The following is a 57671-nucleotide window of genomic DNA, read 5'->3' as shown; positions in this document are numbered from 1 at the left end:
GTCGGTCGCAACAGCATCTATGAGGCTGATGTGATCCGCGTCGACAAGGTGCCGATTACGACGCTCGACTCGATGTATTCGGAGTTCGCGGACGATCGCGTTTTCCTGAAGGTCGACACGCAGGGGTTCGAGCAGAATGTATTGCGCGGCGGCAAGAGTTCGCTTCATCGTCTTCTTGGCGTCCAGCTGGAGTTGCCTCTCGTCCATCTCTATGAAGGCACCTGGAAGTTTGATGAGGCGCTCCGCTTCATGCGGGAGGCCGGCTTCACGTTGAGCCAGATGCGCGCTGTGACTTACTATTCTCAGGATCCCGCGTCCCTGCTCGAGGTGGATTGCATATTCAGACGGGCTGACTACGCCGACGGTGTCAGCTACCACTGACATCGGGGACATACGGTCAGCGTGTAGCTTGGGGGCGCATCTGGTCGGGGTTAGGCTCCCACCCGGCCGGAGTCGACGTTCGCGAGTGAGAAACCGAACAGGAGCCGGTAGCGCCAAAACGCAATGACGAGAGACGTGAACAGGATCGCTGCGCCAGCCCCGTGGAGTCCGGCGAGCGGCAGGAATGACACCTGCGCAATCACCGAGACACATACCGATGCCACGTTTGTGACCGTCGTCAGCCGATCGCGATGTGCCGTAAACAGGCTGAGGGCTCCGAAATCCGCCATGTAGCGTACGGCAAGCCCTACAACGATCAGCCAGAAGGCCGACCATTGGGCAGCGAGAGCGGGCTGATCCAGCCACGGCAAAAGGATCTGGAAAGCAAACCCGACCGCAGTGCTAAGCGCCAGTGTGGCGAGCGCGGTCGTCTGCATGAAGCGCCAGGCCAGCTGGCAATGCGCGGACGAGCCTCCGGTCCGATATGCGCTGATCAGCAGAGGGCGCTGCTTTTGCTGGAGGACCAATGCGAGAAAGGTGGTTGCGGAACTCCCGACCGTCCAGAAGAGGAAGTAGATGCCGGCGACCTTCAAGCCCAGCAACAATGTAACGAGATAGCGGTCGATGTACTGGCTCGCAACAAAACCGAGATCGCTTACCAGCATGAGGAAGGACTTCCGGATCGCTCCGGTAATCACCGAAGGTCTAAAGGGACGGGAAAAGGACGCTCGCCATGGCCAGGACCAGCTCAGGAAAACGAAAAGACCTATCGAGACGACGCTTCCCGCCAGCCAAAAACCGAACAGGCACGGAAGTGCCCTAAAGCTCGGGTCCCAGATAGCGAGCGGAACATAGACGAGAATCCAGGCCGCGCCGCGAATAAAGCCGATGGCGTTTGCCGAGAGGTGGTGCTGCAGGCTTGAAAGAAGATAGAAGATGTCGTTACCGACATGTTCGAACAGGATCACGGCAACGATCAGGACCCATAAACCGGAGGCTCCAAGGACGATGGTAACCAGAATGGCGATCGTCAAGAGAACCATGTAGGCCGAGATCACGAAAGACCAGTAATGGCGCATGCTGTCGATCATTTCGCCTGCGGGAGCGGTGACCGCGTCGCGCATCAGCAGATGGTTCATTCCAAGATTGACGACGATCGGAACCGCCGCAATGGCGCCGGCGGCGAGTCCATACAAGCCCAATGACGACAGATCGAGATAACGGGCAATGAACAGGGCGAGGCCAAATTTGCAGCCCATGACGCTGGCCCGCATGGCCATGACTATGAGATCGACGAGGAGCCGGTTGAGTGAAGCGGGCACGGCTGCGGCGCTCATAATGTAGACGGTGAATCAGGCACAGCGAACCACCAGTATGTTCTGTACCCGACCGGCCACGACGCCTCCGGACGCCGCCCGTTAGATCGAATGGATAGTGACTCGTTATGTGAACTGATGACCATGAACTCGCTTCCGTAGGAAATCCTACATATGTCTAGTCCCCAGGATTTGAGGGGCATCAATAACCGCATGGCTGAGAAGATGTGCGTGACTGCGATTGCCGAGCGAGGCGGCGCATGTTGAGTAGCGCGACGACGCCGCGGTGGGTGCCGTCAGGCTAGTTGCTCCGGTGTGCTGTGTCTCAGCCGACGCAGCCGCGAGGCAAGACGTTGTGGACAAAAGGTCACAGCAACGAAGCGAAGAGCGGCCTTCAGGCTGATATCGTAAAGGTCGTGACGAAATTGCCAGGCGACGTTCAAGGTCTCCTGAATGCTGCCGCCGCTCTTGCGGTAATCGGATAGCGTGATCAGCCCGCGGCGCGCGAAGCAGCGCCTGGCGTGGATTTGGATGGTCTTGCGCATCTGCGGGTCCTGGACATGAATCTCCGCGGTCTGTGCGATCAGATCGGCTACCTTGCGCCCGTCGTGCAGAAGCTTCTCGACGCCCAACCGAGCCGTCTCGGAGTCGTCGTGATAGGTGTAGGTCGCGCAGGCCTCATTGATCAACCCAGCTCTGCCCAGTAGCAGGAGCGGCGCCCAAGCGGCGACGTCGGCGGTGTGCGGCAGATCAAGCGGGATGCCTCCTCGTTCGCGCAGGAGTTCGGTCCGCATCACCACACCGCACATATTTACAGTGATCTGATCGGTCAAGAAGGCCTTCAGAATCGCGGCGCCGTCCCGAATGCCTGTATCGCAGAGACGACTGGTACGCGGGGGCCTCGTCTGTCCGAGCGATGCAGCATGAAGATTGCTTAGCGTAATCACGCTCGAAAGCTGCGGCTGTTGCTTGATGAGGGCCGCTGACCGCTCGAGCAGCCACGGCATGACCCTGTCATCATCGGAAACGAAGACTATGTAATCGCCCTTGGCATTCTCGAGACACGCATTCCAGTTTGGGAGCAGGCCGATATTCGTTTCCTGGTTGATGACTCGCAATCTTGTGTCGCTAAAGCTTCTCAGAACGCGGTCGGTATCGTCCGGAGAGGCGTTATTCGAGACGAGGACCTCGAAATGGGGGTAGGTCTGTGACAGCGCCGACGCAATGCATCCCTTCAGGAGCGCGGCCCGATTATATGTAGGAATGGCGATCGTCACGAACGGGTAGTCCCGGCCAGCCCGAAAGTTGTGGTTCGCGACCGTTTGCACGGAATCTAAGGATGCGCCCTTCGGGATGTTTACAGAAGGTACCATGGATCAGGATTGCCGAACGTAGCGCATCAGCAATGCTCGCGGGTGCCATGTGTCCGACCAAATATGCGTCGGTTTCGGATCAGAAGTGAACCTGGTGGCGTGCACGACCGTCTCCCATACTCGATCATACAAAGCGCGCATGGACGGCGAACGGCATCATTCAGGGCACGCCCAGTGTCAACTAGTGCAGAGTGGGCTGACCCGAGTTGACGACTATCAAATTCCGCCTCGCTGCTCTCGAACGGCGGCGGCGTACCTCAGGCGTGCTCATTCCGCGTTGCCCCGGCCTGCGTTCGCGCACTCGATCGGGATTTGCCTCGCGTGGGCTACGAGTCGACGTGGGCGTCGTCCCAAAAAGGTGCCGTTGCGCGACACCCTTTGGGCTGCCTTCGCTCAATCGCCAGCGAACTAATGCTGCCAGGGAAGGGAAAGTGTCTGCGTGGGAGAAGCGTTGGCTTCGCCGGTTAAGACCCTGCTCGTCTCGGCGCCGGAGCTGATGACAGCGGTCGCCGCATATTGGTTCATCAGCGCCATTGCATGACTTGCATCACTCAGCAGGGACGACGAAGCGGCGCTTGGCGGCTTGGCAATCAACGAAACGTTGTCATAGAGCGCACCTAGTCCGTCACTAGACTGGCCTGCCAGCTCGCGGAATGTCAGGCGGTCCTGTCCGCCGGTGCCGGTCACCGTGAAGTCATAGCTTTGCCAAGTGCTACCGGGTGGAACCACGTCAATGACCGAGCCGTTCCACAACACCGCAATTGAGCAGGTAGAGCTTGTGAACCCCGGCCGAGAGCGCGCGTCGAAGGAAAGAGTGTATTCTTGTCCGGCGACGGTCTTTACATCCTGGTACAAGCCATCAAGAGCTCCGGTAAAGTCCAACTCGCCGTAATTGCCTCCGTTGCTGGCCTTCACGCCGTTGAGATTGTTCCAGAGTTCGATGGTGCCGCCACTGATGGCGTGCCAGCCCTGAATGGAATTAAAGGCTCCCCACCGACCGTCTTGTAAGGGCGCCAGTGATGACGACTCGAAGGATCCGTTCACAAGGAGATTCGTACCCGCTGCCGGCGATGACGTGACAGGCTGGGACGCGGCGGTGGTGAGTTCAATATTGTCATAGAGCGCACCGAGTCCGTCACTGCCTTGGCCCGCCACCTCACGGAAAGTGAGGCGATCCTTGGCACCGGTCCCTACCACCTTGAAGTCGTAGGTTTGCCAGTCGGTGCCGGGAGGCACAGTGGCAATGAGTGAGCCATTCCACAACACCTCGATCGAGCAGGTCGAACCGGTGAAGCCAGATCGTGCGCGCGCGTCGAAGGACAAGTTGTAGGACTGTCCGGCAACGGTCTTTACGTCTTGGTAGAAGCCATCTCGAGCGCCGGCATAGTCGAGTTCGCCGAAATTGCCACCGTCGCTCGCCTTGACCCTGTCGAGATTGTTCCAGAGCTCGATCGTGCCACCGGTGATTGCGGTCCAGCCGGAAACGGCCTGGTAGGCTCCCCAACGGCCGCCGGCGAAGGGCGCCAAGGTAGTTGCCTCGAACGATCCATTGACCAGCAGGTTCTGGCCTGCTGCCGGCGGCGAGGTGACGGGAGGAGTCGCACTCACTATCACATTCAGGGCAGCGGATTTCGAACTGACGTTGCCCGCAGCGTCGGTGGCGTTCGCGGTGAACGTGTGGGTCCCGTCTGGCAATTGCGCCGTGGTGAGGCTCCAGGCGCCGCTCGCATTGGCTTTCGTCGTGCCAATGACGGCCGTCCCTTCAAACACCTTCACAGTGCTGCCGGCTTCCGCCGTACCACTCAGCGTCAATTGTTTGGCATCCGTGGTCTTGTCTCCGACTGTACCCGTATCGGGCGTAAACGCAGCGATCTTGGGTGCTGCCGGTGCCAGCGTGTCTGGCGGCACGACCGGAGGCGTTTGTGAAGATCCGAGTAGCGGCGGAGGCAAGTCTGCCTGGAATGCCGCAGTGCTCATGGAATAGTAGCCAACCGTCCTCCATTGGGTCGACAGCTCAACCCAGTTGCTGCCACCAACGCCCGGATTGTTGCTGTGGTCGGAAAGAAACGGAGCCGTCGCGTTGCGCCACCAATCGACGCCTACCATGGCCACCAGTTTCGCGTTCGGATCGGTCGTCCTCATATCCATTTGGACATAGACGCCGTCGACCGTTCCAGCCGCGTATGTCCCTCGCGATCCATACCAGAAATGATCATTGTAGCCGGCCGTAGGGGCATCAAAGCTCGCGGCGCCACCTGGCAGTCGAGTCACCTGCATCGGATAGGCTGAGTTGCCGGCGAAATCGGCGACGAAATGCCCCCCTCCCAGACCAAGCTTTGACTGGTCCTGCACCAGCACCCATTGGCCGGTTTCCTTGATATGCACATAGGTTTTCGCGTTCGCGACTTCGACATCTGCGTTCGCCGAGGCGGCGGCTCCTTCCTCGGTATAAACTTGCCCCCAACCCTCGACGGCGGAAAAACCTGGAGGCGGGGTCAGCTGACCACCAGGGTTCCAGCCCTTGTACCAGCTGTAGCTGTGCGGCACGCCGGCAGGAAACCCCTCGCTTCGACCAAGCGTGTTCTGATTGATCAGCTCCGATAACGAAATCGCCATTTCAATGTCCCGTTGGAGGTGTCGGTATTATGAGAGCAGTAATCAGCGTTGACCGGGCGAGCACCGCCTGCGGCCCTAAAGCATGATCGCCTCGCGCCGCTCACGCTATCCGATCGTAATTTCTGCTGAGACGCGACAATCACAAAGAACGGCCGCACGCCCGCACGGCCCAACTTCCAAGCGTCACTGAGATCGGCCTTGCCGAATCACATTGAGTCCTTCCCCAAAAAGATGAACTAAGCCACAGCAAAATTCAATCGACGCACGTATCGAACTTATCGCAGCTCGCTTGAGACCTGCATGGATTTTATGCACCGGCTGCCAAATTGGGCGATCGACGCAATGTAAACCGACCTCATTTTCAATTTTGACGCTCGCAACAGAATTTGTCGCCAATGTGATTGAGCTGTACTCGAATGGGGTGTTAGTGCGGCCTTCTTCGATCAAAGAGTGACGATGAGGTGGTGTTTGTCTCTTCGAAGAGCGAAAGGCGCTTGAGTGCTCATCGTGCTACAATGAAGAGTTATAAGCTGTTTTTCGCCTTCACCCGTTGTGCAGCCAGCGCGCCTTCAGCGGACTTGCGTCGAATTGTCTCGCGTCAGTTGGGCGCGTGCACGGCTTCTCGAACTCGAGCGTCCTGGGCATCGCGTTGACTCGATTCGCGCATTGTTCGGCAGCTGGGGCAAAGGCCAGTCGCTGATCGTTCTGCGCCGCGCATTATTGAGAAGCGTCAATTCGACCCCGGAAAATAGCGGCTAAGCACTCGGAAAGCTGGCATCGCTTCCCTGATTTGCCGGGTTGCTCGAGACGGAAGGCATGACGTGATCGGTTTTCGCGCGGAGACCGGAGTGTCTCCTGTTCTGTCGGACTGGCTCGACCTCGCCCGCGGACTTGCTGCCGTCGAGGTCGTGGCATTCCATTCCTATCAGTTGATGTTCATGGAGAAGCTGCCGAGTGAGAGCTATGACCCGGCGATCAGATTGGTCTATTCCGTTCTCTGGGCCCTAAGCGCACATGGCCCTGCTGCCGTTCTGGTGTTCTTTGTCTTAAGCGGCTACCTGGTGGGTGGGCCTGCGCTGGTCAGAAGTCTGCGCGGACAATTGCATGTAGTCGACTATTTCTCCGCGCGCTTTGCACGGCTCTATGTCGTACTTCTGCCTGCGCTGACCATCTCCTTCTGCGTCTTTATTTCAGCGCAGCAATCCGCGGGCTGGCAGACCTATGTTTCCTCTCATCAAGACGTCTACAACAGTGCGGCAATCTTCCACGCGCCTGTCGGTGTCGCGACCGCAATCTGCAATGGCTTGTTTCTCCAGACGATAGCTTGTTCGGCATTCGCCGGAAACGCGGCCCTGTGGAGCTTGTCGAACGAGTTTTGGTACTACGTGCTGTTCTTTGCGCTGATTTCGGTCCGCAAGACTCCAGCTTACGGTCTGCTCATCATCGCGGTTTTCGGATTGTTCGTGATGGCGGAGCACTTCGATAGAAGCGGCACGCATATCGGCCTGAAACTCCTTTTTTTCTTTGCCATTTGGTGCCTCGGTGTGACCGCCTACGCTGTGACTGCACCGATCTGGGCGTGGTGTTGCGGCTTCCTCGTGAGCATGGGTGGCTTGTACCTTCTCACATCCAAAGGCCTTTTCCCGCAATGGGCCGCATTCAGCTTGGCCGTGGGGTTGGGTGCAGCCGCATTGATTATCGGCCTCGACTATCTAAAGATACCACTACCCTCATTGCTGCGACGTGGCAGAGAACTCGCAAAATTCAGCTTTTCATTGTACGCGATTCACTACCCGATCCTCTTGCTGCTGAACGTCACAGGTGCAGGTGGTCGTCAGGATTTCACTCTCGCATCAGTCGGGCTTGACGCGAGCTTCATCCTGACTTGCTTGCTCGCCGCAGGCATCGTCTATTTCATGTTCGAAAGTCGTACGCCTGCGATCCGAGACTGGTTAAAGGGCATTATGCTGTACGGCATAGCGGGCGGTGGTCGTAGATTCCGTCCGACAGTGATCGCTGACGCCGTTAGTTCGCGGAGCGCGATCGCGGCAGATCGTGCGATGATGATGCCTGGTGCGGTGGCAAGGCCGCCGCTGCAATCGTCCGGCACCGACGCTACGCTGGTGCAGATCGCCTCTCCGCAAGGGCGACATAGGGCGCCCGCGGCGAACGTTCCGATGGTGCTGCTGAATGACGGCCATGCACTGCCTCAACTCGGCTTCGGTGTCTGGCAGATCGACAATGCGCGCGCCCCTGAGGTCGTCGCTACTGCGATGAATGCCGGCTATCGCTTGATCGACACTGCGGCGAACTACGGAAACGAAGCCAGTGTCGGCGTGGCCTTGAGGCGGATGAATCTGCCGAGAAGCCAGTTGTATGTCACGACGAAGCTCCGTAACGAAGATCACGGATACGATCGGGCAATGCGCGCCTTCGATGCCAGCGCCGCGAGGTTGCAACTCGACGTGGTCGATCTGTACTTGATTCATTGGCCATGTCCTCAACGCGCGGCCTACGTCGAAACCTGGCGTGCGCTCATTGAGCTCCAGAAGCAGGGACGTGTTCGGTCGATCGGGGTGTCCAACTTCGCGGCCGATCATTTGGAGTGCATCATCCATGAGACCGGCGTCACACCGGCGGTGAATCAGATCGAATTGCATCCCGCTTTTCAGCAGCAAATGCTGCGGAATATCCATGAACGCTACGGCATTGTGACCCAGGCATGGAGCCCGCTCGGTCAGGGCAGGGCTCTTGACGATCCGAGGATCCGGGCCATCGCAGAGCGTAGCAGCCGTACCGTCGCGCAGGTTATTCTGCGCTGGCACTTCGAGACCGGCTCTATCGCGATTCCGAAATCGGCAAACGCGGCCCGCATGGCTGAAAACATCGATCTATTCGGCTTTGAGCTGACCAGCAATGACCATGCTGTAATTGCGGGGCTGGACCGGCCCGATGGACGGATTGGCCCCGATCCGGCAGCCTATGGGCAAATGCGCATCCTGCGCCGGTTGACCCGACGCTTCTTGACGACCTGATTGGCGCGCGTCCGCGGCGGTGGATGCGAAGTCGGTCTTGCGCAGCTGATGAACGTTGGACAATCGTCCGTTCTACCGGCTCAGATCATCATCCCAGCTCGTGTGGACCGTTTGCTTAGGAGACGCCGCGTGCGCGGGTTCAGCGGAGCGACGAACCAGAAAGCACCAAGCGAGTACAAGGTGATTTCGTGCACGGTCTACGAGCGTCGAGACGAACGCGAGAATGATCTTCTTCCTCGCCATCACCTTGGATTCAAGCAGATGCCACGATGCTATCGCGAAGATGAGGGTCGCGGCGAGGCTGAGCCCGAAATTGACGTACCACACGCGGTGATCGGGCAACAGCTGAGCCACTGTCTGCTGCACCGGAAATCCGTACAGATACACTCCGTACGAGTAGTCGGCGACCTTGGCGATCGGTCCGGTGCTGAAATTGAGCAGTCCGAGATAGACCGTGAGGTAGGCAATGAAGATAGCGGCGAGATCCTCGCCGGCTCGGGTCGAGGCGAGGACGGAAACAACGAAACCGGCGGCGCTGGCCAGAAAGAGCCAGGGGGAATACGCGATCCTGCTTCGGTTCAGGAATAGCGCGACGCCGCACAGAAAAGCGAGGACCAGCATTCGGCCTGGGGGCGCGGCCGGCGAAGCCGGCTTGCCGCCAAGCAAGTCGCGCAGCGCCAATGCGATAATGATGAACAGAACGGCGAAGAGGAACAGCCGGTGGCGCTTGGTTAGGCCGATCAATGCCGCCGCGCTGATCGCCAGATAGCATTCGAGTTCGTGTGGGATTGTCCAGAGCTGGCTGTTCACCATGTTTGGCACGGGCAAGTCAGAAAAAGCGCCCGGCAGGTAGAAGTGAATATCGCCGATCGTATTGAGGAAGTAGCGGAAGAAGTCCGGATCGGTGAAATAATGCGACAATGGGAGAGTCGTAAAGATTGAACCGATCAATATCGCCGAGATCGTGACTTCCGCGGTCAGCGCAGGAAAGATTCGAATAATCCGCAGCACGGCGAATGACGGAAGATTGTTGCGCTCGAGGCTTCCTGCGACGAGGAAGCCGCTCAGCGTAAAGAAGGCTGGAATGACAAGCCAGACCAGTGGTTTGAGGGGACCGCCATAGAACCACTGCTCGGCGGCCAGACCGTAGCATACTGCGACGGTATGCCAGAGGATTACTGCGATCGCCAATGTGATGCGCAGGACGTCGAAGCCCGCAGGCCTCCCCTTCGTCGCTTCCCATTTGTCTTCAATCGATGTCATCGCTCGGTCCTGCCGAGTGTAATACGAGGTCGCTCTGATACTTGACTATGAGCGGGTGGGATCGGGAAGTTGACAAGCGTCAAATCGTCGACGCGAGTGTGTGACGGCGCCGTAGGCTTATTCGCAGCGCGTGTGCTGCAGGCAAACGTTTCGAGCGTTTGTGCGCGACCGGCAACGAAATGGAAGTTTGGTCTCCTAATCGTGCCGACGACTAACGGCTGCGCTCTGCCACTCAATTCAATGCGACTTAGTCGAGTTGACGGTTATCAACTTGGTCTTGCAGTTGCGACCTAGGGTCCGATCTCGTCGCCCCATCCGCGATTGTCCATCCGGATGAGTCGGGCGGTGTCCCTGAGACAGGAGATCCCGATGAAGGTTGTCATTCTCGCCGGCGGCTATGGTACGAGATTGAGCGAGCATACCTCGGTGGTTCCAAAGCCATTGGTTGAGGTCGGTGGTCGTCCGATCCTGTGGCACATCATGAAGCTCTATTCTCATCACGGACTGAATGAATTCGTCATCTGCTGTGGTCACAAGGGTACCGTGATCAAAGACTATTTCATGAGCTACCTGTCCCATCAGGGAGATTTCACGCTCGACCTCCGGTCCAATCGCATTGAAATGCATCGAAATGGCTGCGAACCCTGGAAGGTGACGCTGGTCGATACCGGCGAGAAGACGATGACCGGTGGCCGGCTTAAGCGGGTGCGCGATCATCTCGGAGATGCGACGTTTTGCATGACGTATGGCGATGGTGTCTGCGACGTCAACATACGCGAATTGATCAAGTTTCATCACCAGCAAGGCGCGCTGGCGACGGTCACTGCAGTACAGTTGCCTGGCCGCTTCGGCGCGATCAATCTCTCCTCGGACCGCCCACGCGCGGCGCAGTTCCGCGAAAAAGACGCGGGCGACGGCCAGGTCATCAACGGAGGTTTCTTCGTCGTGGAGCCGCAGGCTCTCGATCTTGTCGACGGTGATAGCACTAGCTGGGAGAGTGAACCGCTGACGCGGTTGATCGAACAGGACCAACTCGCGGTCTATAGGCACCATGGTTACTGGCAGAACATGGACACCTTGCGCGACAAGACTGTGCTGCAAGAGTTATGGGATGCAGGCAATCCGCCTTGGTGCGTGTGGGGCAAGGGTGACTTCGCGGCGACTGCGAACACGACGACGCCGAAGCCAGCCATTGCCCATCAAGCCACGCTCTGAGGAGATGATCACATGCGCATTCTCTTCACGGGAGCCGACGGATATATCGGTGCGGTGCTTGGTCCCAAACTGCTTGAACGCGGTCACCACGCGACCGGTATTGACACGGGTCTGTACCGTCGTGGTTGGCTATTCGATGACGGCAGGACACGGCCGATGGTGATGTCACGTGATACGCGGCAATTGTCGCGGTCCGATTTGGTAAACTTCGACGCTGTGGTTCACTTGGCGGAACTGTCCAATGATCCGCTCGGGGAGAACAATCCCGCCATAACGATGGAGATCAACCACCGTGGATCGGTGGAGTTTGCGCTCAAATGCAAGGAAGCGGGCATCGAACGATTCGTCTATGCGTCGTCTTGCAGTATCTATGGTGCGGCTGGGGGCGACCTGAAATCCGAGACGTCAACCTGCGATCCTCAAACGGCCTACGCGCGATGCAAGGTACTGGTTGAACGTGATCTCGTCGCGTTGACAGATTCCCACTTCACGCCGGTGTTTTTGCGCAACGCGACAGCGTTTGGAGCATCCCCCCGACAGCGCTTCGACCTAGTCTTGAACAATCTTGCCGGCTGGGCGTTCACGACGGGAAAGATACGCGTCATGAGCGACGGCACGCCTTGCCGTCCTCTGGTCCATATCGAGGACATCTGCCAGGCAATCCTGTGTGCCCTCGAAGCGCCACGCGGGGCAGTCTGCGCCGAGGCATTCAATGTTGGCGACGAAACCCAGAACTATACGGTGCGCGAAATTGCAGAGATCGTGAACGAGACGTTTCCCGGTTGCGAGCTATCATTCGGTCCGAGCGGCCCAGACAATCGCAGCTATCGTGTATCCTTTGCAAAGATTAAGGCTCACATGCCAAGCTTCCGGTGCGGATGGAATGCGCAGCGCGGTGCGCGGCAATTGAGAAGTGTGTTCGAACGTATTCAGTTGGACGATGCCACATTCAATGCGGCGCCTTTTACTCGCCTTTCCGAGCTTCGCCACTTGCAACACACGGAGCAGTTGGATTCCCACTTGCGGTGGACGCCGATTCCCGAATTCGTTCCGGGGGCGAACGCGTTATCATTGCTCGGAGGCTGAGCGCCGGTGGATGGGCCACAAGTGCGATTAGCTCTAGGCCGTCGCCGCACGTGCCGCGACAACAAGCAGAGCCTTACAATCTGGCGACTTTCAATCTGTTGACTTTCTCTTAAGCTATTATATTGTTTTTGCAGTGCCGCATTTGGGTCACGGTCCGGTTGCCAAGAGCGGCTAGGATTCAAGTCGATATTCAGACGAGGCGATTTTTTGCTCGCACTTTTATCAGTCGAGCTGCCAAGGAAGTGAGCATTCCGGGTAAGAGTACGGGTTGCTCGAGGATTGAGCAGTGTCTGTTATATTAGTAGTCGATGCGCACAGTGTTTATCGTAGCGGCCTCCGGGACGTGATTGGGACCCGGTTCAAGAAATCTCGCGTTGTTGATACCTCGGGGCTCGAAGGCTTCGATCTGGAGACCAGTTTCGATCTGATTTTGATCGACCTCGGCTGCCTCACCCCGCGTTCGCTCGGTGTTCTTGCTGAAGTATTCGACATAAGGCCCGCGACGCGTATCGCCGTGATGTCAACGTCGACTACGCGTGAGGATGTGTTGAGGTGTCTTTCGGCCGGCTTCCACGGTTTCGTGCCCAAGCTTCAGTCGGATGAGGAATTGCTGGCCGCGATCGATGATTTGTTGTCGGGACGCATCTATGTACCCCGCTGGCTGGCTGATGATGACGTCCGCCGGCCAGAAACTGCTCAGCCGGTCAACTTCGATCTAGAGGCGCTGCGATTGACGCGCCGGCAGAACGAAATTCTTCCGCTCCTGGCTCAGGGAATGTCGAACAAGGAGATTGCGCGCGAACTGAGTATTGCGGAAGGGACCAGCAAGATTCATACAGCGGCTCTTCTGCGCGCGCTTGGCGCTCGCAATCGCACGGAGGCCGCGTTTATGGCCGCGAAGCTGGTCGGGCCCCGAGACCGGTTAACCACGAAAATGAAGAGCAAGAGGTTCGTGATCAACAGGAGCAATGGCTCAGGTTCCGATCAGATCTCCGGCAACCGGTGGACCGGCCGTTCTTTCGAAGACCGGCGGAGTGATCGCCGCCTTCTCAAATGAGCGGCGTCATCATCTTGTCACGTCTTCGGGCGGAATCCGGCGCGCTGCCCGCATCCAGGAATTAGCAAACAAAGCGGTCGACGTAGCGCGCCGACGAGCCTTTGGTTCGCCGCACTTCTCGGTAAGCGCCAGAGCCTGCAGGAAGGCAAGTGTATCGTCGCCGCCGAATTGCGCTGCGCGGTTCTTCAGGTTGCGTCTTCTCCGTCTGGGGCGTTTTTCAACATACCGGCATCGCACTCGGAGTTCCACCAAAGTGGATAATCCCGGGACGCCTCTGGAAACTCAGACCGTTAAGAGTTACTGCGGGAGCGCGCCTTGTGCATGCTTCGCGTCTGTTGCCCCGCTGTCGCAAATCGGTGCGAACGAAGGTAGGCGCGGAAATCGGCGCGACTGCCGCAGAGTCGCGCATCTTGCCAATCGTTTGCACGAATTTTTCGCTCGATTGAGTGATGCGTGAGCAGCGAATAGTTTTCTCGCCTGACGGACTAGATCGACCGGCTTATTCGGAACCGGCAAAATCCTAACGCATTAGCCTGAATATCCTTCGGATCAAGAGGGCCTACACTTCAATGCGCCGGATTAGGTGCTGAGGTGATAGACATGCTTACGGAATCGGCTTCGCTCGACGACGGAAAATTATCTACGCCAATCTTCAGATCGACCCGTAACGACGCTCTTGAGTTCCGACGGCCCTCCACATCCTTCATACCACGTGGCCGGGCCCTATTCTGGGAGGGAGAAGAAGAGGCTCAAAAGATCGAGATTGTTGAGGGCGTCGTCCGGGCGGTCCGGCTACTTGAGAACGGAAACCGCCAAATCCTCGCCTTCTATTGGCCCGGCGATGTGGTCATGCCAACTCATTCAACCAACCAGCAGTATACCGCAGAGGCCGTGACGGATTGTCGCGTAATTCGATCAAAAGTCTCTGGAGTGTGTCGGAGCGACGAGCCCTGCGGTGCACACCAGGTCTTGGCGGATACGCTCTCGTTGGTGCTGACGATGAGCCAAAAAAATTGCGTAGCGCGCATCGCGTGGCTATTGTTGCGCATTCGACCGCACTTGCCTGCCGATCTCAAACGCCCGGAAGCACTCCGGCTTCAGTTGCCCCGGGCCGATATTGCCGACCACGTCGGAACATCGCTTGAAACGGTTTGCCGCACGCTCGCAGAGTTCAAAGCGAAAAAACTAATTGACCTGCCCAACCGCAAGACCATCAGGTTCATCAACTTGGAAGGTTTGGCGAGGATCTCCAACGGGCCGGCCTTCGATTGATTTGATTTCGCTTTGCGAATGCTTACCGCGGGCCAACGGTTGGAGTGGTCCGCGGGTCTGTTGAAGTATGTTAGAGGCCGGAGCGTCAGGCCTTGAGCGATTCATTTGCTTTTGCGTCGGTTAACATTTGGCATGCCGGTTGCAGAGCTGGATTGGCTCGCCGACGGAATACAGGTTGAACCGATCGACCGATCAGATGGTTTTCCGGTCCGTCTTCCAGCGCCTTCCGGTACACGTCGAGTGCTCCATCGATGGCCTCGATGGTCTGGTCGATATCATCATCAGAGTGCGAATAGCTGACGACCAGTGACGGGGCTAGCAAGCCGCGGCGGATTGTCTCCTGCAAAAACAGCGCGCGAAAGATCTGTGATGGCGCTCCGTCGCCATCCAAGCAGGTATAGATCAAGTTGGAGGTCCGGCCGGCGAGCTTGAAATGGTTGGCTAGTCCGCGACGGCGTGCGGAAGCTTCGACCCCGGTTTTCAGGCGGTCTCCCTGGCGGTGGAGCGTATCGATGACAGGCCGGTCGCGATAGGTGTCCATGACGGCCAATGCCGCGGCCAACGCGTGGGTTTCGGCACCGTGCGTGGTTGACAGCAAGAAGACACGGTCTCGATCATGATCGAGGCCGCCGAGCTTCATGATATCGCTCTTGCCAACCAGCGCGGAGATCGCAATACCGTTGCCCAGCGCCTTGCCGAACGTCGATAGGTCGGCCTCGACTCCGTGATACCTCTGCGCAGAGCATTTCGGCCACCGAAAGCCCGTGATCATCTCATCGAGAATCAAGAGGGCGCCGTTCCGATCACAGAGTTCGCGCAACCCGGTCAGATATCCGGCGGCAGGCGGCACCTCCTTTTCGGCTTCGAGGATCAGCGCTGCGATCTTGCCCGGGTACTGAGCAAAAAGCGCTTCCGCCGAGGACAAGTCATTGTAACGGAATCCGAGCGTCAGCCGCATCGCATCAAGGGGGATGCCCGCGTCCATCGCCGTCGTGCAGATCGCCCAATCGTCGTAGGAGAAGAAGGGGTGGTCGGAACACATGGCGACTATATTCCGGCCGGTGTAGGCACGGGCAAGCCGGATCGCGGCAGTCGTGGCCGTCGACCCGTCCTTGGTGAACTTTGCCATCTCGGCGCCGGGGACCATCTCGATCAGACGCTCCGCGCACTCGACCTCCAGCGTGGATGGCCGCGTAAAATTTGTTCCTTGCGCGAGTTGCTCGGTGGCGGCCTTGACCACAGCGCCAAAGCCATGGCCAAGTGACACAGCGCGCAATCCCATTCCGTATTCGATGAATTCGTTGCCGTCAGCGTCCCAGACGCGGCAGCCGAAGCCCTTCGAGATAAATCCCGGCGCCAGCAGCGGATATTGATCGTCGCCCTTCGCGTAGGTGTGTGCTCCGCCAGGGATCGCCGCGCGGGCTCGAAGTCGTAGCGCGCCAGACGCCGGGAATCTGTCGATATTTTCTCTCGTCGCCGCTACTGGCCAATAACAAAGAGGATCCATCTTCATAACCGAACCCCATCGACGCGTATGTTTCGAAGGAACAGCTGTCCCCCCGCCAATCGTTTGCGTGTCGACCCATTTGGTGGTGCCAAAATGCCGCATACTTGAGAGTTCTCAATTCGGCACCATTCGTTGCAAAATTTTCAGCAGTCATTTCGAGTTGGTCGCTCTCTGCAACGAGATGGAGGCGGGAGGCCCCCGGACTGTAGGCTCTGCCCCTGCGCCGTTCCCCAACTGAAGTCATCGTCTCGCATCCCATCGTTATTGAGCTTCGTCAGATTGAGGAATGCGGCGTCAGCTAGGCTGAAAGGCCGTCGTGTTTCAGGGTTGAGAGCCAAACATGTCTGAAGCTGACCAACTCAGGACTGCAAGATACGCATCCGAAATCAGCGTCGAGAAAACGATGGGGCGAAGCATTGACTGGCCTGTTCTCGGTGTCGCTTTGGCGCTGGTTTGTGTCGTCGCATGGAACCTCGCTCTGCTGTGGTGTGTCTCTCAACTTTGTCGAATCATGTTCTTTTAGAAATTGGATCCTCACGGTCTCTCCTGCAGCATGATATTCTCAGAAACGATCCTCACCGGAGCCTATACGGTAGACATTGACAGGCACCAGGATAACCGCGGGTACTTTGCTCGGATATTCTGCGCCGATACGTTTCTGGCGCACGGTCTCAAACCAGTCGTCGCGCAGGGGAGTATCAGCTACAACGCGAAACGCGGCACGTTGCGCGGGATGCATTTTCAGTATCCGCCGGCAGCGGAGACCAAGTATGTGCGATGCACCAAGGGCGCGGTGGTCGACGTGATCGCCGACTTGAGGCCGGAATCGCCGACCTATTTGCGCTCTGTCACGGTCAACCTGTCTGCGGATAACGGTCGTGGCCTCTACATACCCGAGCGCTTCGCACACGGATTCATCACGCTCACCGACGACACCGAGCTGATCTACCTCATCAGCAACTACCACGTACCGGGCGCCGAAGGCGGGCTGTCGCATGATGATCCAGCGCTGGCAATCGCCTGGCCGACAGACGTACGCGTGATCTCGGAACGCGACAGGGCATGGAAGCCCTACAGCGAAATCGGTGCCGAATTGAAGGCGCGGATGAGGTCCGCTGTGCGGGCAGGCACTTAGATCTTAGATCAAGCGGCGGCGCGACCTCGTCAACACGAAGTCTCGCCATATGCAGCCCGAGAACGGCGCCAGAAACCCAAGCGTGACTTGACGACCGTCAATAGCTCCACGCCGACGAAAGCTAGCGTGTCGGAAACTATCGTCGCTTCCTCGGCAGGAGTCACAGAATGTTGGAAGAAGAAGCTACTCGCCCCCTCAACGGCATGGCGCCATCTGTACGGGCAGCGGAGCCGAGTTGCTGCCGCTTCTGCAATACGCCTCTCGAACGCGTGTTCATCGATCTCGGACTGTCGCCGCTGGCCAATTCCTATCTGCGAGATGAAAAAGCCAAGCGGGACGAGCGGTTCTTTCCGTTGCGCGCGTACGTATGCGGAGAATGCTTCCTTGTTCAACTGGAGGAATGGGAACCACCGGAGAATATCTTCGGGGACTACGCTTACTTTTCGTCCTATAGCGAGTCATGGCTGCAACACGCCAAGTCCTACGTCGCCCGGGCTATGGAGAGATTCGGAATCGGTCCTCAGAGCAAGGTCGTGGAGATTGCAAGCAACGATGGGTACTTGTTGCAATATTTTGTCGAGAAGGACGTTCCGGTTCTAGGAATCGAGCCAGCTCAAAATGTCGCCGCCGTGGCGCGCGCGAGGGGGATTCCGACCCGAGTTGAGTTCTTTGGCGAGCGCACCGCCCGCACCCTAAGGCGTGAGGGGTTGCGCGCCAATCTGTTGATTGGAAACAACGTCCTCGCCCACGTGCCGAACCTGAACGACTTCGTCAAAGGAATGAGCATCCTCCTCGAGGATCGAGGCGTCATTACAATGGAATTCCCGCATTTGATGCGGTTGTTCGATGAATGCCAGATCGACACGATTTATCATGAGCACTTTTCATACTTTTCCTTCATCTCCGTCGAGAAGATCTTTGCGGCGCATGGGCTGACGTTGTTTGACGTAGAGGAGCTGCCTACGCATGGCGGGTCGCTGCGGATCTATGCCCAGCACAGCAAAGGATGGCATCCAATCTCGCATCGGGTCGACGATCTCCGGACACGCGAGATCAACGCCGGATACGCCGATCTCGATCACTACGATGCGTTTGAAGAACGCGCCATGCAAACCAAACGCAAGCTGCTCGCGTTTCTCGAGGAGGCGAAACGCCAGGGCAAGCGGGTGGTCGGGTACGGCGCCCCGGCGAAGGGAAACACCCTCCTGAACTATTGCGGAATTACCACCGATCATATCGAGTATACGGTTGATCGAAGTCCACACAAGCAGGGCTGTCTGTTGCCGGGCACTCATATTCCGATCTTCGAGCCTGAGCGGATCAACGTGACGAAGCCGGATTACATACTCATTCTGCCCTGGAACTTGAAACGAGAGATCGTCAGCCAGTTGTCGTTTGCCCGCAGCTGGGGAGCGCAATTCGTGGTGCCAATCCCGGAGCCGAGACTCGTAGATTGATCCGGGTTGAGCTCGTTAGCGAGGCGAGAGATGGACGACATTGCGCGGCATGTAGATCTTGCGAACCTCAGGGAAAGCGAGATGGCGGTCGATCTGTCGGCTGATGAAAGCGGGCAGGCGATTTACGACTTTATCGCGGACATGTATCCGATCTGCCGCAGCATCACGGGAGACGGGGTTCGAAGAACAATTGACTTGATCCGAAACTACATCCCGCTCACAACTTGTGAGGTACCTTCGGGTCTACAGGTGTTCGATTGGACTGTGCCCCCGGAGTGGAACGTTCGGGACGCATACATAAAGAACAGTGCCGGCGAACGTGTGGTCGATTTTAAGAAGTCGAACCTGCATCTCCTCGGCTACAGCATGCCGGTGCGGGGGCGCATGGCACTCGACGAGCTCAAGCCCCATCTTTACTCGGATCCAGAAAGACCTGATTGGACGCCCTATCGCACGAGCTATTACAAGACGACCTGGGGCTTCTGTTTGCCGCACAATCAACTGCTGGCGATGCCGGAGGACGACTATGAGGTCTGTATCGACTCCAGGCTCGAACCGGGCCATTTGACATATGGCGATTTGAGGTTGCTTGGCCGTACTTCAGACGAGGTGTTGATCTCCTGCCATATTTGTCATCCGTCACTGTGCAATGACAACTTGTCCGGAATCGCGGTTGCCACGGCACTTGCCCAGTACCTTCGGAAGATGGACCATAGATATACCTATCGTTTCGTTTTTGCCCCGGGCACGATCGGCTCGATCGCGTGGTTGGCGCTGAACGAGGCACATGTCGGGCGAGTTAAGCATGGATTCGTCGTAACCTGTGCGGGAGATCCGGGGCCAGTGACTTACAAAAAAAGCCGCCGCGGCAATGCCGAGATCGACAGGGCCTGGTCCTACGTCCTCAAGCAGAGTGGCGATCCGTACGAGATCGAGGAGTTTTCTCCCTATGGCTACGACGAACGGCAGTACTGTTCGCCTGGTTTCAATCTTCCGATTGGAACCGTGATGCGAACGCCCTACGGCAAGTTCGCGGAGTACCACAGCTCAGCCGACAATCTGGACTTTGTTCGTCCAGCTGCGCTGCGTGACACGCTGTCGAAAGCAATTTCGACCATCGACATCATCGAGAACAATGCTTGCTACCGGAGCGAGAAGCCGTTCTGCGAGCCAAAACTTGGCAATTACGGCCTCTACAGTGGGCTGGGCGGTGTTGGAGCCGGAGACTACCAGATGGCCCTGTTGTGGATTTTGAACATGTCGGACGGAGAAAACTCACTTCTTGATATCGCCGAACGGGCTCGACTGCCTTGGGAAATGATCAAACAGGCCGCGGCGGCACTGAGCGGAGCAGGGCTCATAAGATCGATTGTCCCGGACCCGGCGAAGTAGCGCGATGGAGCTGGCTCGGCGTCAGGCCGCGGCGGGCCAGAAGGCGCGAATGATAGGGACGCTGAAGGCGATCCACCAGGTGCATGCTGTTTGCTGGCGCCCGACTTGAGCGATCAAGCGAGTGAAGGGCGGATAAAGCCCTTCACAGACGGACGTGTTCTGAAGGCTATACGCGTTTTTCGAAGATGAGCCAACTGCGTGAATGCAACTCTCTGTGGCACCGCGGCAAGCGGGTTGAGAAGCGGGTGAGTCGAACGTCCGATTGAAGAGAATGTGGGTGGGCACGACGTCATGATCCAACGGCTGTCGTTAGTGACTGGCTGGGTGGCACTAGCTTTCATCGCCTTCGCAACACTTTCTCCGATCCGGGACCGCCCGACGCTGGCGGGGCTGCAACTTGAGCACTTCGCTGCCTTTGCCGCCATGGGGCTCGCCTTTGCCTTGGGCGCGCCGCGCCGCACGTTGCTCATCGCTACCATGATGATCGCCAGTGCCGTCGCTCTCGAAAGTTTGCAAGTGTTGACACCGGACCGGCATGGTCGAGTACTAGATGCATTCGTGAAGGCGGCTGGGGGAGTCTGCGGCGTCGGCGTCGGCCGCGTGGGAACGCAGGTCTGGTGGGCGCGGGTCGATCGGGTCAAGAACACCCTGAAGTCCCAACGAACCGGTACATCGGCATAACGAATCAATTCGCGACACAGAATCGAACAGGACTTGCGGCGGTGGTGACGCCTAACGTCCGCGGCGGGCCGACTATCTCTCGCGTAGACTCTCCTGCTTGTACCTCATGATCGGTGAGAGGACGTAGCTGATGATGCTACGTGAGCCGGATTTGACTTCAACCGTTGCAGCCATCCCTGGAGAAAGGCTGACACGTCGGTTGTCGATGTCCATGTAGTTGCGGTCGAGCGATAGCCGCGCGGCGTACACAAGCTCCTGACCCTTCGGTTCGCTGCTGGTTGTCTCCGCACCCGACGATCTTGTGTTGCCGTTCTCCGGCGGTTTGTTGCGGGGAATGGCGTCCTGGGAGATGCTGACAATAGTGCCATGCAGCAGTCCGTAGCGGGTGAAATTGAAAGTATCGATCTTGATGGCGGCTTCCTGGCCTGCTTCGATGAAGCCGATGTCCTGGTTCGATATCGTGGCTTCGACCTCGAGATTACTGTCGGTCGGAACAATCAGCATAAGCTGTTGCGCCGGCGTGACGACGCCGCCGACCGTATGAACGGCGAGCTGCTGCACGACACCGTCGATGGGAGCTGTCAGGCTCTGCAAACCCGTGTGTCGCTCCGCCTTGATGACGTCCTGGGTTAACCCGGCAGCCTTCTGTTCCGCTTTGGCGAGTTCCTCGAACAAGGTACGCTCATACTCGGCGATTGCCTTGTTTCGGGTCTCCATGAGAACGCCAAGGGCGCCGTCCGCCTCGCCGAAACGGCTTTGCTGAACAAGTATCTCCTGGCGTTGGCCGACCAGTTCCTGGAGCTCGGTCAAGTACAACAGCTTCGAGCCCAGTTCTTTCTGATATAGCTGCTCACGTATTTCAACGCGCTGCTGAAGTGGACCGATGGTTGCCTTCAGCTTCTCAATTGACGCTTTGGAGGTCGCTCGCTCTGCTTCCTTCTGCGCGATTTGACGATCAATTGTGGCGAGCTTCGCATGCTGCTCGGTGGTCTGGCTGATAAGATAGCGACGGTGCATCTCGACCAGCACAGGTGACGCGCCGGGCGGGGCTTCGAATGTTGAGGCAGGATCGGTCTTGTTTGAGAGCAAGGACTTCAAACGCGCGACGTCGAGCTGTGCGCTCATCAGATCGCCCTTCAAGTGACTCAGTTCGGCCGCGGAAACAGTAGCATCCAGATCGATCAGGCGTTCGCCGGCTGCGACACTCTGCCCGTCGCGGACGTAGATCGCGCGGACAACGCTGGTTTCGAAGGGTTGAATGGTCTTGGTCCGACCGCTTGGAATGATTTTGCCCGGAGCAATGGCAACAATGTCGACAGTTCCAATGCAGGCCCAGGCCAACGCGACAGCGAGCCCGGCCATAATGCTGACGACGATGGCGCGTCCCACCGGAGACGGAGGCGTCTCGACGATCTCTAGTGCTGCGGGCAGAAAGGCGAGCTCGTGGCTCGGGCGGGCCTCATCGGTGGGCCCGAGCCTTGCGACCGCGCGACCGAGCTTGCGGGCGTGATCTGCGAAGACAATGACGGCATTCCCGGAGCTGCTCTGCGCCGGCCCTGTGGACCGCTGCTCTGCCGTTAATGGCGCTCGGCCGACAAGGCCGGAAAACAGGTCGGTCACTCGAGGCGTCATTACCAGTGAACGCGCCTTCAAATCCTGCACTAGGCCCAGGCAATTTTGAGAGAGGCGCAGCAGCCAAGCGGCGATGGCGCGGCGTCGGATAATCAAAACCAGCCGTCCATCCCAGATGGCTTCGAGTTCAGATCTGGAGATGATAGCCGGCCTTTCGGCGCCGGGAGCAAGGATCACCGCTTCGTTGCCGTGCACTTTTCCAAGCAACAGGAAGCTTTGGCTGCGAAGCGGAACAATTCCCGGCAGAGGATGCTTTGACAGCTCATCCCAATCGGTCAGCGCACAACGTGCAGAAAGGTTGACCTCTCTTGCATAAGCGAGCATGTCCGGAACGCCGATCGGAGCGTAGCCTGACCGTCGGCGAATGTGATCGAGATTGCTCTCAATACCGCGCAGGCGTAGGAGGACGTCCAGGACAAAAAGCCCGGGGTCTTCGATGGCCTGTGTCACGGTCCGCTCCATCGGCCCTCAGCGAGTCCAATACGGAGCGCGAGACGAACAGGCCGGGCCGCATCGTCTCCTTGCGCGGTCGTGAGAGAGGAACATGCTATGGAAGCTCATGGAAACCTGTCTGCAGGCGATAGAGCTTGGAATAGCGCCCGCCGCGATTGATCAGTTCTTGATGCGAGCCGTCCTCGATCAGGCGGCCATCTTCAATCGTGATGATGCGGTCGGCCATTCGCAGGGCCGACAACCGATGCGCAATGATCAGTACAGTCCGGCCCTGTGAGATCTTCGCCATATTCTGTTGAACAATGTGCTCGCTCTCATAATCGAGTGCGCTGGTGGCCTCGTCAAGAAGCAGGATCCGAGGATCGGTTACAAGTGCGCGCGCAATTGCGATGCGCTGACGCTGTCCACCTGACAGGCTACTCCCCCGTTCCCCTACGGTGGTGTCATAACCCTGCGGTAGCTGTAGAATAAAGTTATGTGCACCAGCCATTGTCGCCGCCTCGATCACGCGTTCCGTCGATGTCGCGGGATCGGCGAACGCAATATTATCCCTGATCGAGCAGTTGAAAAGTATGTTGTCCTGAAGAACCACACCAATCTGGCGACGCAACCAGGCGGGATCCACCTGTGCAACGTCGATGCCGTCGACCAGGACTCGGCCGCGCTCAGGTATGTAGAGTCGTTGCACCAGCTTGGCCAACGTGCTCTTTCCCGACCCCGAGGCGCCTACTATTCCAATGACCTGGTTCGCGGGAACATGGAAGTGCATATCCCGCAGAATCTCGGGTCCGTCAATGCGGTAGCGAAAGGTCACGTGCTCGAAAGTGATATGGCCTCGGATCGCAGCCAGTGCCATCTTGCCGGGATTGTAGACTGGCTCGGTCTCGGTATTCAGAATATCGCCCAGGCGTGCGATCGAAACCCTGGCCTGATGAAAGTCTTGCCAAGTCTGAGCCAATCGAAGCACTGGAGCGCTTACGCGGCCGGCGAGCAAATTGAAAGCAACAAGTTCGCCAACGGTAAGATCGCCGCTTATGACAAGTCTCGCGCCGAAATAAAGGGTAGCCGCGCTGACCAGCTTGCTGACAAATTGCACCGATTGACTAGCCACGTTGGCCAGGCTGATGACGCGAAAGCTCGCGGCGACATATCCGGCGAGCTGCTGCTCCCAACGGCGCTGCATCTGGGGCTCGACGGCCATTGCCTTGAGTGTCTCGATTCCAGTCACACTTTCCACAAGAAAGGCCTGATTTTCTGCACCACGCTGAAATTTCTCATCGAGCCGTCGCCGAAACAGCGGCGTGGCGGCTGCGGAAATTCCGACATAGACTGGAAGCGAGACGAGAACGATCCATGTCAGCGCCGGTGAGTAGAAGAACAGTATCGCGATGAAGATGGTCGCAAAGAACAAATCGATGATCAGCGTCAAGGCCGAGCTGGTCAGGAAATTGCGGATATTCTCCAGTTCCCTCACCCTCGCAACGGAGTCGCCAACGCGCCGTGCCTGAAAATAACCAATTGGCAGAGCCAATAGGTGACGAAACAGCCGGGCGCCCAGTTCCACGTCGATCCGATTTGTGGTGTGGGAAAACAGATAAGTGCGAAGGATGCCAAGTATGGTTTCAAACAACGCGATTGCGACAAGGCCAACAGCGAGCACGTCCAGAGTGCCCATGCTCTGGTGAACCAGGACCTTGTCGATCACGACCTGAAAGAAGAGCGGCGATACAAGCGCAAAAAGCTGCAGGCAGAATGATGCAGCCAGAACTTCGGCCAGCAGCCGCCGGTACTTGTGAATTGCGCCAAGAAACCAGGTGATGTCGAAACGGCGAGCGAGATCGGAGAGAGACGCGCGGCGCGTCATCAGGATCACCGATCCGTCCCACGCGGCCTCAATCTCCATTCGCGACATTATGACCGGCTGAGGTCGACCAGGCTCGAGAGCGATGACCTTGTCCTCACTGGCCTTTCCGAAGATCAGGAATTTGTCCTCGCGCAGGACGGCGAGTGCCGGCATGGGTAGACCGGAAAGCCTGGACCAATTCGTTCTGACGACGCGTGCCCTCAACCCCAGTTCCTTGGCGCAGCGAAGCATCTCGGCGATCCCGATAACTCCTCCGAACTGATGACGGATCCGTTCAGGATCAACTGCGACCCCGTGAAATCGGAGCATCATGACCAACGCGATCAATCCTTGATCAGGGATTGCGCCAGTTGGCTCAAGTTGCTCGCGCATTGGCACTCCGCGCCGCATCACGCAGTTTGGCCCAGTAATGCCTGTGGCAGTAAATATCGACCATGATGGTATGTCGTCCGGTGCTGCGCGGGGCTCGGGGCGCAACCCGATATCGGGCCGATTAGGGAAGAAATCCAGCGAGACAGCAGGCCATCAATCCATTTTAGGAGCCGCCCCGAAAGCGAGTTGACGGCTGTCAATATCGGGGGGAGGCGGTCGCATATCATCCCCCGGATGGTTGGAATTGTAACGAGAACAGCCGCGCACCGCCTGGCCGATCGCCAGGCAACAGGAATTGGCGTTGGCATCGGATCTCGGCTTGTTCCGACCTCTCGGTCAGGAACGCGAAATGACTGAATCTTCATTCGAGCTCAGAGAGGAACCAGTAGCGACGTTTTCGACCGAGCGTTCGAGAGCGCGTACTGAACGAGATGTTCAACACACCAGACGGGATCAGCCCAACGATCCGGATCAGCCCAACCTGAAAGTCCTGTTCGCGAACAAATTCTTCTTCCGCAACGGCGGCTCCGAGGTCGTCATGTTCGACGAGATGGAGCTGATGCGGAGCCGAAATGCCGATGTCATTGAATTCTCCATGAATGATGATCGAAATGTCCCATCGCGCTTTCAACCATATTTCGTATCGCAAAAATCGTATCGGGCTCCATCGCGGAGCGACAAGCTGAAGTCTGCACTTTCCCTCATTCACTCCCCGGAAGCCGTTTCGAAGATTACTGATCTCATTCGGAACGAGAGACCGAATATTCTCCATTGCCACAACATCTATCATCAGCTCACCCCATCCATCATCTCCGCCGCGGCCAGATTGGGGGTTCCCGTCGTTCTCACGCTTCATGACTACAAGCCGGTCTGTCCTGTCTACACGCAGCTCAGCAACGGACAGGTGTGCACGAGATGCGCAGACGGTGGTTTCGAGGCCCTTCTCGCGCGACGCTGTGCGAATGGGTCATTGGGCCGCAGCGCCTTACTCTGGGCGGAGGCGCGCTATCACGCGTTGGCGGGAAGCTATCATCGGGTCGGAAAATTCATTGCGCCGAGCAAATTCATGTACGAGGCCGTCGTCCGCCGGTTTGGTGCGGAGAAGGTGGTTCATATTCCGAACGGAATAGACGCGTCGCGTATCGAGGTGCCTACCGACGACGAGGGCTACGCATTGTACTTTGGGCGCTTGTCGGCTGAAAAGGGCGTTGAGACCCTTCTCCTAGCTCATGCAGCAGATCAAGGAACCTGGCGGTTGGTGATCGCCGGCACCGGTCCGCTGCTGGAGGAGCTTCAGCGGAAGTATCCGATGGCGGAGTTCAAGGGGCACCTCAGCGGCATAGAGCTGGAACGAACGATCATGCGAGCGGCGTTGATAGCTGTCCCCTCCGGATGGCACGAGAACAGCCCTCTCTCAATTCTTGAAGCGATGGCATACGGGAAGCCGATCGTAGCATCGCGCATCGGCGGCATTCCCGAGCTCGTGAGAGACGAATCGACGGGTCTGTTGTTTGAGCCCGGCGACGTTTCTCAGCTGTCGGAAAGTATCAGAAAGCTTCTTGCCGATCGCCATCGTCGAGAGGCACTCGGCCGCAGTGCGCGAAGGATCGTCGAGATTGAGTATTCACTTCAGGCGCATGGAGCCGCGTTGTTCTCGCTGTATGAGAGCCTGATTGGAGCGGCGGGCTTACACAAGAGAGTTGGATCATAAAATGGACCTCACTGTCATTTCAACGTTCCGCTGCAATTCGAAGTGCCAGATGTGTTACATCTGGCAAAACCCGACCGAGCCGAAGGAAGAGGTGTCGCTCGACACGCTGTCAAAACTTCCTGCCGGATTTGACAACCTGAATGTATCAGGCGGAGAACCGACGCTTCGCAAAGACCTCTCGGAAGTGATCGACCTTCTCTATCCCAAGGCAAGGGTGACGGAGATATCGTCGAACGGCCTTCACGCTGAGCGCCTGGTTCCAATCATCAAGAAGTATCCGAATATCAAGGTGCGGTTCTCGCTGGAGGGCGATAAGGAAACGAACGACAGGATTCGCGGCGAGAAGGACGGCTATAGCACCAAGATCGCAGGACTCCGTATGCTTCGTGAGGCGGGTGGCACCGATCTCGGTTTTGCGATGGTCATTCAGGATGAGAACGTCGATCAGCTCGTCGATGTCTACGAATTTGCCCGGACGGAAGGCTTCGAGCTGGCGACCTCCACGCTCCACAACGCGTGGCAGTTCTACAAGAACGACAACTACTTCTATGATCGCAAGGCGGTCGCGCGAAAGGTCGAAGGACTGATTTCGGCGATGTTGCGCAGTCCGAAGCCAAAGAACTGGTTTCGGGCCTACCTGAATCTCGGTTTGATCGAGAAGATCCTTGGTCACGATCGGCTGATACCCTGCAGCGCAGGCAGGGATTTCGCGTTCATCGATCCTTGGTCGGACGTATGGGCTTGCAACGTCCGGTCCGATCTTCCCATGGGCAATCTTGCGCGCCAGTCATGGGACGAGATCATGAACAGCGAGGTCGCGCAGCAGACGCGGAAGAAGGTCGCTGGCTGCGGCCAGAATTGCTGGATGGTGACAACCGCGCGGACCGCCATGCGGTCGAACCTGGTCCCTCAGCTGCCGAAATCCGATCCCCTGCTCTGGGTCCTCAAGAACAAGCTGAAGGTATCGATCGGCAAGAGCATCTGCTTTGACAGCTACATCAATTATTCCGACGTGAGGCCGTCCCCGCACGTCGAACGAACGTCCTTCCTGAACAAGAACGTCAAGGCCCGATTGGTCAAGGGGCGCATTACCCCCGACGAACATTACCCGTTGCGAACTTTCATGAACAATTGAATTCGCGGAGGAAATCCAGATGAGCAGGCGTGAGATCTACATGTTCGGCTTTCGTGGTTTCCCGCAGATCCAGGGTGGCATCGAAGCGCACGCAGAGAATCTTGCGCCACGGGTGGTCGAACTCGGCAGACGAGTCACCGTGTGCATGCGATCGCCCTATGTCGAGCCCGGCCTCGCAAAAGTATGGAAGGGCGTCCGCATATTGCGGCTGTGGACCGTGCCAAACAAGTACTTCGAAACGCTGCTGCATGCCGTGATTTGTGCGATTGTTGCTGCGGTTCGGAGGCCGGGTCTGGTGCACATTCACGGCATCGGACCCGCAATCGTAACGCCATTGCTGCGGGCCATCGGTCTGCAGGTCGTCGTCACCCATCACGGCGAGGACTACAACCGCGAGAAGTGGGGCTGGGCGGCGCGGGCGGTGCTGCGGACCGGTGAAGCGATGGGGATGCGCTACGCCAACAAACGCATCGCTGTCAGCCGTAGTATCGGCGACCTTATTGCCTCCAAATATGGCCAGCCGTGCGAGGTGATACCGAATGGGGTCGTGTTCTCGGAGATGCCGCAACAGAGCGACGAGGTCGTCGAATTGGGATTGGAGCCAGGACGATACGTACTCACGGTCGGCCGGCTGGTCCCCGAGAAACGCCAGCTCGATCTCCTGCGTGCGTTTTCGGCCGCGGCGCTGCCTGGATGGAAGTTGGCGATCGTTGGCAAGATCGATCACCAGAGCGAATACGCAGATCAGCTGGTCAGAGAGGCGGCCGGCCGGCAAAACGTCGTCATGGCGGGCTTTCAGACCGGCGATGCGTTGCGACAACTCTATGCGCACGCCGCGCTGTTCGTGTTGCCTTCGTCACACGAGGGCCTACCCATTGTGTTGCTCGAAGCGCTTAGCTATGGATTGCCGGTGCTGGTGAGTGATATTGCTCCCAACCTCGAAGTCGTGGACGATCCCGCCCGCATTTTCCATGTCGGAGATTGCGAGGAGATGCGCGCAAAGCTTTCGGCGCTGACGCTCGCCAGCCTGAATGCGGAGGAGCGCGAAGCCGTCCGCTGCGAGAGTGCTCAGCGATACGATTGGTCCGACATCGCGCACAGGACGCTGGAGGTATACGACGAACTGCTTGGCCGGAGACGGCCACAAGGCAACATCGCGCGTTCGGGCGGGGCCGGGAATAGAGTGCAACAATTGGAATTGGGCAGGCAGGGGGCTGCCCGTTACGGTCTCGCTCGCAGCGTCAACGACAATTTGACGAAGCCGCTCACGGGTGTGCCGTCGGCAAAAGTCAAATTGAAATAGTCGCGGCGTCAATCGGAAGCCGAGGGACGCGTAAGCCGAGCCCTTCTGGTGCTGAGCTCTTCCGCGGGCGGTCGACATCGTTCGTTGGCACGGGTGCATAGGGCTCCTTTGGGTGCGGTCTTTGTGGTCGCCTGCGCCTTAAAGGCCAGTTACTCAGCCCGCAGCCTTGAGGCCGGACATCCTCAACGCATCGGCGTAAGCCTCCTGCAACAGTGGGCTTTTCGCGATCGGGTCCTGCACATCGCCCCGGCGGGCGCAGGCTTGATATTGCCTCGCCGGCTTGATTCTGAGCACAAATTGGGCTTCCGAAAACGACTGAACCCTGAGAGGCTCGGGACAGGGGATTCGCAAGCCAACGAAGCATCGGGTCAGACGCCGAAACGGCTAAGCGTTGCTGGATGTTGTAAGAATGACCAGGGTGGACAAGCCAACGGTAAGCGAGATTGACCGGCTGATCGCACCGATCGTCGAGTTGGCTGGTGAAAACCTGATGTGCCTGTCCGACCCCTCATTTGAGTTCGTACCGGATAGAACGAGAGGAGGAATCTCGGCCATTCATCAGCGCTTGAAAGCGGAGCTGAGGGCGCTTCTGCAGCTGCGCACGGTGTATGGCGACATGATCGCCTGCCGGGTTGTCGCCGGTGAATATCCGTGGGCGCGAGGCGAATTGTCACACTACCAGCATTTAAGACTTGCGTGGTCGCAGTTGGCGCGGCTGAGCGACATGTTCAATGACTCCATGAAGGAGATTGACTGCCTTCATGACGAGACGCTGGAGCTGCTTTCTGTCGATGTCGAGCGAGCGGGTGGTTGGTCGGCTGGCGTCGGGGCCCTGCCAGCGGAGGCTATCGATCGGGGTGCGCTCGTGGATCGCTGGTATGACGTTGCGCCAAAGTCGAAACTGCCAATCTTTGATACCATGAGAATCGCAAGCGAATGGTCCGATGTCGCTCATCCTTTCGCGGATCACTACGGTGCAGCCCGAAGCGAGCTATTGGGACAGATTGACGCAAAGATGCAGGCAGTCGCTTCGGGCATTGCCGGTTTTCTGTCGGATCATGGCGACGAACTCATAGACCTGATTGGACGGTACAACGATATGGTCAGGAACTTTCGAATGCTGCATGACAGAGACATGATATGAAGGACCTCGCGGTGAAGACCGACGATGTCCGCGCACGGGAGCAGGTCAGCAATTAGATTGCACCGGCGAACTGAGCTTATCCCTCGGTTGGGAGAGTGCTCATTCGCAGTTGACTGGCGGTCATCTTGCCAGAGACTGACACGAGCTCGTAGCCTACCCGTTGCCCCTCGAGCAACGTGGAAAGGCCGGCTTGTTCAACTGCCGACATATGAACGAATATGTCTTTGCCTCCGCCGTCGGGTCTAATGAACCCGTAACCCTTAAACTTGTTAAACCAAACTACAAATCCGGTCGGCACAGTACCTCCAGGCAATTCCTTGGTCTTTTCCGGAGCGAACGCCGTGATGAGGAGCTGAAATCAGCGCAGATACGGGGTTGTTGAAATTGAGAATGGGGTCTCTTGCAGTGAATCAGGATCGCTATCTATTCCTTCCCCTCTCCCTGAGTAGTTGCGCAGACGATCCAGCCTGTTGCCGACAGCATCTCTGGCCGGAACCGCACCGCTCAAGTAGACAATCAGCGCTGGATGTTGCTTAAACAAGCAAGGTGCCTCGCAAACAGGCGTTCCATCTGGTGGGGATTGGATCTCAAGATGAGTCCCTCGCACCTAGCGTCGGCCGGATCGTCTCGTTGTTTGCGGTGCAGATGTTGGCCCGCCGTACCAGATGCTCACGGCCAGCACCTATTACGGTAGTATGTTCAACACGGTAATACGTTCAACGATACCCTCCACATAGGCGTGCAGGAGGCGAAGCGGGACGGCAGTCCGACGCTCAACAACTACAATGCCGGCTAGAAGTGATCGCCACGCTGTTTCCGGACAAGAGCTACACTGGTTTATCGTCGGTCCGTGGACTTTGAAATGTTGGTATTTTTGTTGGTATCGAGCAGCTTCTTCGGACAGCGAAATCAGACGGTTACGTGCCAATATCCATTACCTCGGGGGTAATGGATGGGGTGAAATCCGCATGCTAGGTTTTCGACCATGAACGCACATGCATCCACGGCCCGGGCCGAACGCAGCCAGCCGATTCATATCGGCGACCATCTGCGCGAATGGCGGCAGCGCCGCCGCATGAGTCAGCTCGATCTCGCGGGCGAGGCCGAAATCTCCTCCCGGCATTTGAGCTTTGTCGAGACCGGCCGCGCCGCGCCCTCGCGCGAGATGGTGCTGAAGCTCGCCGAGCGTCTCGACGTGCCCTTGCGCGAACGCAACGTGCTGCTGGTCGCCGCCGGCTATGCGCCAGCGTTTCCGCAGCGTCGGCTGGAGGATCCCGCCTTGAAATCAGCCCGCCAGGCGATCGACCTCGTCCTTAGGGCGCATGAGCCCAATCCGGCACTCGCGGTGGACCGGCACTGGAATCTCGTATCCGCCAACCGCATGGTGGCGCCGCTGCTCGAGGGCATTCCGCAGCGGCTGCTCGACCAGCCCTTCAACGTGCTGCGGCTCGCCTTTCATCCCGAGGCTCTGGCGCCGCGCACGGTCAATCTCGCGGAGTGGTGTGGACATCTTCTGGAGCGATTGCACCGGCAATGCGAGGCGACGGCCGACGCCGAGCTGATCAAGCTATACAACGATCTCAAGAGTTATCCCATTCCGGCGCGGTCGGGACCTTTGTCGAGCGACAATGTCGCGATTCCCTTCAAGTTGCGCCATCAGGGGGAGATCCTCAGCTTCTTCTCCACCACCATGGTGTTCGGCACGCCGGTCGACATCACCCTGTCGGAGCTGGCGCTGGAGACGTTCTTTCCGGCCGACGAGCGCACCGCCGAGCGGCTGAAGCAGATCGCGGCAAAAATGGGCTAGCGCTCTTGCCTCGAGGCGCCTTGGACTTATCTTGCGGGGAACCCGCATCGCCCGAAGGAGGCCCTGATATGAGCACGCTAAAACCGCTCCAGATTGACGTCGTCTCCGACGTGGTGTGCCCCTGGTGCTACATCGGCAAGCATCGGATCGAGAGCGCGCTCGCGCTCGTGCCCGACGTTCCTGTCAAGCTCAACTTCCGTCCCTTCTTCCTCAATCCCTGGGTTCCGCGCGAGGGCATCAGCCGTGAGGACTATCTCACCAAGAAGTTCGGCTCGGTCGAGGCCTATAAGGGCATTGCCGGCCGCGTCGTCGCCGCCGCGGGCGAAGAAGGCCTCGTCTACCGGCCCGAGCTGGTTGCACGCCAGCCCAATACGACCGACTGCCACCGCCTGATCCTCTGGGCGGAGGCAATCGGCAAGGCGCCCGAGATGAAGCAACGTTTGATGGAGCTCTATTTCCGCGACGGCGGCGATCTCACCGACGCGAACGTACTGGTGCAGGCGGCGGCCGATATCGGGCTCGATGCAGACGACGTGCGCCGCCGTCTTGCCACCGACGAGGACGTCGCGCGCGTCTCGGGCGATGCGCAGGAGGCAGCGGAGAAGGGCATCTCCGGCGTGCCGACCTACGTCTTCGCGCAGAAATACGCTGTCTCCGGCGCGCAGGATCCGAACATGCTCGCGCGTGCCATCCGCGAAGTCTCGGCGGAGATCAACGCGCAGGCGGCGGAGTAGCTCGCTTTCATCTGCGCAGCAGGTGGATGACGCGCCGCACTGTTTCGTATGCGAAGCCGTGCGCGATCAACGTCGCGTGAATCAAGGCCACCATTGGATCGTTCCGCTTCAGCGGAATCAGTACGTCGCCGACCGCAAAGCGCCCGCGCCAGATCGGGTTGATCATGGGATGATCGGCGCTCGCGGTGGAATCCGCGCTGGCGATTGACGGATCGGTGCAGAGATGGCGGGTGAGCTCGAGCGTGAGCTGCACGCCTGGCGAATATTTTGCGAAGCGCTCGTCGATGCCAAGTTTGAAGAAGAAGGCGCGGTCCTGATGCCGCAGCACGATGCCGGCGGCAACCGGCGTCGTGCCAGCACGGAGCGAGATGATCTCGCATTGCGCGGTCTCCGCCAGCGCCGGCACGGCGCGGCGGATGAAGGTCGCATCGCCGGCATCCTGGAGCAGCGCGGTACCGCGGTTGCCCTTCCAGCCGCTGGCTTCGAGCTGCAGGAATGTTTCGAGTGCGGGCCCGATCTCGTCCGGCCTGCGCGCGACGTCGAACACGACCGGCCCGTGCTCCTCCAGGCGATGGCGCTGGCGGCGCAGTTCCTTGAGCTTCTTGGCGCCAAGCGCCTCGCGCAACAGCACGTCGCCGTCCTGCGTCGCATCGAGACAGGCACGGATGTAGGAGCTGAGGATGCGCGGCTTCAGTCCGGATCGGCCGAGGACCTCACCGAGCGACATCAGCGCCGCGCCGTCGAGCGCGACGTCGCGCAGGATCAACGCGTGTGCGCCAGCCTCTCGGGCTTGCTGCAACAGCCGTGTTGCCGCTTCGATCGTGGCGTCGCGGTCGATCAGCGGGCCGCACAGCGTGCCATACGGATGCGCGCTCACCAGCGCGGGCAGGGGGATCTTCCAGGCACGCCAAAGCGGGATCACCGGCATCAATCCGATCAGCCGCTTCGAAGAGCCGTCAAATGCGGGGAGCGCCGATGCACCGGTGCGGTCGCGCGCGGTTGCGCTGACGGCGAGCTCCCAACCGGGCAGGTAATAGCCGTTCGGCTCGATCGCCCGCTGCGCGAGCGCGCGCCATTGGCCGGGTTCGATCGCCGTGAGCGGGACGAGCGCGCAGGTCGTCGCGGCGCCCTTTGCCGATGCCGGATTGATCGCAGCCTGGTGCGCGATATCGACCACGTCCCGTCGTCCCCGTTCACGCGGGCGAAATCCGCGCCACGCGGCCATGCTTAGCGCAAAGATTGGAAAATACGGTTGGGACGCCCCTTCAATTCGAATGGTATTGTTAACGTCTCGTTGATCATTCGGGCGGCAATCCGCCGGATGCAGCGATGAACGCACAAGAGGTGCTCTCGAGTCGGAGGATCAAAATGGTTGTCACGCCTTTCACGCCGATTGCCTCGCTGCTCGGCGGTGCCTTGATCGGGCTCTCCGCGGTGCTCCTGATGTGGGCGACGGGACGGATCGCCGGCGTCAGCGGCATCGTGGCGCGACTGTTCCCGCCTTACCAGGACCGCGAGTTCACCGGCCGGCTCGTTTTCGTCGCAGGCCTTGTCGCTGCCCCCGTGCTGGTGCGGCTGGTCACCGGCAGCTTTCCGACGCAGACGATCGAGGCCGGTGCGGCGGTCCTGATTGTGGCCGGATTGCTCACGGGGTTCGGCACGGTGTGGGGCAGCGGCTGCACGTCCGGCCATGGTGTCTGCGGCCTGTCGCGGCTTTCGGTGCGCTCGCTGGTCGCGACCGTCACGTTCATGGCAATGGCGATAGCCACCGTGTTCGTGACGCGGCACTGGAGCTGACGGCGATGGCAATATTCGTTCAATTCGCAATCGGCCTGGTCTTCGGCCTCGGCCTTATCCTCTCGGGCATGTCGAACCCGGCAAAGGTGCTGAACTTTCTGGACGTCGGCGGCATTCCCGCTGGGACTTGGGACGCCAGCCTCGCTTTCGTGATGGCCGGCGCGATTGCCGTCACCTTCGTCGGCTTCAACCGGGTCTCGAAGCTTGCGCGACCGTTCTTCGCCGAACGATTTTATGTTCCGATGCGAAAAGACATCGATCCGAAAATTGTTATTGGCCCCGCCATTTTCGGCATCGGCTGGGGACTGGCGGGCTTCTGTCCTGGACCGGCGCTGACCGCGCTTGGGTTCGGCTCGATCTCCGCTTTCATATTCGTCGCCGCGATGTGTGCCGGTATGGTGCTCGCACGCTTCATCGCGCAGCTTCCGTCGTCGACGCGCGCAGTGACGCCCGCCGATCCTCTCGAAACCTGACATGGACAGGACCGGGCGGGCTGTCTCGTCCGGTCCCGTTCCTCGAGTCTTATCGATTACCAGCGATCGCCGACACCGACGCCCACGCTGACGCCGGGCCTGCGAATGCCGACGCCAGCGCGTCGGCCGTCGTCCCAGTCGCCTAGATCGGCTCGTAGGTTTCCGTCCCGCAGATGTCCTCGGCCTCCGCGCGTCGGCGGTCGATCACCTTTCCGCCAGCGATCGTCACGATGTAGGTCTGGGGGCCGAGCGCCGTTCCGGTCGCGGAGGTGAGCTGCGCGCGGACGCAGGCGGTCCAGCCCGATCCGCGGACCTCGTGATGGGGCAGGGCGACCTGCACTTCGCGAGGGTAGGACGTCGTGAGAAAGACCACTTCGATCTGTTCGCGGACCACGCGTTTGACGTCCGGGGGCGGTTCGGGCGGCGGCTGTTCGACCTCCTTGATGCGCATGAATTCGGGCACCGGCGCCCGGCTGTCGGCAAAGCCGCAGCCGCCAAGCGCAAGCGCGCCGGCGAGCAGCGCCGCATGAGCAATGATTCGCAACATTCGTGAGGGTCCCCTGCGGGCCATCAGATAGGCAGGAATGCGATCCGGCGAAGTCCCGTCCGATCAACATTTGCTGAAGTCGGTGACGCCGCGGCATTGGCTATTACGGGGATTGCGGGCTAATTTGTACCCCGGACGAGGGGGATTGCGCCAATGAGGATTTTGATCATAGCGGCGGCCGTGCTGGCGCTGACGGCCGTCTCGGCGCAGGCGCAGATGGGCGGCGGCAGGCGCCAGCCCAATGAGGCCGTGGCCAAGCCGGACAACAAGCCCAAGGTTGACGAAAAGGCCTACAAGGCGGCGCTCGAGCGCATTCCCGAGCCCAAGGATAAGTATGATCCGTGGGGCGGAGCCCGCCCGAGCGAACCCACGAAGAAGCTGAAATAAAGCTTGGCGGGCCGTAACGACCCGCCTGCGATATCCTGCCCCGATGCCGCCTTCGGTACAACGGGCGCTGCCGCATGATGCTGCATCGTGTGCACGATGCGAACGTTCATTCACATCATGTGCATGACTATACGAAGGCGAGGCCGACGCGCCTGTCGTTGCGCCAGACCGGCCGGCAATTTCGCACGAAATTGTCGCGTGAAATCGACAGCGTGAACGATTGCGGCAACGTGACAGGGTTTTCGAGATCGATTGCGGCGCCGCTCGCCGACATGTTTCGCACCGTGCACGCAAAACCACTATTTTCAAAGGCGATCGTGCCACCCTTGAAGACCCGGTGCCGCTGTGCCGTACGCTTTTCGATCATCCGCGTTAGTCCATAGCGATGATTGTGAAATAGTGCATAGAAATTACCTTGAACTAAACTCAATACTGCCGCTACTTGCACCGCGCTTCAGACTTCGTTTACGAAATTGAAGCGGAGCGTCTCTCCGCCGCCGCGGTGCGCTTGGCGCTTCACGGCTCTCCGATCATGCTTGTCCCGGCAGCATCGCGAACGCGCTCGACACCATGGCCACCGGCTTGTTGTCGGTGGCGGAGAGCAGGGTGACGCGGCCGAAGCTCATGGTGCGCCCGAGGCGCACCACGCGCGCGTCGGCCAGCACGTCGGACGAGGAGACGGCGCGCATGAAATGCGTGGTCTGGTCGACCGTGGTCATCGGACGGTAGCCGCGATTGGCGGCCAGAATTGCGATCACCATGGCGGTATCGGCCAGTGCCATCAGCGCCTGGCCGCACACCACGCCGCCGTGGCGGCACAGCCGCTCCGAAAACGCCAAGCGCAGCAATGCGCCCGGCTGCCAGTCCGGTGCATCCGACGGCGGGGCGTGCTCGATGCGCTCGACGGAGAGGTTGAGATCTTGGACCCAGGGCGCAAAGACCTCGCCGAGGATCCGTCTGGCGTCGGCGATGCCGAACTCCGCTTCTGGCTGCGATGGCATGCTGTCGTTGTCCTCCATTGTTGCCGGATGTTTCGGCCATACTGCGCGCATCGGCGCGGCAAAGTCACCCGGTCTCCCGTGGGTCCCGTCGGCTTGAAGTCCCGTCGGCTTGAAAATGCCTGACTTCGCCCTCTATGATGCCGCGCTTGGGAATGGGGTGGACGATGTTGCGTCGATGTGTCCTGGTCGTTTGTCTGGCCGCGCTCGGCCTTGTGCTGAACGGGTGCACCAAATGCGGCCCGATCTGGGACGACTGGCTGAATGCGCCGAAATCGTGCAGATCGGACCGGCTCTAGCGGCCCCGAGCGACCCCAAGGTCGCGACCGGGGTTGAACAGGGACGACAAGGCGCGGGGCGATCCGCCCTTCTATGGATGATCAAGGAGCGAATGATGAAGCTTTTCCGTATGGCTGCGGTGCTGGCCGTGCTGGCCGGACCGGCCTATGCGCAAATGCCCAATATCAACCTGCTGCAGGATGGTCCGAGCAAGACCCCGGAGGAGAAGGCGGCCGAGGCCGAACGTGAAAAGGCCTACAAGGAAACGCTGAAGAAGATTCCGGACACCAAGGCGTCCAACGATCCCTGGGGCGGCATGCGCTCCGATCCGCCAAAGCAGCCGGCGCCGAAGGCATCGGCCGCGACCGGTGCGCCCAAGAAGACCAAGACCGGCACAGCCGCTAACTGAACGATCACGGGCGGAGGCGGCTTGCGCCTCCACTCGGGACTCCTGTTCGGCCCGCCCGCTTCCTACATTCCCGAGAGAGTGTTGCGTTGAGGAGGCATCACATGGCCGATCGGCCGCGGGATCTCGCCGAGCGGATGGCGCGCCGGCACAAGGCGGGCGGTAAGCCAGCCGAACAGAGCGGCGACGGCTATTTGCGTGAAACCTTCACCTTGCCCCGCCCGGCGGCGCGCGCAAGAGCGCAGGCCTTCTTCGCCCGCTACCCCAAGGCTGGTTATATGAGCGAAGTCGAACACTGGCGCGAATTGCCCGGCGGCGAGATCGAATTCACCATGCGGCGGCTTCCCAGCGCCGACTAGGCCAAGCTCGGAGACAAAGACCTACTCGAAGGTCTCGGCGACGATACGGATCCGGAACACGGGCTCTTTGGCTTCGTCGAGCAGCTCCATATGCCACTCCGAGTTTTCCTGGAGCTTGCGGGAGATGCCCGCGGCCATGTCGGCGCAGACGCTGGTCATCTCCTTCCAGGCCGAATCGCGATCGGCAAATTCCGTCGCATGCTCGGCACAACCGGAATAGCGGCCGTTCCGGATTCGAAAGAAATAATGCGGCATGGCTGGCACCGGTCGCGTAATGGCCTGCCCCCAAGCCACAAGGCGCTCAATCCAATCCCAAATGGCCGGCAGATCAATTCCGGGCGTCTACGGAATGGCCGCCCATGGCGGCTGCCTGCGGGCCCAAGCAAACCGCGCCGCGCTAAAAATCGACCTGAAAGCCGCCGGTCCGCCGGTTCAGGCGGTTTTCCGTGCCAGCGCTTTCAGCTCCCGATCGATGCGCAGCTGCACCCGCCGGATCGCCAACAGGTCGATCTTGGTCTCGGTCTTGCCGCTCTTGACCTGGTCGCCGATGCAGAACTCCCACTGCCAGACACCCGGAATCGCCGTTTTGGCAACGGTGAAGTCGATGCCCCTGTGATTCATGGTCACCTCCACGATTCACCTTTCCGGAAGCATGTTGGGCATCACATATTCCGCCGACAAGTGAAATCTTCCGGTAAGCCTTGGATAATTCACGAAAATCTCGAAAGTGCGCGCGGCTCGCAACAAACGAAATCGGATTCCGAAAGACGTGGGAGCGGAAAACTCGCAGCGCGCCTGGAGCCGTCGTCGCCAGCGGCCAAGTCCCTGCCGACGCGTTCCACCGCAACTCGGACAGATGGCCCAGGAACTCTGTTCATGGTCGGAGAACCACGGACAGGTTCGGTGGGTGAATCATTAAAACCGCGGTTCCCATCGCGCGGCGGGAATGACCGGAAGCCGGTGACCAAGCCGCCCTCCTGCGATCCACGGCACATGCCTTGCTTGCCAGATAGGCAAAGGCAACATGGGCGCATCATGCTCGGCATTCCCCGTCGCTACAGTCATTTCGTCTTCGGCGTCATCCAGTCCGGCCTGACCTCGCTGATCGCGGCGGGGATCGCCAGCTTTCCGGCGCAAAGCGCGATGCTCTTCGTTCAACATTGGACAATCTCGTGGCTGGTTGCATGGGCGGCGATGCTGCCCATCGTGCTGCTGGCAGCGCCTGCGATTCGCGCGTTCGCGCTGCGGCTGACGCGGGAAGAGGGGACTGGCTGAGCAGGTTGCGGAAACGAAAAAACCCCGCTTGGGGTGAGCCAAGCGGGGCGAGAGGTTATTGGAGGCTGAGGTGCTGGGCTTGCAACACCATAAGCCGGACCACCGTAACCGGCGCTGCTTACGGCAGCCTGACAAGCACGCGGACCGAACCGCAGAGCGATGTGCGCTTCGACCGAGCATGGCGCCATCGTGAATGAAAGGAAGGGAGCCTTTTGAGGCGCTCCAACGTCCCAATTCGAACACCCGATTGCACAACTTACGACACACGCGTCGGCGAGATTCCGTCCGTTCGGCGAAGCCATGGGGGAAACGTGGTGCGCCGACAACGGGGTGGCATCATGGATAATGTAGAGCGGTCATTCGCCGCCGCGACGGCGGCTGGCTTCGTAGTGCTGGTGATCGGCATCGTGCTGTTGGCGCTAATCTAGACCGGCACGACGAACGCGACAGCGGCGGCACGGCGAACAGCGACGATGCGGCCCCGAGCGTGGATCCGCGCGAGCAGGCTCGGTGCGCACTCAAAAAATATCGAAAACAACCCCATGCAAAGTAGAAACCGCGGCCGGCTCTGGCCCCTCGCGGTCGACGACAACAACCAAGCAGGTAGTCCCGGTCGCAGTCTTCGAGCGGGAGACTAATCGAGACGGCCCGTAAGCCCGCTCTAGGGCTTGGGCTGCTGCAACCCGGGTGAAGTCAGCCACTCGGCGATATGAGCCGTGGTCTCGTCCAGTCGGGCCTTGCGGAGGAGGCTTTCCCGCCGGGAGCCGGGAGGCAGCTTCGTGGCCTCCTGTCTCAGCCGTTCGGCTTCTTCGGCCAGACGTTCTTCGAGGGGCGAGCTCTGTTTAAACCGGCGGCGATGTTTCATGAGTGGCCTGTGCATACGGGTCCTAACCGTAAGAATGTGCAACCTCGATCCTATTATGCCCGCGTGCGCCGCGCGGTTCCAAAGTAAACACAGCGAATTGGAATAGGCCAAAATTTCAATTTGGGATTAGCTCTTCCGCGGCTACCGACTCCCCTGAGGCGGCAGAGCCGCCACGGAGGAGCAGGAAACGCTTTTCGGAAATTCAAGCTGGTTTTCGGAGTTTGCAGTCCCGGCGGCGAAAAGAACATATTGCGAACCTGGAACAAATAGGGTACATTATTTTTGTCGCCGGCCCGCCCCACCCACCGTTTGTCCCTCTAGCGAATCCTCGCCATAAGGAGCACGACCCAATGTCCACCACTGCCCTGCGTATCGTCGAAGGATCTTCCATGGACAAGAGTAAAGCTCTGGCCGCCGCGCTCTCCCAGATCGAGCGCCAGTTCGGCAAGGGCTCGGTGATGAAGCTCGGCAAGAACGACCGTTCGATGGATGTCGAGGCGGTGTCCTCGGGCTCGCTGGGGCTCGATATCGCGCTCGGCATCGGCGGCCTGCCGAAGGGGCGGGTTGTCGAGATCTACGGGCCGGAATCTTCGGGCAAGACCACGCTGGCGCTGCACACGGTGGCGGAAGCACAGAAGAAGGGCGGCATCTGCGCCTTCATCGACGCCGAACATGCGCTCGACCCGGTCTACGCCCGCAAGCTCGGCGTCAACATCGACGAGCTCCTGATCTCGCAGCCCGACACCGGCGAGCAGGCGCTGGAAATCTGCGACACGCTGGTGCGCTCGGGTGCGGTCGACGTTCTGGTGGTGGATTCGGTTGCGGCGCTGGTGCCGAAGGCCGAGCTCGAGGGCGAGATGGGCGATGCCCTGCCGGGCCTCCAGGCCCGTCTGATGAGCCAGGCGCTCCGCAAGCTGACGGCTTCGATCAACAAGTCGAACACCATGGTCATCTTCATCAACCAGATCCGCATGAAGATCGGTGTGATGTACGGCTCGCCGGAAACCACCACCGGCGGCAATGCGCTGAAATTCTACGCCTCCGTCCGTCTCGACATCCGCCGCATCGGCGCGATCAAGGAGCGCGACGAGGTGGTCGGCAACACCACGCGCGTCAAGGTGGTGAAGAACAAGCTGGCGCCGCCCTTCAAGCAGGTCGAATTCGACATCATGTACGGCGAGGGCGTCTCCAAGATGGGCGAGATCCTCGATCTCGGCGTCAAGGCCGGCATCGTCGAAAAGTCCGGCGCCTGGTTCTCCTATGACAGCCAGCGTCTCGGCCAGGGCCGCGAGAATTCCAAAGCGTTTTTGAAGGCCAACCCCGACATCACCGCCAAGATCGAGACCGCCATCCGTCAGAACTCCGGCCTGATCGCCGAGCAGATTCTGGCCGGCACCCCCGAGCGCGACGCCGACGGCGACGAGCCGGCCGACGAGTAGCCTTAACAATAGAGTTTTCGCGAGGAGCGGGCGCTGAGGACGTTGAGTTGCCGACGTCTTCGGCGCCTGTTTCACTTTGCCTGGAGTATTTAGGCGATGAAGCGTGCGTTTCTGACGAGTTCGTCGGGCTTTGATCTCATACGCTCAGATCTTGCCGAGGTCGTCATTCCATTCACGTTCCGCTTTGTTGACGGGCCTCTGCCTCTCGACGAACTTGCGATCTATGTTGCCGCACGGTCAGGAACGGCGAATCCTGGAGGGCACTGGTCGGACTTCATCGGACGAAGGCCCCAGGGCGTCAGAGAACGGCAGCACCTGTCGCTGACCGAGTTTTGCCAATCTTACGATATTGTCGAATTGTGGTTTGATTCGACCCCGAATGATCAGCTGCAGCTAATTTGGCTGCTCGATTTTCTCCGCTCGCATCCAGAGATCGTGGCGAAGGCAAAGCTGCGTCTGATCGATTTCAATCTGATCTCGCAGGAACTTAAATCTATTCGCAAATCGTTGGCCTATATTCCCGATGTCGAGGTCACCGCAGATGAGCTTGAAACAGCAAGCATGGCCTGGCAGGCCTATGCCGCGCCGACACCTGAGGCCGGCGTCGATCTGGTCGACAAAGATCTAAGTGCCTTGCCAATGCTGAAGCCGGCTTTGATCGATCTCTTGGCAGAGCTTCCATCACCCTCAACCGGGCTCGGCGCGACGGAAATGCGGTTTCTTGAACTCGTTTCACGGGGCTACGAGCGGACGAACGCGCTGTTCCACTTGCGCGGGCTCCGCCGTACGCGTGTCTTCAGCGAGTGGGAGCTGGGCTGGCTGCTCCAAGGGCTCGCGCTAGGTCCGAGACCCGCGGTTGCAGGGCTTGGCGATGAACTGCGCACGATCGACCGGGGCAACCTGAGGGGCCGTCATGAGGTTTATCTGCGGAGCAGGCTGTCGATAACGGAGTTTGGCAAAGCTGTGCTGGCGGGGCGGGAAGACTTCAGCCTTCACAACCCAATCGACCGCTGGTGGGGCGGTACGCGGCTGACCAACGAGCGGCTGTGGCGCTTCGGCTCTGTCCTGACGAGGGCTTGAAGTCACGAGCATGACGCGGCTTATTCTGACAACAGATTCGTCCGCCGCTGGCGCTCTCGAGCAAGCCGACGTTGGCGATCTCGTGCTCGCAATCGAGCGCCGCCTTGTCTGGGGCCCTCTGCCATCCGACGCAGAGCTCGAGGCGTTCTTCGCGCCGCGTACGACTCTGCCACACGGCGTTCATTGGCTGGACGATACGCCGCGATGGCGCCTCGAAAAATCGGGTGCGAAGGACCGCGCATTGCTTGAACTGTCCGCGGAATATGACTCAGTCGAATTGTGGATGGGGCCGGAGCCAAATTCGCAATTGATCCTGCTTTGGCTGCTCGACCATTGTCGCAGCGAAGGCGCGGCGGCCTCCGAGTTCGTGATGCGTCACCTCGATATCGCCATCGGTAACATCGACCCGCTGCGACTTGCGAAGCTCGACCCGCCAGCTCTCAGACTTACGCAAGATCACCTCGAACTGGCCGGTCGCGCGTGGCGAGCCTATCGCGCGCCGACGCCGCAAAGCTGGTTCTACCTCCTTAAGGCAAATTTGAATCTGCTTCTGCACCTCGGTCAATGCTTCGTGGACCTCCTCGAAGAGCTTCCGAGCGTCGCCACCGGTCTTGGAACGACTGAAACGAGAATCCTGGAGTTGATCGCAACAGGCGGCGCGCGGCCGTTCGACGTTTTCCCGGGTGATCGGAAGCGCAACGAGCGGCGCGTTTTCGACTACTGGGAAGTCGGGGTGCTGCTTGATAGGTTAGCGCGGTGTCCGGCGCCGGCCATATCCGGGCTGGAGGAGGGGCCGTTCTCGCTCGACATGCACGACGATCCTCTGCGCTACGCACGATACAAGCAATCTGGCTTGTCGCTCACGGAACTCGGGAAGGCGGTGCTGGCAGGAGAAGAGGATTTCCTCCGCTACAATCCGATCGAGCGCTGGTGGGGCGGTACTGAGCTGACCCATCAACGGCTCTGGCGTTGGGACGCGGAAAGCCGCTCATTGGTCGCGCCTACCTAATGTCTGCATATTTGCTCAATGTGATCCTGTACTCCGTATCAAATATTTGAGAGGCGACCGTGTCCCATCTGATCCTGGCGACAAACTATCTTGCTGCAGACACGCTTCGCCAGTCGGGCGCAGCGAACATCGCGCTCAGCTTCTGCATGCGCTTCGTCTTCGGCCAATTGCCTTCCGCGGAACAGCTTATAATGGGGCTGGAGCGGCGATCGGCAAAGCACTGCAATCCAGGCGATCACTGGCTCGACGAGGTTTGTCGAGACTGTCTGGAAGGTTTCGGCACGCGCGATATCGGTTTCTTCGAACTGTGTGCGAAGTTCGACTCGATCGAAGTGTGGGTCGATCCCCAACCCAACGATCAGCTTGTACTCGTCTGGCTGCTCGACCTGCTTCGTCCTTACAAAGAGATCACGACGAAGCTGAGTCTGGTGCACACGGATGATGCCGTCACGAAGTATCATCCGGAATCGGTGACCAAATGGAAGTTACCGCTGTTCAAGGTTACCGATAGCCACCTGACGATGGCTAGTCGGGTTTGGCACGCCTGGCGCGCGCCGACACCGGAGCCCTGTTTTGATCTGCTCACCAAGGATCTGACGATTCTTCCCCGATTGCGGCCAGCTCTGATCGCGATGCTCGAAGAATTGCCTGGTCGAACGACAGGTCTCGGCGTGAGCCAGTTCGGTATGCTGGGGTTCGGAAGACGGTGGTACCGAGCCGCGCGCGGTGCTCTGGGGAGCCGAGGACACGTACGACAAGCGGGAGGCCGGTGAACTGCTCTTCGACCTGGCAGACTGCAAGGCGCCAGCAATCTTTGAACTTGGCGAGACGCCGCCCGACTCTCGTGAAGAGAATCGGCCTGTTCAATACAAGGGCGGCTTGCTCGCTCTGACCGAGCTTGGACGCGCCCTTTGGGCCTGTGAAGAAGACTTTTCCCGTCACAACACGATCAAGCGTTGGTGGGGAGGCACTGAATTGACCAACGAACGGCTCTGGCGGTGGGACGACGAGAGCCGTTCGTTGATTGCGCCGTAGGCTCTTCCTTACTCCGCCGCCTCGGCGTAGTCGCTCACCGGCGGGCACGAGCACACCAGATTGCGGTCGCCATAGACGTTGTCGACGCGCCCGACCGGACTCCAGTATTTGTCGGTGCGCGAGGTGCCGGCCGGGAAGCAGCCCTCGGCGCGGGTATAGGCGCGCGTCCAGTTGTCATCGGCGATGTCGTGCACGGTGTGCGGGGCGTGGCGCAGCGGCGAGGCCTCGATCTTGAACCGGCCGGCCTCGACCTCGGCGATCTCATTCCGGATCGCGATCATGGCGTCGCAGAAGCGATCGAGCTCGGCCTTGGACTCCGACTCGGTCGGCTCGATCATCAGTGTGCCCGGCACCGGAAAACTCATGGTCGGGGCGTGGAAGCCGTAATCGATCAGCCGTTTTGCGATGTCGTCGACGGTGACGCCGGACGTGTTCTTCAGCGCGCGTGGGTCGACGATGCATTCATGCGCGACGCGGCCCTTCGCGTTCTTGTAGAGCACCGGGAAGTGCGCATCGAGCCGTGCCGCGACATAGTTGGCGTTGAGAATCGCGATCTCGGTGGCGCGCTTCAATCCTTCGCCGCCCATCATCAAAATGTAAATGTAGGAGATGGTGAGGATCGAGGCCGAGCCGAAGGGAGCTGCCGAAACCGGGCCGACCGGAGCGTCCGCCTGCGTTGACGGGTGGCCAGGAAGGAACGGCGCGAGATGTGCCCTCACGCCGATCGGGCCCATGCCGGGGCCGCCGCCGCCGTGCGGGATGCAGAAGGTCTTGTGCAAATTGAGATGGCTGACATCGGCGCCGTAATCGCCGGGCCTGGAGAGACCGACTTGCGCGTTGAGGTTGGCGCCGTCCAGATACACTTGGCCGCCATTGCCGTGCACGATGTCGCAGATCTCGCGGATGTGCTCCTCGAACACGCCGTGGGTCGAGGGATAGGTGATCATGACCGCGGCGAGATCGTTCGAATGCTTTTCGGCCTTGGCGCGGAGATCGTTGACGTCGACGTCGCCGTTCTTCTCGCAGGCAACCACCACCACGTCCATGCCGACCATCGCGGCCGAGGCCGGATTGGTGCCGTGGGCGGATGAGGGGATCAGGCAGATCTTGCGATGCGCCTCGCCGCGTGCGGCATGATAGGCGCGGATGGCCAGAAGCCCGGCATACTCTCCTTGCGCGCCCGAATTCGGCTGCAGCGAGATCGCATCATAGCCGGTGATGTCGCACAGCCATTTTTCCAGCTGCGCGAACAGCGCGTGGTAGCCCTTGGCCTGCTCGCGCGGGGCGAACGGATGCAGGCTGGAAAATTCCGGCCAGGTCAGCGGCACCATCTCGGTGGTGGCGTTCAGCTTCATGGTGCAGGACCCGAGTGGGATCATAGCGCGGTCGAGCGCGAGATCGCGGTCCGAAAGCTTGCGCATGTAGCGCAGCATCTCGGTCTCCGAGCGGTGCGCGTGGAACACCGGATGGGTGAGGAAGGAGGTCGCGCGCTTCAGTGCGTCCGGCAGCGCCTCGCGCGTGGCCGCATCGATCTCGGCGTACGTGAGCTTGCCGCCGAACGCGCGCCACACCGCTTCGACAGTCGCCGGCGTCGTGGTTTCGTCGAGCGCAATGCGCAAGGCGCCATCGCCGAGGCCGAGGTTGATCTTTTCAGCCGTCGCGCGCGCGACGATCTCATCGCGCTTGCCGCCGGCCTCGACCGTCACCGTATCAAAGAAGCTGTCGGACTGCGGTGCGAAGCCGAGCTTGCGCAGCCCAGCGGCGAGCACGGCCGCGCGGCGATGCACATTGCGCGCGATCTGGGTCAGCCCTTCGGGGCCATGATAGACCGCATACATCGAGGCGATCACGGCGAGCAGCACCTGCGCGGTGCAGATGTTGGAGGTCGCCTTCTCGCGGCGGATGTGCTGCTCGCGGGTCTGGAGCGCGAGACGGTAGGCGGGCGCGCCGCGGGAATCGACGGAGACGCCGACGATGCGGCCGGGCAGCGAGCGCTTCAGCGCATCGCGCACCGCCATATAGGCCGCATGCGGGCCGCCATAGCCCATGGGAACTCCGAAGCGCTGCGCCGAGCCGATCGCAATGTCGGCCCCGAGCTCGCCAGGCGAGGCGAGCAGTGTCAGCGCCAGCAGATCGGCGGCAACGATCGCGAGTGCGCCCTTGGCCTTCAGCGCCGCGATCGCGGGCCTGAGGTCGCGCACCGCTCCCGAACTGCCGGGATATTGCAATAGCGCACCCAGCACGTCCGTGTTGTCGAGCTCGGTGAGGGGATCGCCGACGATCAGGCTCCAGCCCAGCGGCTCGGCGCGGGTGCGCATCACCGCGAGCATCTGCGGATGCACGTCCTTGTCGACGAAGAAGGCTTTTGCTTCGACCCGCGAGTGCCGCTCGGCGAGCGCCATGGCTTCAGCTCCCGCAGTCGCCTCGTCGAGCAGCGAGGCGTTGGCGACGTCGAGCCCTGTGAGGTCGCAGATCATGGTCTGGAAGTTGAGCAGCGCCTCCAGCCGGCCCTGGCTGATCTCGGGCTGGTAGGGCGTGTAGGCGGTGTACCAGGCCGGGCTTTCCAAAATGTTGCGCTGGATCACCGCTGGCAGGATCGTGCCGGAATAGCCCTGGCCGATCAGCGAGGTGAAGACCTGGTTTTGGGCTGCGAGCTCGCCCATATGCGCGATCGCCTCGGTCTCGCTCAAGGCCTTGCCGAGATCAAGCGGCGCGGCCTGCCGGATCGAGGCGGGCAGCGTCTCCGCCATCAGCGCGTCGACGCTTTTAGCGCCGACGGCGTCCAGCATCGCGGCGACATCGCGCGCCGAGGGGCCGATATGGCGACGAACGAAGCTGGCGGCGGTGTCGCCGTTGGATTTGCGGTGCGCGGTCATCGCTTGCTCCATCGTTCTCTAAGCCGTGTGTGCCTTGTAGGCGGCTTCATCCATGAGGCCGCCGAGTTCGCTCTTGTCGGCAATCCTGATCTTGAAGAACCAGGCCTTGCCGCCTGCGTCCGAATTGACCAGTGCCGGCTCTGCCACGACGGCCTCGTTCACCTCGAGCACCTCGCCCGTAACAGGCGCGTAGACATCGGAGGCGGCCTTGACCGATTCCACGACGGCGGCGGCTTCCGCCTTTTTCAGCGCGCGGCCGACCTTGGGCAGTTCGACGAAGACAACGTCGCCGAGCTGCGACTGCGCATAGTCGGTGATCCCGACGGTGGCGATATCGCCGTCGATGGCCAGCCATTCATGGTCGGAGGTGTACAGCGTCGTGGTCATTTTCGATCCTCAGCGTTTGTAAGTGTTTTTCACGAAAGGCATGGCGGCCACGGTGAGCGGCAATTGCTGGCCGCGCACCTCGGCGAACAGTTTTGTATCGAGCGCGCTCAGGGCAGTGGGCACGTAGCCCATCGCCACCGGCGCATTCAGGCTCGGGCCGAAGCCGCCCGAGGTGACCTTTCCGATCGGCTGATCGCCGGTCGCATCCGCGAACAGCAGTGCGCCCTCGCGCACCGGCGCACGGCCCTCAGGTCGCAGGCCGACGCGGCGGCGGCTTGTGCCGTGATCGAAATGGGCCAGAATCTTCTCTGCGCCGGGAAAGCCACCGGCGCGGGCGCCGCCAGTGCGGCGGCTCTTCTGCACCGACCATTCCAGCGCCGCCTCGACCGGCGTGGTGTCGGTATCGATGTCGTGGCCATAGAGACAGAGCCCGGCTTCCAGCCGCAGGCTGTCGCGGGCGCCGAGCCCGATCGGCAGCACGTCGGGATTGTCGAGCAGCGCCTTGGCCAGCCGCTCGGCATCGGCTGCGGGAACCGAAATTTCAAAACCGTCCTCGCCGGTGTAGCCGGAGCGCGAGACGAAACAGGCGATGCCGTTCACCTTGTGGGGGCCGGCGTCCATGAACTTCATGCCGGGCGACTCTGCACACAATTTCGCCAGCACGGCTTCCGCCTTCGGGCCCTGGAGTGCGATCAGCGCGCGTTCGGTCAGCGAATCGATGATGCAGTCATCCGAGAGGTGCGCGAGCAGATGCGCTTCGTCCTCGGCCTTACAGGCGGCGTTGACGACCAGGAACAGGTGATCGCCGAAATTGGCGACCATCAGATCATCCAAAATGCCGCCATCCGCATTGGTGAACTGGGCGTAGCGCTGCCGTCCGGGCGCAACTGCAACGATGTCCTGCGGCACCAGCCGCTCCAGCGCGCGGGCGGCATCTTCGACCTTGCCCGACTTCGGCCGGAGCGCGATCTGACCCATATGGGATACGTCGAACAGGCCGGCTCGGATGCGGGTATGGAGGTGCTCCTTCAGCACGCCCGCAGGGTATTGCACGGGCATGTCATAGCCGGCGAACGGCACCATCTTGCCGCCGAGGGACACGTGCAGCCCGTGAAGGGGGGTACGTTGCAGGGAATCTTGGTCGTCGCGCGCTAGCATCAGAGGGGCCCTCGGCGGTTCCCGGGGAGGATTCCCCGATGGACACCAGTCGAAGCCCCATCTGTCGCTGTGCCTGAGAGTATTATCCCGTCGGCGGGCGCCACCCGGGTTTAAACCCGTCGGCGCCTCTTTCCAGATGCTGTCAAAGCCACGCGGTCCGTTTGCCTGAGAGTTTCCGGGGCGGTTGCTCCTTCGGCGCCGGCAATGAAGCCGGTCTCTCCCGACGTGGCCGTACCATACAGATAGGTAAAGACCACAGGCCGGCCAAGCCTGTCAACGCGGGTCCAGCGGCTTTCAACCGGGATTGCAACGGGATTGCGCGCCTGCGGCAACCCTCTGATCTCTCTGCACAGTTTCTGGACAGCGAAGCTGGCCTTGTCTAAAAGCGCTTCTGTCCGCAGATATCAGCCTAATCTTTCGGTTTGGAGGGCGTGTCGCGGGCCGAAGCCCACCCGATTGGATGAACATGAGCGGCGTCAACGAGATCAGGTCGACCTTTCTGAACTTCTTTGCCGAGAACGGCCACGAGATCGTGTCGTCCTCGCCATTGGTGCCGCGCAACGATCCGACGTTGATGTTCACCAATGCCGGCATGGTGCAGTTCAAGAACGTCTTCACCGGCATGGAGAAGCGGCCCTATCAGCGCGCCACCACCTCGCAGAAATGCGTGCGCGCCGGCGGCAAGCACAACGACCTCGACAATGTCGGCTACACCGCGCGCCATCTCACCTTCTTCGAGATGCTCGGCAATTTCTCGTTCGGCGACTACTTCAAGGAGCGCGCGATCGAGCTTGCCTGGAAGCTGATCACCAAGGAATTCGGGCTCAAGAAAGACAAGCTGCTCGTCACCGTCTATCACACCGACGACGAGGCTGCCGACCTGTGGAAGAAAATCGCCGGCTTCTCCGACGACCGCATCATCCGCATCCCGACCTCGGACAATTTCTGGGCGATGGGCGACACCGGTCCGTGCGGCCCGTGCTCGGAGATATTCATCGACCGCGGCGAGCACATCTGGGGCGGTCCGCCGGGCTCTCCGGAAGAGGACGGCGACCGCTTCCTCGAATTCTGGAACCTGGTGTTCATGCAATATGAACAGGTGACGAAGGAGGAGCGCGTGCCGCTGCCGCGTCCCTCGATCGACACCGGCATGGGTCTGGAGCGCATGGCCTGCATCATGCAGGGCGTCGATAGCGTGTTCGAGACCGATCTCTTTCGTCACCTGATCGATGCGACCGCGTCCGCGCTCGGAAGCGGACCGAACGCGCAGACCGTCGCCTCGTTCCGCGTCATCGCCGATCACTTGCGTTCCTCGGCCTTCCTCGTTTCCGACGGCGTGCTGCCCTCGAACGAGGGCCGCGGCTACGTGCTGCGCCGGATCATGCGCCGTGCGATGCGCCATGCGCAGCTGCTGGGTGCGAAAGACCCGCTGATGCATCGGCTGGTCTGGGCGCTGGTGCGCGAGATGGGCCAGGCCTATCCGGAGCTGGTGCGCGCGGAAAACCTGATCGAGGAAACGCTGCGGCTGGAAGAGACCCGCTTCCGCAAGACGCTGGTCCGCGGCCTTGCCATTCTCGACGAGAAGTCGGCGTCCCTGAAGAAGGGCGATATGTTCGACGGCGACGTCGCCTTCACGCTCTACGATACCTACGGTTTCCCGCTGGATCTGACGCAGGACGCGCTGAAGTCGCGCGGCATTAGCGTCGATCAGTCCGCCTTCACCGACGCGATGGACCGTCAAAAGGCCAAGGCGCGCGAGTCCTGGAAGGGCTCGGGCGAAGCGGCTTCCGAAGCGATCTGGTTCCCTCTGCGCGAAAAGCTCGGGGCCACCGAATTCCTGGGCTACGAGACCGAGAGCGCCGAAGGCGTTGTCTCCGCGCTGGTGAAAGATGGCAAGGAAATCGAAAGCCTCAAGGCCGGCGAGACCGGCGCCCTGCTGCTGAACCAGACGCCGTTTTACGCGGAGTCGGGCGGTCAGGTCGGCGACACCGGTACGTTGCTAGGGGAGGGCGGAATCAAGTTCCGCGTCACCGACACCCAGAAGAAGGTCGGCGATCTCTTCGTGCACGTCGGCACCGTGGAGAGTGGCGAAGTGAAGCTCGGCACCGCGCTCCAGCTCGAGGTCGACCATGGGCGTCGCTCGTCGATCCGCGCCCATCACTCGGCGACCCATCTCATCCACGAGGCGCTGCGCCAGGTGCTCGGCGACCACATTGCCCAGCGCGGCTCGCTGGTCGCGCCCGACCGCCTGCGCTTCGACTTCGTGCATCCGAAGCCGATCACGCACGAAGAGCTTGCCCGCGTCGAGGACATCGCCAACAACGTGGTGCTGGAGAACGACGAGGTCACGACCCGTGTCATGGGTGTCGACGAGGCCCGCGAGGCCGGCGCGCGCGCGCTGTTCGGTGAGAAATATGGCGACGAGGTCCGCGTGGTCTCGATGGGCCGGACCGCGCGCGAGCGCGGTGCCAATGCGCTCGGCTGGTCGGTCGAGCTCTGCGGCGGCACCCATGTGAGGCGCACCGGCGACATCGGCCTGATCACGCTGACCGGCGAGAGCGCGGTTGCCTCCGGCGTCCGCCGTATCGAGGCGCTGACCGGCAATTATGCACGCCGGCATGCCAACCACACCATGGCGCTGGCGAAGACCGCGGCCAACGAGCTGCGCACCTCGATCGACGACGTGCCGGCACGCATTGCCGCGCTGATGGAGGAGCGCAAGAAGCTCGAGCGCGAGCTGTCCGATGCCCGCAAGAAGCTCGCGATGGGCGGCGGCGCATCGAGCGGCAACGGCGCGGCCACCGGCGTGCGCGAGATCGGCGACGTCAAGCTGATGGCGCGCGCGGTCGAGGGCATCGAGATGAAGGATCTCAAGGGCCTCGCCGACGACGGCAAGAAGCAGATCGGCTCCGGCGTGGTCGCTATCGTCGGCGTCACCGAGGACGGCAAGGCCGGAATCGTGGTCGGCGTCACCGCGGACCTCACCGCGCGCTTCAACGCCGTGAACCTGGTGCGCGTCGCCTCCGAAGCGCTCGGCGGCAAGGGCGGCGGCGGGCGGCCGGACATGGCGCAGGCCGGCGGCCCCGACGGCGCTAATGCCGCTGCGGCGCTGTCAGCAATCGAAAAAGCCATGTCTGAACAAAAATCGGCAGGCGCGTGAGGCCGTGCGCCTCATTCCGCAAGGACGTGGCTCAGCCGATCCCGACTTAAGGGACCGCCTCTACGAATTGCTCGAGCACGATCCGCTGGCCTACTCGGCGGGGTCGCGCTTCATCCAGCTGATCATCGGCGTCATCGTGCTCGACGTCGTCGCGATGATCCTCGCCTCGGTGCCGGAGCTGGACGCGCAGTTCGGCGCGCTGTTCGCAGGCATCACCATCCTGGCCGTGATCGTATTCGCGCTGGAATATCTCGCGCGCCTCTGGACGGTGGCGGGCCACACGCCGCGCAAGGGCTCGGCGCTCGCCGACCGGCTCTCCTACGCCTTCTCCGCGCTCGGCATCATCGACCTGCTGGCGTTCCTGCCCGCAGGAATCGTGCTGGCGTCGGGCCGGCACGCGACGCTGGCCGCGCTCGGCGTGCTGCCGTTCTTCAAGCTGATCCGCTATTCGCCGGCGATGCGTTCGCTGCTCGCGGCCGTGCATGCCGAGCGGCGGGCGCTGATCGGCTGCATCGTCATCCTGATCGGGGCCGTGCTGACCTTTGCCTCGCTGCTCTACGCCATCGAGCGCGACGTGCAGCCGGACAAGCTCGGCACCATTCCGCAGGCGATGTGGTGGGCCATCGTGACGCTCGGCACCGTCGGCTATGGTGACGTCGTACCGGTGACGGCGCTCGGCAAGTTCATTTCCGTGTTCACCATCATCGCGGGCTTTGCCATGATCGCGCTGCCGGTCGCGATCATCTCCACCGCCTTTGCCGAAGAGGTGAAGCGGCGTGATTTCGTCGTCACCTGGGGCATGCTGGCGCGGGTGCCACTGTTCTCGCATTTGTCGGCAGCGGAGATCGCCGACATCATGCGGCTGCTCCGGGCCCGCACCATCGAGCCGGGCGAGGTCCTGGTGCGGCGTGGCGATGCCGCCTCATCGATGTATTTCATCACCGCCGGCGAGGTCGAGATCGCGCTGCCGAGCCAGCAGGTAAAGCTGGCCGACGGCACTTTCTTCGGCGAGATCGCGCTGCTGCACAAAACCAAACGCAGCGGCACGGTGACGGCGACGCGCAAGACACGGCTGCTCGTGCTCGACGCCCAGGACTTTCACGCCCTAATCGCGCGCATGCCGACGCTGGCCGCCCACGTCCACAAGACCGCGAAGGCACGGCTCGAGGAGAGCGGCGATCTCGCGGCGGCGGAACTCGCCCAGGCGAAGGATGAGGGCACCGACCGCTGAGCGGTCATTTGCGCTCTTGCGTCGAAGCAATCCAGTCTGCCTCCGTGGAGGGATTCTGGATTGCTTCGCTGCGCTCGCAATGACGAGGCGAGAGAGCCGGCCTACGCCGCCAGCGTCTTCTCGAGGTTCTGAGCGACCTTGTCGAGGAAGCCGGTGGTCGACAGCCAGCGCTGGTCGGCGCCGACGAGCAGCGCGAGGTCCTTGGTCATGTATCCCTCTTCGACCGTGTCGACACAGACTTTCTCCAGCGTGTCCGCGAACTTGGCGAGCTGCGGATTGTTATCGAGCTTGGCGCGATGGGCGAGGCCACGGGTCCAGGCGAAGATTGACGCGATCGAGTTGGTCGAGGTCTCCTTGCCCTTCTGGTGCTCGCGGTAGTGGCGGGTCACGGTGCCGTGGGCGGCTTCGGCTTCCACCGTCTGGCCATCGGGGGTGAGGAGGACCGAGGTCATCAGGCCGAGCGAGCCGTAGCCCTGCGCAACGGTGTCGGACTGCACGTCGCCGTCGTAGTTCTTGCAGGCCCAGACGTAGCCGCCGGACCATTTCAGCGCCGAGGCCACCATGTCGTCGATCAGGCGGTGCTCGTAGGTCAGGCCCTTGGCCTCGAATTCGGTCTTGAACTCGCGGTCGTAGATGTCCTGGAAGATGTCCTTGAAGCGGCCGTCATAGACCTTGAGAATGGTATTCTTGGTCGAGAGGTAGACCGGGTAGTTGCGCAGCAGGCCGTAATTGAGCGAGGCGCGGGCGAAGTCGATGATGGAGTCGTCGAGATTGTACATCTCCATGGCGACGCCGGCGCCGGGCGCCTTGAACACTTCCTTCTCGATCACGGTGCCGTCCTCGCCGACGAACTTCATCGACAGCGTGCCCTTGCCCGGGAACTTGATGTCGGTGGCGCGGTACTGGTCGCCATAGGCATGACGACCGATGATGATCGGCTTGCTCCAGCCGGGAACCAGGCGCGGCACGTTCTTGCAGATGATCGGCTCGCGGAAGATGCAGCCGCCGAGGATGTTGCGGATGGTGCCGTTCGGCGACTTCCACATCTGCTTGAGGCCAAACTCCTTCACCCGGGCTTCGTCCGGGGTGATGGTGGCGCACTTGACGCCGACGCCGACCTTCTTGATGGCTTCGGCGGCATCGATGGTGACCTGATCGTTGGTCTGGTCGCGGTGCTCCATGCCCAGGTCGAAATACATCAGCTCGACATCGAGGAACGGGTTGATCAGCTTGTCCTTGATGTACTGCCAGATGATCCGGGTCATCTCGTCGCCATCGAGCTCGACGACGGGGTTGGTCACCTTGATTTTTGCCATGATCGGGGAAGCCTCTTGGGAACGGCGCTATTGGCGCGCCACGGGAATATCCGCCGCCTCTTAGCACCGGGACGCGGCGGGCGAAAGCCAAGGGATTATGCAGTTTTAGCTCATCCAGCTTCCGCAGATGGGCAGCGGCCGCCCGCCGCTCGGTTGAGGTCGGCTGAGGTTTCAGGAGAGATTCAAAAGTCGAATCCAACCCGTTATTTCTCTTGAGAATTTTGTCAGGACAGGCAAACGACAGGCGCGCGGGACAGCCGGACGGGTGGCCGGCTTGAATCAAAACCTGAGGCGGCCGCTCCAAGGCCTTGAGAGAAAGCGTGAAAGCAAAGCAAGATGTCAGGGACTGACAAGAGCAAGGCGGGCCTCGCCCTCGATGGTCCCATCGTGATCCTGGTCGAGCCGCAGCTCGGCGAGAACATCGGGATGGCCGCGCGCGCGATGGGCAACTTTGCCCTGAGCTCCTTGCGCATCGTCAACCCGCGCGACGGCTGGCCCAACATCGCCGCCCAGCGTGCGGCGGCCGGCGCCGACCACATTCTGGAACGGGTCGAATTGTTCGACACGGTCGAGCAGGCCGTCGCCGATCTCGACCTCTTGTTCGCCACCAGCGCGCGCGCTCATGATCAGGCCAAGCCGGTGGTCGGGCCGGAGGCGGCCGCGACCGAGATGGCGGGGCACATCGCGACCGGGGGCAAGGCCGGCATCCTGTTCGGCCGGGAGCGCTGGGGCCTGACCAACGAGGAGGTCGGCCTCTCCAACCGCATCGTCACCTTTCCGGTCAATCCGGGCTTTGCCTCGCTGAACCTTGCCCAGGCCGTGCTGCTGATCGGCTATGAATGGTTCAAGCGAGCGACATCCGGTGAGCTGCCCCATACCATGCCCGAGCGATCCGAGCGCGCCTCGCAGCATCAGATCCAGGCCTTCTTCGAGAACCTGATCCGCGAGCTCGACAAGGTCGAATTCCTGCGCCCGGCCGAGAAGCGCGACACCATGCTGGTGAACCTACGCAACATCTTTACCCGCATGGACCCGACCAAGCAGGACATGCATACCCTGCACGGCGTGGTGATGGCGATCGCGGAAGGGCGCAAGGGCCCGGCCAAGGGCGGCGTCCTCGACGGCGAGCAGGCGACGCGGCTGCGGGCGCTGTTGGCCGAGCACGGGCAGGGCGGTGGTGTGTCCGACAGCGGCAGCACGGTGCGCGGGCTCGCGCGCCTGCTCCGCCGCAACCCGACCGATGCCGAGCGGCTGCTGTGGCAATCGCTGACCCGCGACCGCCGCTTTGCCGGCCAGTTCAAGCGCCAGACCCCGGTCGGACGACACATCCCGGACTTCGTCTCATTCCCGCACCGGATCGCGATCGAGCTGGTCAACCCGGGCGAGGGCGAGACGATTGCGGCAGATCGGGCGGCCCGGAGGGCGTGGCTGGAGGCGCGCGACTATCGGGTGATCGAGATGCGGGCGGTGGATGTCGAACGGGATCTCGAGGCGGAGCTGTTGCGGTTGCAGGGGATGATCGCGGAAGGACCGAGCGCGTCGTAGGCGCAAGCTTAGGGCGCGTATTCAAAATCCGCTCAGCCCATGTCCACTCGGCCGCGAATGTATGTCACGTCCACTGACCCTTGAGAGGGACAGTGGCGGCTCGCCCTGTCGAGTCTGCGACGCTCCATTTCAGACCGACCAATTCTGACGAAGCAGGCTTCTTTTGCTCGCGCCAGAGAGCCGGTGACAGCGCTTCGTGTGATCCGCCGATCATGATAGGCTGGCTCTCGGCAGAGGACGTGTTCAGCCGGTCCTGGACAACAAGGGGGGCTAGCAGTGAAATCCTATCTTCAGTCGCCGGCAGTCGACGAGTTCGCCACGAGGAGAGCTGACGTACTGATCCTGATTGGCCGTATTCTACTTGCCTGGGTATTCGTCGGAAGCGCGTACGGAGCGCTAGCCAACTTCAGCGGCTCGGTTGGCTATTTCAGGTCCCTGAACCTTCCAGCACCTGGGCTGTTCACTATCGTGAATATCGCAGTGGAAATATTGATATCCGCTGGTTTGATATTAGGCGTCGGTACGCGCTACTGCGCCGTTCTGACGTTCGTGTTCGTATTGGCGGCAACGATTGTTGCACATCGCTACTGGGAATATCCCGCCGGTGCGCAGCAGTTGGGTCAATACAACAATTTTTTGAAGAATATCTCGATCATGGGAGGCGCGATGTTGATCTTCGTCACCGGAGCAGGCCGTTTCAGTTTCGATCGGACATCGTAGCCGGCATCACTTCGGCTTGAGCTTGAACGCGTCCTCGATCGCCCGGCGGACGCTCTTGGAGAGCGGCTTCAAAGCATGGCCCACGAAGGCGAAGAGAAGCATCAGCCACGTCGCGAGCGCGGCACACCACAGCACGACTTCCAGTATCTCAGGCATGATGCCCCCTCAAAAAATAACTTCTCTGAAATGCGGCAAGTGTTGCTCATTGGAGCCGACACCGCAAGTCGTCTTAAGAGTGGTGGCGCGCCGAAACACTCGGAATCAGCATTAAGGAGCTTGCTGGCCGCGGGCAGCCTTGCATCAACGGAGCCTCGTAGGGTGGGCAAAGCGGAGCGTGCCCACCATGTCATTCAACAAGGCCGAGGCAGAGAGTCGTCCGTGAAGAACG

The 57671-nt window shown here is 60.5% G+C and carries 50 protein-coding genes, 1 pseudogene and 1 riboswitch (1 of these 52 running past the window's edge); of the genes and pseudogenes, 32 read left to right on the top strand and 19 right to left on the bottom strand.

Annotation, left to right across the window (positions count from 1 at the left end):
* Window positions 1-381 carry the 3' portion of an FkbM family methyltransferase gene (locus FXV83_RS37875; RefSeq protein ID WP_148744932.1) on the top strand. Its footprint begins 345 nt before the window's first position, so only the last 381 of its 726 coding nucleotides appear in the window; the start codon falls outside the window, past its left edge; it ends in the stop codon at window positions 379-381.
* A gap of 50 nt (window positions 382-431) precedes the next feature.
* Here FXV83_RS37875 and FXV83_RS37870 read toward each other — a convergent pair whose 3' ends face one another.
* From FXV83_RS37870 to FXV83_RS45030, 3 genes are all read right to left on the bottom strand, one after another.
* Window positions 432-1718: a lipopolysaccharide biosynthesis protein gene (locus FXV83_RS37870; protein ID WP_148744930.1), complete on the bottom strand. Its 1287-nt coding sequence runs from the start codon at window positions 1716-1718 to the stop codon at window positions 432-434.
* 275 nt (window positions 1719-1993) lie between these two features.
* The gene (locus FXV83_RS37865) at window positions 1994-2974 is read right to left on the bottom strand and encodes a glycosyltransferase family 2 protein (RefSeq protein ID WP_235940542.1); all 981 of its coding nucleotides are present in this window, start codon (window positions 2972-2974) and stop codon (window positions 1994-1996) included.
* Between the two features lie 504 nt (window positions 2975-3478).
* Window positions 3479-5686 carry an Ig-like domain-containing protein gene (locus FXV83_RS45030; protein WP_148744925.1) on the bottom strand — a complete coding sequence of 736 codons (2208 nt, stop codon included), beginning with the start codon at window positions 5684-5686 and terminating at the stop codon, window positions 3479-3481.
* Between the two features lie 821 nt (window positions 5687-6507).
* On the opposite strand from FXV83_RS45030, the pseudogene FXV83_RS44565 reads away from it, so the two are divergent.
* Together FXV83_RS44565 and FXV83_RS44560 are read left to right on the top strand one after the other, a co-directional pair.
* Window positions 6508-7566: pseudogene (locus FXV83_RS44565) on the top strand (acyltransferase family protein); the annotation flags it as partial.
* A gap of 297 nt (window positions 7567-7863) precedes the next feature.
* On the top strand, window positions 7864-8721 hold the full coding sequence (locus tag FXV83_RS44560) for an aldo/keto reductase (RefSeq protein WP_235940543.1): 858 nt from the start codon (window positions 7864-7866) through the stop codon (window positions 8719-8721).
* A gap of 72 nt (window positions 8722-8793) precedes the next feature.
* Here the strand turns inward: FXV83_RS44560 and FXV83_RS37850 are convergent, their stop codons facing one another.
* Entirely contained in the window at window positions 8794-9984 is a 1191-nt protein-coding gene (locus FXV83_RS37850) for an acyltransferase family protein (RefSeq protein ID WP_148744921.1), read from the bottom strand.
* 369 nt (window positions 9985-10353) lie between these two features.
* Here FXV83_RS37850 and rfbF point away from each other — a divergent pair, with 369 nt between their 5' ends.
* The 4 genes from rfbF (at window position 10354) to FXV83_RS37830 (ending at window position 14614) form a co-directional block, all read left to right on the top strand.
* Window positions 10354-11199: a glucose-1-phosphate cytidylyltransferase gene (gene rfbF / locus FXV83_RS37845; protein WP_148744919.1), complete on the top strand. Its 846-nt coding sequence runs from the start codon at window positions 10354-10356 to the stop codon at window positions 11197-11199.
* A gap of 12 nt (window positions 11200-11211) precedes the next feature.
* Window positions 11212-12285, top strand: a complete 1074-nt coding sequence (locus FXV83_RS37840; RefSeq protein ID WP_148744917.1) for an NAD-dependent epimerase/dehydratase family protein — start codon at window positions 11212-11214, stop codon at window positions 12283-12285.
* 286 nt (window positions 12286-12571) lie between these two features.
* On the top strand, window positions 12572-13342 hold the full coding sequence (locus tag FXV83_RS37835) for a LuxR C-terminal-related transcriptional regulator (protein WP_148744915.1): 771 nt from the start codon (window positions 12572-12574) through the stop codon (window positions 13340-13342).
* Between the two features lie 600 nt (window positions 13343-13942).
* Entirely contained in the window at window positions 13943-14614 is a 672-nt protein-coding gene (locus FXV83_RS37830; protein ID WP_148744913.1) for a Crp/Fnr family transcriptional regulator, read from the top strand.
* 85 nt (window positions 14615-14699) lie between these two features.
* On the opposite strand, the gene FXV83_RS37825 is transcribed toward FXV83_RS37830, so the two are convergent.
* Entirely contained in the window at window positions 14700-16127 is a 1428-nt protein-coding gene (locus FXV83_RS37825) for a glutamate-1-semialdehyde 2,1-aminomutase (protein ID WP_235940541.1), read from the bottom strand.
* 520 nt (window positions 16128-16647) lie between these two features.
* Between FXV83_RS37825 and FXV83_RS37820 the strand changes: the two genes are divergently transcribed.
* From FXV83_RS37820 to FXV83_RS37805, 4 genes are all read left to right on the top strand, one after another.
* On the top strand, window positions 16648-17256 hold the full coding sequence (locus FXV83_RS37820; RefSeq protein WP_347341099.1) for a dTDP-4-dehydrorhamnose 3,5-epimerase family protein: 609 nt from the start codon (window positions 16648-16650) through the stop codon (window positions 17254-17256).
* A 203-nt stretch (window positions 17257-17459) separates the two neighbouring features.
* Complete coding sequence (locus FXV83_RS37815) at window positions 17460-18713, top strand: class I SAM-dependent methyltransferase (RefSeq protein ID WP_148744944.1); 1254 nt, start codon at window positions 17460-17462, stop codon at window positions 18711-18713.
* A gap of 81 nt (window positions 18714-18794) precedes the next feature.
* Complete coding sequence (locus FXV83_RS37810; protein ID WP_210250785.1) at window positions 18795-20105, top strand: DUF4910 domain-containing protein; 1311 nt, start codon at window positions 18795-18797, stop codon at window positions 20103-20105.
* A 291-nt stretch (window positions 20106-20396) separates the two neighbouring features.
* Complete coding sequence (locus FXV83_RS37805; protein WP_187436450.1) at window positions 20397-20786, top strand: VanZ family protein; 390 nt, start codon at window positions 20397-20399, stop codon at window positions 20784-20786.
* A gap of 72 nt (window positions 20787-20858) precedes the next feature.
* On the opposite strand, the gene FXV83_RS37800 is transcribed toward FXV83_RS37805, so the two are convergent.
* Both FXV83_RS37800 and FXV83_RS37795 read right to left on the bottom strand, forming a co-directional pair.
* Window positions 20859-22868, bottom strand: a complete 2010-nt coding sequence (locus FXV83_RS37800) for an HlyD family type I secretion periplasmic adaptor subunit (protein ID WP_187436449.1) — start codon at window positions 22866-22868, stop codon at window positions 20859-20861.
* Window positions 22869-22965: 97 nt separating this feature from the next.
* Entirely contained in the window at window positions 22966-25107 is a 2142-nt protein-coding gene (locus FXV83_RS37795; RefSeq protein ID WP_148744907.1) for a type I secretion system permease/ATPase, read from the bottom strand.
* Window positions 25108-25456: 349 nt separating this feature from the next.
* On the opposite strand from FXV83_RS37795, the gene FXV83_RS37790 reads away from it, so the two are divergent.
* The 4 genes from FXV83_RS37790 to FXV83_RS37775 all read left to right on the top strand — a co-directional run bounded on the left by FXV83_RS37790 (window position 25457) and on the right by FXV83_RS37775 (window position 30400).
* Window positions 25457-26818, top strand: coding sequence for a glycosyltransferase family 4 protein (locus FXV83_RS37790; protein ID WP_235940540.1), 1362 nt, complete (start codon window positions 25457-25459; stop codon window positions 26816-26818).
* A 1-nt stretch (window position 26819) separates the two neighbouring features.
* Window positions 26820-27953, top strand: coding sequence for a radical SAM protein (locus tag FXV83_RS37785; protein WP_148744905.1), 1134 nt, complete (start codon window positions 26820-26822; stop codon window positions 27951-27953).
* Between the two features lie 40 nt (window positions 27954-27993).
* The gene (locus FXV83_RS37780) at window positions 27994-29256 is read left to right on the top strand and encodes a glycosyltransferase family 4 protein (protein WP_235940539.1); all 1263 of its coding nucleotides are present in this window, start codon (window positions 27994-27996) and stop codon (window positions 29254-29256) included.
* Window positions 29257-29665: 409 nt separating this feature from the next.
* Complete coding sequence (locus FXV83_RS37775; protein WP_148744901.1) at window positions 29666-30400, top strand: hypothetical protein; 735 nt, start codon at window positions 29666-29668, stop codon at window positions 30398-30400.
* 76 nt (window positions 30401-30476) lie between these two features.
* Here the strand turns inward: FXV83_RS37775 and FXV83_RS37770 are convergent, their stop codons facing one another.
* Window positions 30477-30698 carry a cold-shock protein gene (locus FXV83_RS37770; protein ID WP_148744899.1) on the bottom strand — a complete coding sequence of 74 codons (222 nt, stop codon included), beginning with the start codon at window positions 30696-30698 and terminating at the stop codon, window positions 30477-30479.
* Window positions 30699-31385: 687 nt separating this feature from the next.
* On the opposite strand from FXV83_RS37770, the gene FXV83_RS37765 reads away from it, so the two are divergent.
* Complete coding sequence (locus FXV83_RS37765) at window positions 31386-32207, top strand: helix-turn-helix domain-containing protein (protein WP_148744897.1); 822 nt, start codon at window positions 31386-31388, stop codon at window positions 32205-32207.
* 68 nt (window positions 32208-32275) lie between these two features.
* Window positions 32276-32941, top strand: a complete 666-nt coding sequence (locus FXV83_RS37760) for a DsbA family oxidoreductase (RefSeq protein WP_148744895.1) — start codon at window positions 32276-32278, stop codon at window positions 32939-32941.
* 7 nt (window positions 32942-32948) lie between these two features.
* On the opposite strand, the gene FXV83_RS37755 is transcribed toward FXV83_RS37760, so the two are convergent.
* Window positions 32949-34118 carry a GNAT family N-acetyltransferase gene (locus tag FXV83_RS37755; protein WP_148744892.1) on the bottom strand — a complete coding sequence of 390 codons (1170 nt, stop codon included), beginning with the start codon at window positions 34116-34118 and terminating at the stop codon, window positions 32949-32951.
* A 191-nt stretch (window positions 34119-34309) separates the two neighbouring features.
* On the opposite strand from FXV83_RS37755, the gene FXV83_RS37750 reads away from it, so the two are divergent.
* Both FXV83_RS37750 and FXV83_RS37745 read left to right on the top strand, forming a co-directional pair.
* On the top strand, window positions 34310-34738 hold the full coding sequence (locus FXV83_RS37750; RefSeq protein ID WP_148744891.1) for a YeeE/YedE family protein: 429 nt from the start codon (window positions 34310-34312) through the stop codon (window positions 34736-34738).
* 5 nt (window positions 34739-34743) lie between these two features.
* Window positions 34744-35211, top strand: coding sequence for a DUF6691 family protein (locus FXV83_RS37745; RefSeq protein ID WP_148744889.1), 468 nt, complete (start codon window positions 34744-34746; stop codon window positions 35209-35211).
* A gap of 142 nt (window positions 35212-35353) precedes the next feature.
* On the opposite strand, the gene FXV83_RS37740 is transcribed toward FXV83_RS37745, so the two are convergent.
* Complete coding sequence (locus FXV83_RS37740) at window positions 35354-35758, bottom strand: hypothetical protein (RefSeq protein WP_148744887.1); 405 nt, start codon at window positions 35756-35758, stop codon at window positions 35354-35356.
* Between the two features lie 153 nt (window positions 35759-35911).
* On the opposite strand from FXV83_RS37740, the gene FXV83_RS37735 reads away from it, so the two are divergent.
* A complete protein-coding gene (locus FXV83_RS37735) occupies window positions 35912-36145 on the top strand; it encodes a hypothetical protein (protein WP_148744885.1) in 234 nt (77 codons plus the stop codon).
* Between the two features lie 127 nt (window positions 36146-36272).
* On the opposite strand, the gene FXV83_RS37730 is transcribed toward FXV83_RS37735, so the two are convergent.
* Both FXV83_RS37730 and FXV83_RS37725 read right to left on the bottom strand, forming a co-directional pair.
* Window positions 36273-36512 carry a PilZ domain-containing protein gene (locus tag FXV83_RS37730; RefSeq protein ID WP_187436448.1) on the bottom strand — a complete coding sequence of 80 codons (240 nt, stop codon included), beginning with the start codon at window positions 36510-36512 and terminating at the stop codon, window positions 36273-36275.
* 163 nt (window positions 36513-36675) lie between these two features.
* Window positions 36676-37146, bottom strand: a complete 471-nt coding sequence (locus FXV83_RS37725; protein WP_148744881.1) for a PaaI family thioesterase — start codon at window positions 37144-37146, stop codon at window positions 36676-36678.
* A gap of 391 nt (window positions 37147-37537) precedes the next feature.
* Between FXV83_RS37725 and FXV83_RS37715 the strand changes: the two genes are divergently transcribed.
* The gene (locus FXV83_RS37715) at window positions 37538-37831 is read left to right on the top strand and encodes a hypothetical protein (protein ID WP_148744877.1); all 294 of its coding nucleotides are present in this window, start codon (window positions 37538-37540) and stop codon (window positions 37829-37831) included.
* 101 nt (window positions 37832-37932) lie between these two features.
* Entirely contained in the window at window positions 37933-38187 is a 255-nt protein-coding gene (locus tag FXV83_RS37710; RefSeq protein ID WP_148744875.1) for a hypothetical protein, read from the top strand.
* A 21-nt stretch (window positions 38188-38208) separates the two neighbouring features.
* Here FXV83_RS37710 and FXV83_RS37705 read toward each other — a convergent pair whose 3' ends face one another.
* Window positions 38209-38442, bottom strand: a complete 234-nt coding sequence (locus tag FXV83_RS37705) for a DUF6894 family protein (RefSeq protein ID WP_148744873.1) — start codon at window positions 38440-38442, stop codon at window positions 38209-38211.
* A gap of 177 nt (window positions 38443-38619) precedes the next feature.
* The gene (locus FXV83_RS37700) at window positions 38620-38808 is read right to left on the bottom strand and encodes a hypothetical protein (protein ID WP_148744871.1); all 189 of its coding nucleotides are present in this window, start codon (window positions 38806-38808) and stop codon (window positions 38620-38622) included.
* A 414-nt stretch (window positions 38809-39222) separates the two neighbouring features.
* On the opposite strand from FXV83_RS37700, the gene FXV83_RS37695 reads away from it, so the two are divergent.
* The 6 genes from FXV83_RS37695 to FXV83_RS44545 all read left to right on the top strand — a co-directional run bounded on the left by FXV83_RS37695 (window position 39223) and on the right by FXV83_RS44545 (window position 44890).
* Complete coding sequence (locus FXV83_RS37695) at window positions 39223-39462, top strand: DUF2798 domain-containing protein (protein WP_148744869.1); 240 nt, start codon at window positions 39223-39225, stop codon at window positions 39460-39462.
* Between the two features lie 1215 nt (window positions 39463-40677).
* On the top strand, window positions 40678-41766 hold the full coding sequence (recA, locus tag FXV83_RS37685) for a recombinase RecA (protein WP_148744865.1): 1089 nt from the start codon (window positions 40678-40680) through the stop codon (window positions 41764-41766).
* Between the two features lie 96 nt (window positions 41767-41862).
* Entirely contained in the window at window positions 41863-42846 is a 984-nt protein-coding gene (locus FXV83_RS37680) for a hypothetical protein (RefSeq protein ID WP_148744863.1), read from the top strand.
* Between the two features lie 241 nt (window positions 42847-43087).
* Window positions 43088-43855 carry a hypothetical protein gene (locus FXV83_RS37675; RefSeq protein ID WP_235940538.1) on the top strand — a complete coding sequence of 256 codons (768 nt, stop codon included), beginning with the start codon at window positions 43088-43090 and terminating at the stop codon, window positions 43853-43855.
* Window positions 43856-43914: 59 nt separating this feature from the next.
* Complete coding sequence (locus tag FXV83_RS44550) at window positions 43915-44628, top strand: hypothetical protein (protein ID WP_235940537.1); 714 nt, start codon at window positions 43915-43917, stop codon at window positions 44626-44628.
* Complete coding sequence (locus FXV83_RS44545; protein WP_235940536.1) at window positions 44582-44890, top strand: hypothetical protein; 309 nt, start codon at window positions 44582-44584, stop codon at window positions 44888-44890. Before FXV83_RS44550 ends, FXV83_RS44545 begins: the two co-directional genes overlap by 47 nt.
* A gap of 8 nt (window positions 44891-44898) precedes the next feature.
* Here the strand turns inward: FXV83_RS44545 and gcvP are convergent, their stop codons facing one another.
* Genes gcvP through gcvT form a run of 3 tightly spaced genes read right to left on the bottom strand, consistent with a single transcriptional unit; the run spans window position 44899 to window position 49311 of the window.
* Entirely contained in the window at window positions 44899-47766 is a 2868-nt protein-coding gene (gene gcvP, locus FXV83_RS37665) for an aminomethyl-transferring glycine dehydrogenase (RefSeq protein WP_148744859.1), read from the bottom strand.
* 18 nt (window positions 47767-47784) lie between these two features.
* Window positions 47785-48153: a glycine cleavage system protein GcvH gene (gene gcvH, locus FXV83_RS37660; protein WP_148744857.1), complete on the bottom strand. Its 369-nt coding sequence runs from the start codon at window positions 48151-48153 to the stop codon at window positions 47785-47787.
* A gap of 9 nt (window positions 48154-48162) precedes the next feature.
* Complete coding sequence (gene gcvT, locus FXV83_RS37655) at window positions 48163-49311, bottom strand: glycine cleavage system aminomethyltransferase GcvT (RefSeq protein ID WP_148744855.1); 1149 nt, start codon at window positions 49309-49311, stop codon at window positions 48163-48165.
* 144 nt (window positions 49312-49455) lie between these two features.
* Window positions 49456-49544: riboswitch (glycine riboswitch) on the bottom strand.
* A 233-nt stretch (window positions 49545-49777) separates the two neighbouring features.
* On the opposite strand from gcvT, the gene alaS reads away from it, so the two are divergent.
* Both alaS and FXV83_RS37645 read left to right on the top strand, forming a co-directional pair.
* Window positions 49778-52471, top strand: a complete 2694-nt coding sequence (alaS, locus tag FXV83_RS37650; protein WP_187436447.1) for an alanine--tRNA ligase — start codon at window positions 49778-49780, stop codon at window positions 52469-52471.
* A 4-nt stretch (window positions 52472-52475) separates the two neighbouring features.
* Window positions 52476-53702, top strand: coding sequence for a cyclic nucleotide-gated ion channel (locus FXV83_RS37645; protein ID WP_148744851.1), 1227 nt, complete (start codon window positions 52476-52478; stop codon window positions 53700-53702).
* 101 nt (window positions 53703-53803) lie between these two features.
* Here the strand turns inward: FXV83_RS37645 and FXV83_RS37640 are convergent, their stop codons facing one another.
* Window positions 53804-55018, bottom strand: coding sequence for an NADP-dependent isocitrate dehydrogenase (locus FXV83_RS37640; RefSeq protein WP_148744849.1), 1215 nt, complete (start codon window positions 55016-55018; stop codon window positions 53804-53806).
* Window positions 55019-55354: 336 nt separating this feature from the next.
* Between FXV83_RS37640 and FXV83_RS37635 the strand changes: the two genes are divergently transcribed.
* The gene (locus tag FXV83_RS37635) at window positions 55355-56563 is read left to right on the top strand and encodes a TrmJ/YjtD family RNA methyltransferase (protein ID WP_148744847.1); all 1209 of its coding nucleotides are present in this window, start codon (window positions 55355-55357) and stop codon (window positions 56561-56563) included.
* Between the two features lie 276 nt (window positions 56564-56839).
* Entirely contained in the window at window positions 56840-57283 is a 444-nt protein-coding gene (locus tag FXV83_RS37630) for a DoxX family protein (RefSeq protein ID WP_187436446.1), read from the top strand.
* Window positions 57284-57289: 6 nt separating this feature from the next.
* On the opposite strand, the gene FXV83_RS43280 is transcribed toward FXV83_RS37630, so the two are convergent.
* A complete protein-coding gene (locus FXV83_RS43280; protein ID WP_187436445.1) occupies window positions 57290-57439 on the bottom strand; it encodes a hypothetical protein in 150 nt (49 codons plus the stop codon).
* Between the last annotated feature and the right edge of the window lie 232 nt (window positions 57440-57671).

Origin of the sequence: Bradyrhizobium hipponense (genome assembly GCF_008123965.1) — a bacterium.
In the GTDB taxonomy this organism is placed as follows: domain Bacteria; phylum Pseudomonadota; class Alphaproteobacteria; order Rhizobiales; family Xanthobacteraceae; genus Bradyrhizobium; species Bradyrhizobium hipponense.
The sequence above is the reverse complement of the archived record's forward strand: the minus strand, read 5'-3'. Positions and strand labels throughout refer to the sequence as shown.

Excerpts from the sequence above, each read along its gene's own strand:
- FXV83_RS37695 (WP_148744869.1), top strand. The coding sequence starts at position 39,223 with ATGCTCGGCATTCCCCGTCGCTACAGTCATTTCGTCTTCGGCGTCATC.
- FXV83_RS37740 (WP_148744887.1), bottom strand. The coding sequence starts at position 35,758 with ATGTTGCGAATCATTGCTCATGCGGCGCTGCTCGCCGGCGCGCTTGCG.
- FXV83_RS37750 (WP_148744891.1), top strand. The coding sequence starts at position 34,310 with ATGGTTGTCACGCCTTTCACGCCGATTGCCTCGCTGCTCGGCGGTGCC.
- rfbF (WP_148744919.1), top strand. The coding sequence starts at position 10,354 with ATGAAGGTTGTCATTCTCGCCGGCGGCTATGGTACGAGATTGAGCGAG.
- gcvH (WP_148744857.1), bottom strand. The coding sequence starts at position 48,153 with ATGACCACGACGCTGTACACCTCCGACCATGAATGGCTGGCCATCGAC.
- FXV83_RS45030 (WP_148744925.1), bottom strand. The coding sequence starts at position 5,686 with ATGGCGATTTCGTTATCGGAGCTGATCAATCAGAACACGCTTGGTCGA.
- FXV83_RS37840 (WP_148744917.1), top strand. The coding sequence starts at position 11,212 with ATGCGCATTCTCTTCACGGGAGCCGACGGATATATCGGTGCGGTGCTT.
- FXV83_RS37805 (WP_187436450.1), top strand. The coding sequence starts at position 20,397 with ATGATCCAACGGCTGTCGTTAGTGACTGGCTGGGTGGCACTAGCTTTC.
- FXV83_RS37725 (WP_148744881.1), bottom strand. The coding sequence starts at position 37,146 with ATGCCATCGCAGCCAGAAGCGGAGTTCGGCATCGCCGACGCCAGACGG.
- FXV83_RS37775 (WP_148744901.1), top strand. The coding sequence starts at position 29,666 with ATGACCAGGGTGGACAAGCCAACGGTAAGCGAGATTGACCGGCTGATC.
- FXV83_RS37715 (WP_148744877.1), top strand. The coding sequence starts at position 37,538 with ATGAAGCTTTTCCGTATGGCTGCGGTGCTGGCCGTGCTGGCCGGACCG.
- FXV83_RS37785 (WP_148744905.1), top strand. The coding sequence starts at position 26,820 with ATGGACCTCACTGTCATTTCAACGTTCCGCTGCAATTCGAAGTGCCAG.
- FXV83_RS37830 (WP_148744913.1), top strand. The coding sequence starts at position 13,943 with ATGCTTACGGAATCGGCTTCGCTCGACGACGGAAAATTATCTACGCCA.
- FXV83_RS37795 (WP_148744907.1), bottom strand. The coding sequence starts at position 25,107 with ATGCGCGAGCAACTTGAGCCAACTGGCGCAATCCCTGATCAAGGATTG.
- FXV83_RS37730 (WP_187436448.1), bottom strand. The coding sequence starts at position 36,512 with ATGATCGAAAAGCGTACGGCACAGCGGCACCGGGTCTTCAAGGGTGGC.
- FXV83_RS37765 (WP_148744897.1), top strand. The coding sequence starts at position 31,386 with ATGAACGCACATGCATCCACGGCCCGGGCCGAACGCAGCCAGCCGATT.
- FXV83_RS37780 (WP_235940539.1), top strand. The coding sequence starts at position 27,994 with ATGTTCGGCTTTCGTGGTTTCCCGCAGATCCAGGGTGGCATCGAAGCG.
- FXV83_RS37850 (WP_148744921.1), bottom strand. The coding sequence starts at position 9,984 with ATGACATCGATTGAAGACAAATGGGAAGCGACGAAGGGGAGGCCTGCG.
- FXV83_RS37790 (WP_235940540.1), top strand. The coding sequence starts at position 25,457 with ATGACTGAATCTTCATTCGAGCTCAGAGAGGAACCAGTAGCGACGTTT.
- FXV83_RS37735 (WP_148744885.1), top strand. The coding sequence starts at position 35,912 with ATGAGGATTTTGATCATAGCGGCGGCCGTGCTGGCGCTGACGGCCGTC.
- FXV83_RS37700 (WP_148744871.1), bottom strand. The coding sequence starts at position 38,808 with ATGAATCACAGGGGCATCGACTTCACCGTTGCCAAAACGGCGATTCCG.
- gcvT (WP_148744855.1), bottom strand. The coding sequence starts at position 49,311 with ATGCTAGCGCGCGACGACCAAGATTCCCTGCAACGTACCCCCCTTCAC.
- FXV83_RS37705 (WP_148744873.1), bottom strand. The coding sequence starts at position 38,442 with ATGCCGCATTATTTCTTTCGAATCCGGAACGGCCGCTATTCCGGTTGT.
- FXV83_RS37635 (WP_148744847.1), top strand. The coding sequence starts at position 55,355 with ATGTCAGGGACTGACAAGAGCAAGGCGGGCCTCGCCCTCGATGGTCCC.
- FXV83_RS37640 (WP_148744849.1), bottom strand. The coding sequence starts at position 55,018 with ATGGCAAAAATCAAGGTGACCAACCCCGTCGTCGAGCTCGATGGCGAC.
- FXV83_RS37760 (WP_148744895.1), top strand. The coding sequence starts at position 32,276 with ATGAGCACGCTAAAACCGCTCCAGATTGACGTCGTCTCCGACGTGGTG.
- FXV83_RS37825 (WP_235940541.1), bottom strand. The coding sequence starts at position 16,127 with ATGAAGATGGATCCTCTTTGTTATTGGCCAGTAGCGGCGACGAGAGAA.
- gcvP (WP_148744859.1), bottom strand. The coding sequence starts at position 47,766 with ATGACCGCGCACCGCAAATCCAACGGCGACACCGCCGCCAGCTTCGTT.
- alaS (WP_187436447.1), top strand. The coding sequence starts at position 49,778 with ATGAGCGGCGTCAACGAGATCAGGTCGACCTTTCTGAACTTCTTTGCC.
- FXV83_RS37745 (WP_148744889.1), top strand. The coding sequence starts at position 34,744 with ATGGCAATATTCGTTCAATTCGCAATCGGCCTGGTCTTCGGCCTCGGC.
- FXV83_RS44560 (WP_235940543.1), top strand. The coding sequence starts at position 7,864 with ATGGTGCTGCTGAATGACGGCCATGCACTGCCTCAACTCGGCTTCGGT.
- FXV83_RS37815 (WP_148744944.1), top strand. The coding sequence starts at position 17,460 with ATGGCGCCATCTGTACGGGCAGCGGAGCCGAGTTGCTGCCGCTTCTGC.
- FXV83_RS37710 (WP_148744875.1), top strand. The coding sequence starts at position 37,933 with ATGGCCGATCGGCCGCGGGATCTCGCCGAGCGGATGGCGCGCCGGCAC.
- FXV83_RS43280 (WP_187436445.1), bottom strand. The coding sequence starts at position 57,439 with ATGCCTGAGATACTGGAAGTCGTGCTGTGGTGTGCCGCGCTCGCGACG.
- recA (WP_148744865.1), top strand. The coding sequence starts at position 40,678 with ATGTCCACCACTGCCCTGCGTATCGTCGAAGGATCTTCCATGGACAAG.
- FXV83_RS37870 (WP_148744930.1), bottom strand. The coding sequence starts at position 1,718 with ATGAGCGCCGCAGCCGTGCCCGCTTCACTCAACCGGCTCCTCGTCGAT.
- FXV83_RS37810 (WP_210250785.1), top strand. The coding sequence starts at position 18,795 with ATGGCGGTCGATCTGTCGGCTGATGAAAGCGGGCAGGCGATTTACGAC.
- FXV83_RS37680 (WP_148744863.1), top strand. The coding sequence starts at position 41,863 with ATGAAGCGTGCGTTTCTGACGAGTTCGTCGGGCTTTGATCTCATACGC.